Annotated in this window: 50 protein-coding genes and 1 pseudogene (1 of these 51 running past the window's edge); 29 read left to right on the top strand and 22 right to left on the bottom strand. The window is 59.4% G+C overall.

The genetic code is table 11. The annotated features are described in order from the left end of the window. Nucleotides 1–455: the 3' portion of a DUF1013 domain-containing protein gene (locus KP703_RS01615; RefSeq protein ID WP_043552418.1), read on the top strand. 139 nt of this gene lie to the left of the window's left edge; 455 of the gene's 594 nt are visible here — the last part of the coding sequence; its start codon lies off the left edge, out of view; the stop codon is at nt 453–455. A gap of 151 nt (nt 456–606) precedes the next feature. Here KP703_RS01615 and KP703_RS01610 read toward each other — a convergent pair whose 3' ends face one another. Continuing rightward, entirely contained in the window at nt 607–771 is a 165-nt protein-coding gene (locus KP703_RS01610) for a YdcH family protein (RefSeq protein ID WP_082779900.1), read from the bottom strand. Nucleotides 772–1006: 235 nt separating this feature from the next. Here KP703_RS01610 and KP703_RS01605 point away from each other — a divergent pair, with 235 nt between their 5' ends. From KP703_RS01605 to KP703_RS01595, 3 genes are read left to right on the top strand one after another with little or no spacing between them, the layout of a single operon-like run. Beyond that, nucleotides 1007–1213, top strand: a complete 207-nt coding sequence (locus KP703_RS01605) for a DUF465 domain-containing protein (protein WP_043552417.1) — start codon at nt 1007–1009, stop codon at nt 1211–1213. A gap of 32 nt (nt 1214–1245) precedes the next feature. Next, the gene (purE, locus tag KP703_RS01600) at nt 1246–1785 is read left to right on the top strand and encodes a 5-(carboxyamino)imidazole ribonucleotide mutase (RefSeq protein ID WP_215753606.1); all 540 of its coding nucleotides are present in this window, start codon (nt 1246–1248) and stop codon (nt 1783–1785) included. Then, on the top strand, nt 1785–2966 hold the full coding sequence (locus tag KP703_RS01595; RefSeq protein WP_062140011.1) for a 5-(carboxyamino)imidazole ribonucleotide synthase: 1182 nt from the start codon (nt 1785–1787) through the stop codon (nt 2964–2966). Before purE ends, KP703_RS01595 begins: the two co-directional genes overlap by 1 nt. Before the next feature lie 4 nt (nt 2967–2970). Here the strand turns inward: KP703_RS01595 and KP703_RS01590 are convergent, their stop codons facing one another. Together KP703_RS01590 and KP703_RS01585 are read right to left on the bottom strand one after the other, a co-directional pair. Next, nucleotides 2971–3741 carry a RadC family protein gene (locus tag KP703_RS01590; protein ID WP_215753605.1) on the bottom strand — a complete coding sequence of 257 codons (771 nt, stop codon included), beginning with the start codon at nt 3739–3741 and terminating at the stop codon, nt 2971–2973. Further along, nucleotides 3735–4412, bottom strand: a complete 678-nt coding sequence (locus KP703_RS01585) for a JAB domain-containing protein (RefSeq protein WP_215753604.1) — start codon at nt 4410–4412, stop codon at nt 3735–3737. Before KP703_RS01585 ends, KP703_RS01590 begins: the two co-directional genes overlap by 7 nt. 153 nt (nt 4413–4565) lie before the next feature. Here KP703_RS01585 and KP703_RS01580 point away from each other — a divergent pair, with 153 nt between their 5' ends. The 6 genes from KP703_RS01580 to KP703_RS01555 all read left to right on the top strand — a co-directional run bounded on the left by KP703_RS01580 (nt 4566) and on the right by KP703_RS01555 (nt 12718). After that, nucleotides 4566–6788 carry an ATP-dependent helicase gene (locus tag KP703_RS01580; RefSeq protein WP_215753603.1) on the top strand — a complete coding sequence of 741 codons (2223 nt, stop codon included), beginning with the start codon at nt 4566–4568 and terminating at the stop codon, nt 6786–6788. Beyond that, on the top strand, nt 6788–7699 hold the full coding sequence (locus KP703_RS01575) for a 50S ribosomal protein L11 methyltransferase (RefSeq protein WP_062140003.1): 912 nt from the start codon (nt 6788–6790) through the stop codon (nt 7697–7699). The genes KP703_RS01580 and KP703_RS01575 overlap by 1 nt, the downstream gene beginning before the upstream one ends. 80 nt (nt 7700–7779) lie before the next feature. Next, nucleotides 7780–9558, top strand: a complete 1779-nt coding sequence (locus tag KP703_RS01570) for an aminopeptidase P family protein (RefSeq protein WP_215753602.1) — start codon at nt 7780–7782, stop codon at nt 9556–9558. A gap of 94 nt (nt 9559–9652) precedes the next feature. Next, the gene (locus KP703_RS01565) at nt 9653–10684 is read left to right on the top strand and encodes an isocitrate/isopropylmalate dehydrogenase family protein (protein ID WP_061507048.1); all 1032 of its coding nucleotides are present in this window, start codon (nt 9653–9655) and stop codon (nt 10682–10684) included. A 115-nt stretch (nt 10685–10799) separates the two neighbouring features. Beyond that, nucleotides 10800–11516: an NUDIX hydrolase gene (locus KP703_RS01560; protein WP_215753601.1), complete on the top strand. Its 717-nt coding sequence runs from the start codon at nt 10800–10802 to the stop codon at nt 11514–11516. Beyond that, entirely contained in the window at nt 11513–12718 is a 1206-nt protein-coding gene (locus KP703_RS01555; protein WP_215753600.1) for an MFS transporter, read from the top strand. Before KP703_RS01560 ends, KP703_RS01555 begins: the two co-directional genes overlap by 4 nt. 6 nt (nt 12719–12724) lie before the next feature. Here the strand turns inward: KP703_RS01555 and KP703_RS01550 are convergent, their stop codons facing one another. Further along, complete coding sequence (locus KP703_RS01550; RefSeq protein WP_215753599.1) at nt 12725–14272, bottom strand: peptide chain release factor 3; 1548 nt, start codon at nt 14270–14272, stop codon at nt 12725–12727. Between the two features lie 102 nt (nt 14273–14374). Beyond that, nucleotides 14375–14992 (bottom strand): 30S ribosomal protein S4, encoded by a 618-nt coding sequence (gene rpsD, locus KP703_RS01545; RefSeq protein ID WP_043552390.1) that lies wholly within the window; start codon nt 14990–14992, stop codon nt 14375–14377. A gap of 358 nt (nt 14993–15350) precedes the next feature. On the opposite strand from rpsD, the gene KP703_RS01540 reads away from it, so the two are divergent. Next, nucleotides 15351–15899: an HdeD family acid-resistance protein gene (locus tag KP703_RS01540; protein ID WP_215753598.1), complete on the top strand. Its 549-nt coding sequence runs from the start codon at nt 15351–15353 to the stop codon at nt 15897–15899. A 198-nt stretch (nt 15900–16097) separates the two neighbouring features. Here KP703_RS01540 and KP703_RS01535 read toward each other — a convergent pair whose 3' ends face one another. Continuing rightward, entirely contained in the window at nt 16098–16709 is a 612-nt protein-coding gene (locus KP703_RS01535) for a TetR/AcrR family transcriptional regulator (RefSeq protein ID WP_215753597.1), read from the bottom strand. Nucleotides 16710–16808: 99 nt separating this feature from the next. On the opposite strand from KP703_RS01535, the gene KP703_RS01530 reads away from it, so the two are divergent. Further along, on the top strand, nt 16809–18230 hold the full coding sequence (locus tag KP703_RS01530; RefSeq protein WP_215753596.1) for a coniferyl aldehyde dehydrogenase: 1422 nt from the start codon (nt 16809–16811) through the stop codon (nt 18228–18230). A gap of 37 nt (nt 18231–18267) precedes the next feature. Here the strand turns inward: KP703_RS01530 and KP703_RS01525 are convergent, their stop codons facing one another. Next, nucleotides 18268–20934, bottom strand: a complete 2667-nt coding sequence (locus KP703_RS01525; RefSeq protein WP_215753595.1) for a cation:proton antiporter — start codon at nt 20932–20934, stop codon at nt 18268–18270. 300 nt (nt 20935–21234) lie between these two features. Here KP703_RS01525 and fumC point away from each other — a divergent pair, with 300 nt between their 5' ends. From fumC to KP703_RS01500, 5 genes are all read left to right on the top strand, one after another. After that, entirely contained in the window at nt 21235–22683 is a 1449-nt protein-coding gene (gene fumC / locus KP703_RS01520; RefSeq protein WP_215753594.1) for a class II fumarate hydratase, read from the top strand. Nucleotides 22684–22728: 45 nt separating this feature from the next. Continuing rightward, entirely contained in the window at nt 22729–22908 is a 180-nt protein-coding gene (locus tag KP703_RS01515) for a hypothetical protein (RefSeq protein WP_156470205.1), read from the top strand. A 14-nt stretch (nt 22909–22922) separates the two neighbouring features. Then, complete coding sequence (locus KP703_RS01510; protein ID WP_215753593.1) at nt 22923–23084, top strand: hypothetical protein; 162 nt, start codon at nt 22923–22925, stop codon at nt 23082–23084. A 100-nt stretch (nt 23085–23184) separates the two neighbouring features. Beyond that, a complete protein-coding gene (locus KP703_RS01505; protein WP_215753734.1) occupies nt 23185–24831 on the top strand; it encodes an ABC transporter substrate-binding protein in 1647 nt (548 codons plus the stop codon). Nucleotides 24832–25090: 259 nt separating this feature from the next. Then, nucleotides 25091–27724, top strand: a complete 2634-nt coding sequence (locus tag KP703_RS01500) for a Hint domain-containing protein (protein WP_373687410.1) — start codon at nt 25091–25093, stop codon at nt 27722–27724. 125 nt (nt 27725–27849) lie between these two features. On the opposite strand, the gene pstS is transcribed toward KP703_RS01500, so the two are convergent. The 5 genes from pstS to rpmI all read right to left on the bottom strand — a co-directional run bounded on the left by pstS (nt 27850) and on the right by rpmI (nt 33202). After that, complete coding sequence (pstS, locus tag KP703_RS01495; RefSeq protein WP_215753591.1) at nt 27850–28902, bottom strand: phosphate ABC transporter substrate-binding protein PstS; 1053 nt, start codon at nt 28900–28902, stop codon at nt 27850–27852. A 42-nt stretch (nt 28903–28944) separates the two neighbouring features. Then, nucleotides 28945–31404 carry a phenylalanine--tRNA ligase subunit beta gene (pheT, locus tag KP703_RS01490; protein ID WP_215753590.1) on the bottom strand — a complete coding sequence of 820 codons (2460 nt, stop codon included), beginning with the start codon at nt 31402–31404 and terminating at the stop codon, nt 28945–28947. A gap of 3 nt (nt 31405–31407) precedes the next feature. After that, nucleotides 31408–32478: a phenylalanine--tRNA ligase subunit alpha gene (gene pheS, locus KP703_RS01485; protein WP_215753589.1), complete on the bottom strand. Its 1071-nt coding sequence runs from the start codon at nt 32476–32478 to the stop codon at nt 31408–31410. Between the two features lie 146 nt (nt 32479–32624). Beyond that, nucleotides 32625–32984: a 50S ribosomal protein L20 gene (rplT, locus tag KP703_RS01480; protein ID WP_025825489.1), complete on the bottom strand. Its 360-nt coding sequence runs from the start codon at nt 32982–32984 to the stop codon at nt 32625–32627. Between the two features lie 14 nt (nt 32985–32998). Next, nucleotides 32999–33202 (bottom strand): 50S ribosomal protein L35, encoded by a 204-nt coding sequence (rpmI, locus tag KP703_RS01475; protein WP_006557067.1) that lies wholly within the window; start codon nt 33200–33202, stop codon nt 32999–33001. A gap of 308 nt (nt 33203–33510) precedes the next feature. On the opposite strand from rpmI, the gene KP703_RS01470 reads away from it, so the two are divergent. From KP703_RS01470 to KP703_RS01455, 4 genes are all read left to right on the top strand, one after another. Continuing rightward, on the top strand, nt 33511–34983 hold the full coding sequence (locus KP703_RS01470; protein WP_215753588.1) for a mannitol dehydrogenase family protein: 1473 nt from the start codon (nt 33511–33513) through the stop codon (nt 34981–34983). A 412-nt stretch (nt 34984–35395) separates the two neighbouring features. Then, nucleotides 35396–36727 (top strand): cytochrome c, encoded by a 1332-nt coding sequence (locus tag KP703_RS01465; protein WP_062142093.1) that lies wholly within the window; start codon nt 35396–35398, stop codon nt 36725–36727. 20 nt (nt 36728–36747) lie between these two features. After that, nucleotides 36748–37221, top strand: coding sequence for a (2Fe-2S)-binding protein (locus KP703_RS01460; RefSeq protein ID WP_062142092.1), 474 nt, complete (start codon nt 36748–36750; stop codon nt 37219–37221). Further along, a complete protein-coding gene (locus KP703_RS01455; protein WP_215753587.1) occupies nt 37214–39538 on the top strand; it encodes a molybdopterin cofactor-binding domain-containing protein in 2325 nt (774 codons plus the stop codon). Before KP703_RS01460 ends, KP703_RS01455 begins: the two co-directional genes overlap by 8 nt. A 214-nt stretch (nt 39539–39752) precedes the next feature. On the opposite strand, the gene KP703_RS01450 is transcribed toward KP703_RS01455, so the two are convergent. The 5 genes from KP703_RS01450 to KP703_RS01430 form a co-directional block, all read right to left on the bottom strand. Beyond that, on the bottom strand, nt 39753–40196 hold the full coding sequence (locus KP703_RS01450; RefSeq protein WP_061492144.1) for a SufE family protein: 444 nt from the start codon (nt 40194–40196) through the stop codon (nt 39753–39755). Continuing rightward, entirely contained in the window at nt 40196–41509 is a 1314-nt protein-coding gene (gene hslU / locus KP703_RS01445; protein WP_215753586.1) for an ATP-dependent protease ATPase subunit HslU, read from the bottom strand. Before hslU ends, KP703_RS01450 begins: the two co-directional genes overlap by 1 nt. After that, the gene (gene hslV / locus KP703_RS01440) at nt 41509–42114 is read right to left on the bottom strand and encodes an ATP-dependent protease subunit HslV (RefSeq protein ID WP_043552367.1); all 606 of its coding nucleotides are present in this window, start codon (nt 42112–42114) and stop codon (nt 41509–41511) included. Before hslV ends, hslU begins: the two co-directional genes overlap by 1 nt. Before the next feature lie 62 nt (nt 42115–42176). Then, the gene (locus KP703_RS01435; RefSeq protein ID WP_215753585.1) at nt 42177–44171 is read right to left on the bottom strand and encodes a response regulator; all 1995 of its coding nucleotides are present in this window, start codon (nt 44169–44171) and stop codon (nt 42177–42179) included. After that, nucleotides 44161–45945, bottom strand: coding sequence for an ATP-binding protein (locus KP703_RS01430; protein ID WP_062142087.1), 1785 nt, complete (start codon nt 45943–45945; stop codon nt 44161–44163). The genes KP703_RS01435 and KP703_RS01430 overlap by 11 nt, the downstream gene beginning before the upstream one ends. A gap of 379 nt (nt 45946–46324) precedes the next feature. Here KP703_RS01430 and KP703_RS01425 point away from each other — a divergent pair, with 379 nt between their 5' ends. Then, nucleotides 46325–46738, top strand: coding sequence for a hypothetical protein (locus tag KP703_RS01425; protein ID WP_062272626.1), 414 nt, complete (start codon nt 46325–46327; stop codon nt 46736–46738). Between the two features lie 8 nt (nt 46739–46746). Here KP703_RS01425 and KP703_RS01420 read toward each other — a convergent pair whose 3' ends face one another. Next, on the bottom strand, nt 46747–46908 hold the full coding sequence (locus tag KP703_RS01420; RefSeq protein WP_156102590.1) for a hypothetical protein: 162 nt from the start codon (nt 46906–46908) through the stop codon (nt 46747–46749). 266 nt (nt 46909–47174) lie between these two features. Here KP703_RS01420 and KP703_RS01415 point away from each other — a divergent pair, with 266 nt between their 5' ends. The 3 genes from KP703_RS01415 to KP703_RS01405 all read left to right on the top strand — a co-directional run bounded on the left by KP703_RS01415 (nt 47175) and on the right by KP703_RS01405 (nt 49420). Then, a complete protein-coding gene (locus KP703_RS01415; protein WP_062272624.1) occupies nt 47175–47846 on the top strand; it encodes a cell division ATP-binding protein FtsE in 672 nt (223 codons plus the stop codon). A 3-nt stretch (nt 47847–47849) separates the two neighbouring features. Next, nucleotides 47850–48800 carry a cell division protein FtsX gene (locus tag KP703_RS01410; RefSeq protein WP_215753584.1) on the top strand — a complete coding sequence of 317 codons (951 nt, stop codon included), beginning with the start codon at nt 47850–47852 and terminating at the stop codon, nt 48798–48800. 65 nt (nt 48801–48865) lie between these two features. Then, nucleotides 48866–49420 (top strand): YdcF family protein, encoded by a 555-nt coding sequence (locus KP703_RS01405; protein ID WP_252353762.1) that lies wholly within the window; start codon nt 48866–48868, stop codon nt 49418–49420. Between the two features lie 211 nt (nt 49421–49631). Here the strand turns inward: KP703_RS01405 and KP703_RS01400 are convergent, their stop codons facing one another. Together KP703_RS01400 and fghA are read right to left on the bottom strand one after the other, a co-directional pair. Further along, entirely contained in the window at nt 49632–50126 is a 495-nt protein-coding gene (locus KP703_RS01400; protein ID WP_215753582.1) for a hypothetical protein, read from the bottom strand. Nucleotides 50127–50308: 182 nt separating this feature from the next. Continuing rightward, the gene (fghA, locus tag KP703_RS01395) at nt 50309–51175 is read right to left on the bottom strand and encodes an S-formylglutathione hydrolase (protein WP_373687419.1); all 867 of its coding nucleotides are present in this window, start codon (nt 51173–51175) and stop codon (nt 50309–50311) included. Between the two features lie 314 nt (nt 51176–51489). Here fghA and KP703_RS01390 point away from each other — a divergent pair, with 314 nt between their 5' ends. The 3 genes from KP703_RS01390 (at nt 51490) to KP703_RS01380 (ending at nt 54763) form a co-directional block, all read left to right on the top strand. Then, nucleotides 51490–52365, top strand: coding sequence for a bestrophin family protein (locus KP703_RS01390; RefSeq protein ID WP_062251013.1), 876 nt, complete (start codon nt 51490–51492; stop codon nt 52363–52365). A gap of 79 nt (nt 52366–52444) precedes the next feature. After that, nucleotides 52445–53035 carry a CarD family transcriptional regulator gene (locus KP703_RS01385; protein WP_043552352.1) on the top strand — a complete coding sequence of 197 codons (591 nt, stop codon included), beginning with the start codon at nt 52445–52447 and terminating at the stop codon, nt 53033–53035. A gap of 117 nt (nt 53036–53152) precedes the next feature. Continuing rightward, nucleotides 53153–54763: a tetratricopeptide repeat protein gene (locus KP703_RS01380; protein ID WP_215753580.1), complete on the top strand. Its 1611-nt coding sequence runs from the start codon at nt 53153–53155 to the stop codon at nt 54761–54763. Between the two features lie 84 nt (nt 54764–54847). Here KP703_RS01380 and KP703_RS01375 read toward each other — a convergent pair whose 3' ends face one another. Beyond that, nucleotides 54848–56257, bottom strand: a complete 1410-nt coding sequence (locus tag KP703_RS01375; protein ID WP_215753733.1) for a penicillin-binding protein activator — start codon at nt 56255–56257, stop codon at nt 54848–54850. Here KP703_RS01375 and rsmI point away from each other — a divergent pair. Next, the gene (gene rsmI, locus KP703_RS01370; protein ID WP_215753579.1) at nt 56245–57219 is read left to right on the top strand and encodes a 16S rRNA (cytidine(1402)-2'-O)-methyltransferase; all 975 of its coding nucleotides are present in this window, start codon (nt 56245–56247) and stop codon (nt 57217–57219) included. The two genes, KP703_RS01375 and rsmI, sit on opposite strands and share 13 nt — an antisense overlap. Before the next feature lie 338 nt (nt 57220–57557). Here rsmI and KP703_RS01365 read toward each other — a convergent pair. Beyond that, nucleotides 57558–57671: pseudogene (locus KP703_RS01365) on the bottom strand (IS5/IS1182 family transposase); the annotation flags it as partial.

Genomic DNA, 57671 nt, shown 5'->3' with positions numbered 1-57671 from the left:
AGGGAATTGTCGGGTATGACCCCGTTGCCAACCACCAGCTCAAACTGGAAGAAATTCACCGTTGCGAAGCAAACCCTGACGCACGGCTGAAAATTCTGGCTACCAACAACCCGGTCAAACGCCGCTCCAAGGGCGCACGCTATACGCCTGTGGCCAAACGCCATGACCGTCCGGATGGCATTGCCTTCCTGCTGCGTAACTTCCCGCAGCTGAATGATCTGCAGATTGTCAAACTGCTGGGCACCACCAAGGACACCATTGCCAAAGTGCGTGACAAGCAGCATTGGAACACGCCCAACATCAAACCGCGTGACCCGGTGACCATTGGCCTGTGCAGCCAGATGGACCTGAATGCTGCTGTGAATGCCGCCACCACGCGCCTTGAGCGCGAAGGGCACGAAATTCCGCAGCCGCCGCCGATGGATATGGTGGATCACGAAGGGAGCGGAGAGTAATTTCTCCGCGGCACTGGCTGGGCTTTACGCCCGCCAGCGCCTTTTCCAGCCAGCTTCTGGCAGTTTTCAGATAATCTCTCTGCTTAAGAGAAACGCTTTAGTCCAATCTGCCCGCACAATCGCCGGGATACAGAGGGACCAGGGGCTGTCATCACGCAGACAGGCGCTCAATTTCTTCCTTGAGCCGCAGCTTCTGCAATTTGAGACACATCAAAACACGCTCATCCGGTCTGGGTCGGCCGCCTTCTGATGAGATCTGTTTATCGATCCGTGAGTGGCGGGATTTAAGACTCTCAATCCTGGACTGGTAGGACATTGACTGCCTCCATTCGGTTGATGACACCTCACGGTAACGCAGTCCTTGCGTGTTTTTTCATGTTTTTTTCACATTTCAGGCATTTTAGGTATGCGTAAAATGCATATCTACTTTTTCTTCTTTTGCTGCTGGTCTCCGTTGCAGGCTTGCGCAAAACTAGGCGCTGAAAACTCTGGCAGACTCTGAAAAATCCCGTTCACACAGAGTCCTCATGCCATGCAGGAGAGGGACTAAAATGCTGAAAGACCGCGATTCACTCCTCGGCCAGCTCCATGAACTCCGCAGTGAACATCGTGATCTTGATACCATCATCAGTCGCCTGACCGATGGGACGATCCTGACCGACCAGTTGCAGCTCCAAAGGCTGAAAAAACGCAAATTACTGCTCCGGGACCGGATAACACGGCTTGAAAGCGAACTGATCCCCGACGATATTGCGTGACCATTTCCCCACCAACCGGATCGTGCCTTATCGTGAGCGAAACTGCCCCCTTGCCCAACGCCCCATCTCAGAACGCCGACCTTGCCCCTAAGGTTGGCATTATCATGGGTAGCCAGTCGGACTGGGAGACCATGCGCCATGCAGATGCCATTCTGACAGACATGGGCATTGCCCATGAAACACTGATTGTCTCGGCCCACCGCACGCCGGACCGGCTTGCTGAGTATGCCAAAACTGCCGCAGACCGTGGCCTGTCGGTGATTATTGCCGGTGCTGGGGGGGCGGCCCATCTGCCCGGTATGTGCGCCGCATGGACCCGCCTGCCAGTTCTGGGTGTGCCGGTAGAATCCCGTGCCCTGAAAGGCATGGACAGCCTGCTCTCCATCGTTCAGATGCCCGGTGGCGTGCCCGTCGGCACACTCGCTATTGGAGCCTCCGGGGCCAAGAATGCCGCCCTTCTGGCAACCTCCATTCTGGCCCTGCAAGACCCGGAACTCGCCGCAAAGCTGGACGCATGGCGCGCTCTGCAAACAGCCTCCGTCGCTAACGCTCCGATTTCTGAAAACGAATAATGTCAGCTTCTTCTTCCCGGTCTTCTTCGCCCGCGCTCGCTCCCAATTCTGTCATCGGCATTGTGGGCGGCGGCCAGCTGGGCCGCATGTCCGCTGTCGCGGCCGCTAAGCTCGGCTTTCGCGCGCATATTCTCACGCAGGACGCCAATGGCCCGGCGGCACAGGTCGCGCATCAGGTCACGCTTGGCGCATATGATGACCATAAGGCGCTGGAAGCCTTTGCCCGCGCCGTGGATGTCGTCACCTTTGAGTTTGAAAATATCAGTGCCGACGCGCTGGATTGTCTGGCTCAGCACTGTCCTGTGCGCCCCTCCGGCGCGATCCTGCGCATCAGTCAGGACAGACTGGCAGAAAAGACTTTTCTCTCAGAGGCTGAGATTCCCCTCGCCCCCTGGATGGCCGTTACCGATCACCCCTCTCTGCACGCTGCGGCGGAAAAGCTCGGTTTCCCCTTCATCCTGAAAACCACGCGCAACGGGTATGACGGCAAGGGGCAGGCCCGCGTTTATGAGGCCTCCCAACTGAAAGAGGCTTTTGCCTCCCTCGCCCCGCATCCGCTGGTCGCGGAAGGGATGGTGGATTTTGCCTGTGAAATCAGTGTGATGGTCGTGCGTGGCACAGACGGCACAACACGCTGCTTTGCGCCCGGCCTCAATTACCATCGGGATGGTATTCTGGACCTCACACTGGCCCCCGCCCCCGTGCCGGAAGAAACCGCACAGCGCGCGCAGGCTCTGGCGGTCGCCATTGCAGAAAAGCTGGATCTTATCGGTATTCTGGGCGTGGAAATGTTTATCGACAGCACCGGCAATCTGCTGGTGAATGAAATTGCGCCACGCCCGCATAATTCCGGCCACTGGACCATGGATGCCTGCCCGGCGGACCAGTTCGATATGCATATTCGGGCCGTCGCGGGCCTGCCTTTACCTCCCACGCTGCGCCATTCTGATGCTGTGATGAAAAATCTCGTCGGGCCGGATGATATGGTGTTGTGGCCTGACATTCTCGCCACACCGGGACATATCCCGCATCTTTATGGCAAAGCCGAAGCACGCGTGGGCCGCAAGATGGGCCACGTAAACATCCTGTTCCCTTATGGCAGCCTACCCGGCGCACTGGGCATTCAGGACGCCCTTGGCCCGCTGGCAGAAAAGCCGGACGCTGGGAACGATGACGCCTAAAGGCCTAGAAAACCCCTTCTTCTTTCAGGCTTAACAGGCGGCCACTGCCCACAATCACATGGTCCCAGACCGTGATGCCCAGCAATGTGGCCGCCTGCGCAATCCGCTGGGTCATGAAGATATCATCCTGCGAAGGAGAAGGGTCTCCACTGGGATGGTTATGCACCACCACCAGAATACTGGCCTGAAGCTCCAGCGCCCGCCGCATTACTTCTCTGGGGTAAATGGGCGTATGATCCACAGTGCCGCGCCCCAGCATCTCATCGGCAAGCAGACGATGCCCCTTATCCAGAAAGAGCACCCGCACCTGTTCTACCCGCTCATGCGCCAGCATGGCGCTAAGATAGGCTTTGAGCTGCGCCCTGTCCGCCAGAACACCCACTCGTTTCAACCGCGCTTTATGCAACCGCACAGCCGCCTCCTGAACCAGCCGCAACGTTACCCGGAACGCCGGGGTCTGGCCGGAAATCCCCTGCATGACCTGATCGGGAGCGGACAGGAGAGCGGCCAGAGACCCGAACTGATTCAGCAGAGACGTCGCCCACATGTCCGGAGCAGGATGCCGGGGCGTAATAAGCATAATCAGCTGTGTCAGAACCTTATGGTCATCAGGAACCTTAACTAAAGTCCTTGCTTCGGCCAATTCCGACAAAAATGGCAAATCCGGCAGAGGCGGCCCGGTTTGCACCGCGTCGGTCTGAAGCTTGAATCCTGCAATATCCGCCAGTTCTGATTTAGAGCGCCTGCCTTTGCCTTTTGGCAGTCGCGTCACCATGCCTGCTGCTCCAGATGCCGAAAACTGCGCCAGCGTCGGCCTTTCAGCACCACATGGTCATGCATGGTCACCGCCAGCAAAGGGGCGGCCTGCAAAAGCGCCTGCACCAGTGGCCCATCATGCAAAAGCTGGCGGTCCGGCTGCACATCGTCTGCCGCCAGCCTGACCGTAATCAGAGAACAGGCGTGCAGCGCCAGTGCCCTCTGCATAACGGCGGAGACCACCTGCGGCACAGGAATGGGAACCCCTTCTTCTCCCGACGTCGTCCTTTCCTGCGTCTCCACAACTTCATCCGCCAGCAATTGATTGCGGCTATCCAGAAACAAAACATGGAGCGCCCCACCCCCAGCCGTCACCAGATGCGTTGCGCAATACGCCAGCAGCTTGTCCCAACTCCCAAGGTCAACGCGCACAGGCTCATCCGGTGCGCCCAGCCGGTCCGCCGCCAGCGGCACCAGTCCCAGCAACGCCACGTTCCCACGCGTTGCTCCCGCGTCTTTCAGGGCTTCTGGCGCAGCTTCCAGCACATCCGCCAAAGATCCGAACTGGTTAATCAACGCCTTGGCCAACGGCTTGGTGTCCCGCCGGGGCACACCCGGAAAAAGCAGCATTTCCAACAGCTCATAATCCGCCAGAGACGCAGCCCCCGCGCTTAAAACCCGCGCGCGCATGCGCTGCCGGTGCCCTGCCGGGCCTGTGGAAGAAAAAGGGGCACTCCCCTCCCTTCGTCCAAAACTGCTCTGTTTTTCTCCATTTTCGGAGGACACCATGCCACTGCTCCGATTGGCCTCAGGCTTTCAAGACGATATAAGGGTAAAGTGAATATGTCCGAAAACCCTTCCTCCGCGCTTTTTTCATCATCCTCGGACCAAGGCGAGTCCTATCTCGCGCGTCTGAACCCCGAACAACGCGCCGCGATTGAAACCACGGACGGCCCCCTGCTGGTGCTGGCAGGAGCCGGCACAGGCAAAACACGGGTGCTGACCACCCGCTTTGCCCATATTCTGCTGACAGACCGCGCCAAGCCCTGGCAGATTCTGGCTGTCACCTTCACCAACAAGGCCGCCAAGGAGATGCGGGAGCGTGTCTCTCTCCTGCTTGGCAGCCCGGCGGAAGGGTTATGGCTGGGCACCTTTCATGCCCTGTGTGCCCGCATGCTGCGTCGCCATGCCGACTATGTGGGGCTGACCAGCAGCTTCACCATTCTGGATACGGACGACCAGCTCCGCCTGCTCAAGCAAATTATTGTGCCCTGGCAGATTGATACCAAACGCTGGCCCGCCCCCGGTATTCTGGGCGTTATCCAGCGCTGGAAAGATCGTGGGCTGACACCTGCGCGTGTGACAGATTCGGAAGATTCCGATTTTGCTGACGGCCATTGCCGCGCCATCTACAAAGCCTATCAGGAACGGCTGATCCAGCTGAACGCCTGTGACTTTGGGGACCTGATGCTCCATGTCACGGAAATCCTGCGCACCCGGCCGGATGTGCTGGCGCAGTATCATCGCCTGTTCCGCTACATTCTGGTGGATGAGTATCAGGACACCAATACAGTCCAGTATCTCTGGCTGCGTCTGCTGGCGCTTCGTCCCGGTGAACCGTCCAATATCTGCTGCGTGGGGGATGATGATCAGTCGATCTATTCCTGGCGCGGTGCGCAGGTGGGCAACATTCTGCGGTTTGAAAAGGATTTCCCCGGTGCGCAGATTGTCCGGCTGGAACGCAACTACCGCTCCACCCGCCATATTCTGGGGGCTGCTGCCGGTCTGATTGCTCACAATGATGAACGACTGGGCAAAACACTGCGCTCTGGCCGCGAAGATTCTGACGGCGAGAAAGTGCTGGTGATCGGCGTGGGCGATTCCGACCATGAAGCCCGCGATGTCTGCGGCATGGTCGAAAAAATGCAGAGTGACGGACATTCTCTGGGAGAAATGGCCATCCTCGTCCGCGCCGGGTTCCAGACCCGCGCGTTTGAAGAAAAGCTGGTGCAAAACGGCGTGCCCTACCGCATTGTCGGCGGCGTGCGGTTCTATGAACGTGCCGAAATCCGCGATGCGCTGGCCTATATGCGCGTGCTCAACCAGCCCTCGGATGATCTGGCGTTTGAGCGCATTCTCAACACCCCCAAACGCGGCATGGGGCCTGCGGGGGTACAAAAGCTGCACGCCGCAGCCCGTAGCCATCAGGTCCCGCTGACCGCCGCCACCCAGATCCTGCTGGCCGAAAAAATCCTGAAAGGGAAAGTGGGCGATCAGGTCCGCGCCCTGATGACTGCGCTGGATACCACGCGCGACATTCTGGCGCGTGAAGGCCACGTGGTGGCCGTGGAGCATCTGCTGGAAGAAAGCGGCTATCTGGCCATGTGGCAGGCCGATAACTCGCCCGAAGCCCCCGGACGGCTGGAAAACCTGAAGGAACTGGTCCGCGCCCTGGCCGACTTCGGCACGCTGGGCGAGTTTCTGGAACATGTCGCACTCGTGATGGAGCATGACGAAAATGCCGGAGAAGCCCGCATCTCCCTCATGACCCTGCACGGGGCCAAAGGGCTGGAGTTTGATGTCGTCTTCCTGCCAGGCTGGGAAGAAGGCGTTTTCCCCTCCCAGCGCACGCTGGATGAAGGCGGGAATTCCGGGCTGGAGGAAGAACGCCGCCTTGCCTATGTCGGCATTACCCGTGCGCGCAAGCATGCCATGATCTTTCATGCCGCCCGGCGGCGGATTTACGCCAACTGGCAGGATTCCATGCCCAGCCGCTTTCTGGATGAGCTGCCGGATGAGCATGTTATCCGGCATGGCGAACGCGACGCCAACCTTCGCGGCCTGCGCGCAACGGATTCCGTCTTTGCAGGCGGCGCACCACTCATCGCCCGCAGGCGGCGCGACCCGCTGGCGGGGAATACGCCCACCTTCCAGCTGGGCGAGCATGTTCGCCACCCGCGCTTTGGGGAAGGCATTATTGTCTCAGCCGATCACCACCATGTTGATGTCGCGTTTGAAGGCGTCGGCATCAAACATCTCCTCTCCTCCTTTTTAGAGAAACTTTAATGGCCGTTGCTCCCCGTCGTCACGCCACCGCTCTGGAAACGGTTGCGGTCACCGTTCCGGAACCTGCTGTCGAAGCTTATGAAAACGCCATCGGCAGCGTCTGCACCACGGTTGGTATTTTTGAAGCCAACCCGGAAGGCACGCTCTGGCGCGTGGAAGGCGTGAAAGACGCCGGACATCGGGAAGATGAACTGACAGTCGCCCTCATGCTGGCCCAACTGACCAGCGGTGTGGACGCCCCGCTGGAACGCGACGCCACAGAGGCCGAAGGCTGGCTGGCCCGCACCTATGAATCCTTCCCTGAGCAGGATGTCGGGCAGCGTTTTGTCATCCGTGGCACCCATCTGCCGGACGTAAAGCACCCGACGCGTATTGCCCTGACGCTGGATGCCGGGGTGGCCTTTGGCTCTGGCGAGCATGGTTCCACCCGTGGCTGCCTGCGTGCGCTGGAGCGCATTGCCTACCGCAAGCCCCGCAAAATTCTGGATCTCGGCTGCGGCTCCGGCATTCTGGCCATGGCAGCGGCGGCCCTGCTGCACAAAAAGGTTCTGGCCGTTGATATCGAGCCCTGGTCCGTCCGTGTCGCGGCACAGAATGCGGAACGCAACGGGCTGGGCCGCGCGCTCACCTGCCGTCTGGGCAATGGCTGGAAAACCCCGGAAATCCGCCATAACGCGCCGTATGATCTGGTGTTTGCCAATATTCTGGCCCGCCCGCTGTGCCTGATGGCCAAGGATCTGGCCCATAATCTGGCCCCCGGTGGCACGGTCATTCTGGCAGGCCTGCTCCGCACCCAGATCCGCATGGTGCTGGCCGCGCATCGCAGGCTCGGGCTGGTGCTGGAACACACCTTTACAGAGGGTGACTGGGCCACGCTGGTCCTGCGTCGCCCTTACGGCCCCAAGGCCTGAAAAACGCGCCTGCATGGTCCTCCCATGCAGGCTTTTTTTATTTCGTCCGTTCCTTTTGAGACATCATTTTGAGGTCTGTCATGCCGTCCGCTTCCGCCTCCCGCCTCGCCGCTCTGCGCACCCTCCTGAAACAGCATGGGCTTGATGGGCTGATTATCCCTCACAGCGACGAATTTCTCGGGGAATACACGCCCGCCTGCGCGGAACGTCTGGAATGGCTGACAGGCTTTAGCGGCAGCGCTGGCATGGCTTTAGTGCTGGCAGACTCCGCCGCCGTGTTCTCGGATGGCCGCTACATCACCCAGATGGACCAGCAGGTGGATGGCTCCTGCTGGGAACGCCAGCATATCTACCAGACCCCGCCCCCCGCATGGCTGGCGCAGAAAGCCCCGAAGAATGCCCGCATCGGGTATGACGCCCGCATTATGAGCAGCGCGGAACTGCGGCCCTTCACAACACTTTCCGGCATCACACTGGTTCCCACCAACGGCAATCTGACAGATGTGCTGTGGACGGATCGTCCGGCCTTCCCGGCAGCCCCCGCTACCATCCATCCGCTGGTTTATGCAGGCGAGTCCTCTCAGGACAAACGCATCCGTCTTGGCAAGGCTCTGGCAGAAGCCGGACAGGCCGCCGCTGTGCTGAGCGATTCGGCCTCCATCGCGTGGCTGCTGAATATCCGCGGCACAGACATCCCCTGCACTCCGGTTGTTCTGGCCTTCGCCGTGCTGCACGCCGATGCCTCGGTGGATCTGTTCCTTCAGGCCAGCAAGCTCCCGGCAGATGTGCGCGAATGGCTGGGCGCAGATGTGCGCGTGCATGAACCGGAAGCTCTGGAAAGCGTTCTGGCCACCCTCAGCGGCAAGACCGTGGGCGTTGACCCCGCCAGCAATGCCGTCTGGTTTGCAGAAACACTGACACGCCACGGAGCTACCGTGCAGGAAAGCCCGGACCCGTGCGTGCTGCCCAAATCCCGAAAAAATGCGACGGAACAGGCAGGTACCCGCAAGGCGCATCTGAAAGACGGCGTCGCTCTGTGCCGCTTCCTGCACTGGCTGGATACGGAAGAGGCCCGCGGCACTACGGAACTTCAGGCCGCTAACAAGCTGGATGCCTTCCGGGCAGAAAGCGCGGATTACCGGGGCGAATCCTTTCCCGCCATTTCCGGCGCAGGGCCGAACGGGGCCGTCATCCATTACCGTGTGACGCCCGAGAGTGACCGCGCCCGGAACGCCAATGAAGTCTATCTGATTGATAGCGGCGGCCAGTATCCGGAAGGCACAACGGACGTCACCCGCACGGTCTGGACTGGCCCGGACGCCCCGCCTGCCCGCCTGATGGAAACCTTTACCCGTGTGCTGCGCGGCAATCTGCGCCTTGGCCGCGCCCGCTTCCCCGCAGGCACCACCGGCCACGCGCTGGATGCCTTGGCGCGGTATGACCTGTGGCAGGCCGGTCTGGATTATGACCACGGCACAGGCCACGGGGTCGGCAGCTTCCTCTCCGTGCATGAAGGCCCGGCGCGGATTTCCAAAAATCCCTCCCCCATCGCGCTGCAGGAGGGCATGATTCTCTCCAACGAACCCGGCTATTACGAGCCGGGCGCCTACGGCATCCGTCTGGAAACACTGGTGCTGGTGCGTGAAAAAGCTGGCGAAAACCGCCCCGGCTACGCGTTTGAGACGCTGACCCTCGCGCCGTTTGACCGCCGCCTGATCGACACAGCGCTTTTAGGGGAAGAAGACTGCCAGATTCTGGATGCCTACCATGCGCAAATCATGACCCAGATTGGCCCTCACCTGCCAGATGAGGCCAAAAACTGGCTGAAAACGGCTTGCGCCCCCCTCAAGAGGGCGTGAGAGAACGGGTTTTTCGCAACTGGTCACGCAATTGGGAATCGCCTGCCGGACCGAAGAAGAGCAGAAAAGCTGCGAAGTGAAGGGAGCTTCCAGAATGACGACAGACAGCAAAACCATCCCCGCTACTCTTATTGCCGGTGATGGGATCGGCCCTGAGATTGTTGAATCGGTTACCGAACTTCTTGACGCCGTCGGTGCCCCGTTTGTGTGGGACCGCCAGCTTGCCGGGATGGCCGGGGTGGATGCGGTCAATGACCCGCTGCCCAAACAGACCATCGAGAGCATCCGCCGCACCGGCCTTGCTCTGAAAGGCCCGCTGACCACGCCGGTTGGGGGCGGCTTCAAATCCATCAACGTCACACTGCGTCAGGAGTTCGGGCTGTTCGCCAACCTGCGCCCGACCAAGACGATTGTTCCCGGTGGCAAGTTCGACAAGATTGATCTGGTCCTGTTCCGTGAAAATCTTGAAGGCTACTACGCCGCCATGGAACATTACGTTCCGGTTGGTGACGACCCTAAGGGCATTGCCCTGAGCACCGGCTTCAACTCCCGTGTTGAGTGCCGCCGCATTGTGAAATTTGCTTTTGAGTATGCGCTCAAAAACAACCGCAAGACGGTGACCCTCGTCCACAAAGCCAACATCCTCAAACTGCTGACCGGCCTGTTCCTTGAAGAAGGCCGCAAGGTTGCTGAGGAATATAAAGGCCGCATCGCCTTTAACGAGCGGATTGTGGATGCCTGCGCCATGCAGCTGGTCCTCAACCCCTGGCAGTTTGACGTGATTGTCACCACCAACCTGTTTGGTGACATCCTGTCCGATCTGACGGCGGGTCTTGTTGGCGGTCTGGGCATGGCTCCGGGCGCAAACATTGGTGAAAAAGCTGCGGTGTTTGAAGCCGTGCACGGCTCTGCGCCGGACATTGCCGGACAGGGCATTGCTAACCCGCTGGCCCTGCTGCTGGCTGCCGTCATGATGCTCCAGCATGTGGGCCGTCAGGATCTGGCAGACCGTATTGACCACGCTATCAAGAAGGTCATTACGGAAGGCCCCGTCCGCACGAAGGATCTGGGCGGTAACGCGACGACGAAAGATCTCACAGCCGCTCTCAAACAGCAGCTCGTCTGATCACCCTGAAAAACGGGAGTGCGGCTTTGTCCGCCTCCTGTTTTTTCTGAACATTTCTCAGTGTTCATCGACAGTTTTTTGACACGTGTTTCGCTGTCATGCGTATCATCACCGCATGATACCCAGCTTTCCCGGTCAATGGCCCATCCTGCGGCTTTCCCCCTCCTGCACCATTACGGCCATCCCGCATGTGCCCCGGCATACGGCGGAAACAGAGGCCGAAATTACGCGCATCTGGGCAGACGCCTGCCAGAAAACTCCTGCTCTTTTTAACGGCTGCGTTTTCTCAGCAGACCGCGTGACCCGCACCGAAATTTCCGGCCACTGGACGGACTATCGTTCAGTTCTCGCGCAAATGAAAAACCCGGCTTTGTTCACTCACCTTCGGCTGCAACCGCTCGCCGTCATCGGCCTGCTGGAAACGCCGGAAGGTTATGTTCTGGGTCGGCGCAACCCATCTTCTCTGTATCAGGGCAATTTCTGGCAAAGTCCGCCAGCCGGCAGCATTGAACGACGCAGAGACAGTACAGCCGTCCATCTGGACGAACAGCTTCTGGCTGAAGCAGAGGAAGAGCTCGGGCTGACAGCCGAAAACCTGGCCATCGGCGCAACCCAGCTTATCGCCCGCCATCCGGGCACCCGCATTCTGGATATCGGCATTCCCATGCGCACTCCGTTGTCTTTCAGCGCCGTCGAAGCGCACTGGAAAAACGGTGCCAATCAGGAATATGACCAGCTCGCCCTTGTCCCGCATGCGGACATTGATACCTGGCTAAACCGCCCTGACCTGCTCCCGACCTCCCGCGCGCTGCTGGCAGCCGCCCGTTCATGACCACTCAGCCTCCGCCTGTAGCCCAAGACCCCACACAACAGGCTGGCCCCAGCCCGAACCTGATCCGAGTCATTGCGGCCGCGTGCGGTCTGATTGTCGCCAACCTTTATTATGCACAGCCTCTGGCTGGTCCTATCAGCGCAACACTTGCCATGCCGGAAAGCCAGTCCGGCTTAATTGTCACTATCACCCAGATTGGCTACTGCCTCGGCCTGCTGCTGATTGTCCCGCTGGCCGATTTGCTGGAAAACCGCAGCCTGATTGTGTGGATGACGCGGCTTGTCATGCTCGCACTGTTAGCGTTGCCCTTTTCACACCACCCGCTGCCCTTCCTGCTAGCCATTGGGCTGGTCGGCATTCTGTCTGTCGCGGTACAAATTCTGGTGCCGTTTGCCGCCAGTCTGGCGCCGGAAGCCATACGCGGGCGCGTGGTGGGCAATGTCATGAGCGGCCTGATGCTGGGCATTATGCTGGCGCGCCCCGTCTCCAGTTTTGTGACGGAATTTTCATCCTGGTACACCATTTTCCTGATCTCTGCCGGGATCATGCTGGCCCTGTCCATCCTCCTACAACGCGTCCTGCCAGAACGCAGGCCTACAACACGCAGTCCTTATGGGGCCCTGCTCCGCTCTATGGGCACCCTCCTGCTCACCACAAGAATTCTGCAACGGCGGGCGTTTTATCACGCCTGTCTGTTTGGCGCATTTAGCCTGTTCTGGACGGTAACGCCCTTGCTTCTGGCCGCTCCCCCGTTCCTGTTTTCTCAGGGGCAGATTGCTCTTTTTGCTTTCGTCGGTGTCGCCGGGGCTATTGCAGCCCCCATTGCCGGACGCATTGCCGATAGAGGCTGGACATGGCCCGCCACCCTTGCCGCCATGGCGCTGGTTTCCCTCGCCTTTCTGACAAGTGCTGTTATGCCGCAATCCATTTTTATCGGTGTGCTGGCACTGGCGGGAATTGTGATTGATTTCGGCGTTACCGCCAATCTGGTGCTCGGGCAGCGTGCCCTGTTTGTGCTGCCAGCAGAAAACCGCGCCCGCCTGAACGGGCTTTATATGGCAATTTTCTTCATGGGTGGTGCGGCTGGCTCAGCCCTTGGCAGCTGGGCGTACGCCTATGGCGGCTGGCAGCTGGCCTCTGCTCTGGGAGCCGCCTTGCCAGCGCTCGCTTTTGCTGTCTGCCTGACGGAAAAGCAGCGCTAGGCGGGATTATTTAATTTCAATCCCGATCTGCTTGATATCGTGGAAGGTGATATCCGGGTTCTGTTCCTGCGTGCGACGCATCATGAAGGCTGATGTGGCCAGGAACACCGGATCATCATCCAGATCATCCGCCATGGAAGACCGATTTGCCATGGCAAAGGCTTCAATCTTCTCGCGCGGGCCAGTCACCCAGCGGGCCAGAGAAAATGGGATGCTATCGAACCCGATCGCCACACCATATTCCGCCCTCAACCGCGCCTGAAGCACGTCGAGCTGAAGTGTGCCAACCACACCCACAATCGGCTGTGCGCCATCCTGCGGTTTGAAGAGCTGCACCACGCCTTCTTCCGCAAGCTGGGTGAGCGCCTGCTTCAGCTTCTTCGCCTTCATCGCGTCATCCAGCCGCACACGACGCAGAATTTCCGGGGCAAAGTGCGGCACACCGGTAAATTTCAGGTCTTCACTCTCCGTCAGCGTATCGCCAATGCGCAGCGTGCCGTGGTTGGGAATCCCCACTACATCGCCCGCAAAGGCTTCTTCCGCCAGCTGCCGGTCCCGCGCAAAAAAGAACTGCGGGGTATGAACGGCAAAGTTCTTGCCGGTACGGCTATGGCGCAGGCGCATGCCTCGCGTCAGCTTGCCGGAACAAATCCGGGCGAAGGCAATACGGTCCCGGTGGTTGGGGTCCATATTGGCCTGAATTTTAAAGACAAGCGCGGTCATGCCTTCTTCATCGGCCTTGACCGTCCGGCTTTCCGCAACCTGATCTCGCGGGGACGGCCCAAACGCGACCAGCGCATTCAAAAGGTCCGTCACGCCAATTTCCTTCATGGCGCTCCCGAAGAAAACCGGCGTCAGATGCCCGGCGTCAAAGGACTCCCGGTCAAACTCCGGCAGAGCCGCTTCCGCCAGCTCCAGCTCTTCTGAAAGCTGCACCATGCGCGGGTCGGACTGGGCCAGCGTTTCCTGCGTATGCACTTCTTTAGTGCGCAGGTCATAAGTCCCGACAAACCCGGCAGCGCGGCCAATCGGCCATGTGGCAGGCGCCGTATCCAGCGCAAGAGCAGACGCAATTTCATCCAGCAGCGCAAACGGATCCTGCGCCTCACGGTCCATCTTGTTGATGAAGGTGACAATCGGAATATCACGCAGGCGACAGATTTCGAACAGCTTGCGCGTCCGGTCCTCAATACCTTTGGCGGCGTCAATCACCATCACGGCAGAGTCCACAGCCGTCAGCGTGCGGTAGGTATCTTCCGAGAAGTCTTCATGGCCCGGCGTATCCAGCAGGTTGAAAATGCACCCGCCATATTCAAAGGTCATCACAGAGCTGACGACGGAAATCCCGCGGTCACGCTCAATGGACATCCAGTCAGACCGGGTGCGCCGCCGCTCACCCTTGGCCCGCACGTTCCCAGCCAGCTGAATAGCGCCACCTGCCCGCAGAATACGTTCCGTCAGCGTGGTTTTACCAGCATCCGGGTGCGAGATGATCGCAAACGTACGGCGGCGGGCAATTTCCGTGCTGAGGTCAGGTGCAAGCGTTTCAGACATGACAGACAATCCGGCTGGAAAAGATACGGGGTAAAACGGCAAACGCCGGATGGAGAGAAAAACCCTCCACCCGGCGCAGCACAAATCGGGCCGAAGCGCCGATTAACGAGAGTAGTATTCGACCACCAGGTTCGGTTCCATCTGCACCGGATACGGCACATCAGCGAACTTCGGACCACGGACGAACGTGCCCTTCATCTGACGGTGATCAACGTCCATGTATTCCGGAACGTCGCGTTCACCCGTCTGAGTAGCATCCAGCACGATAGCCAGCTGCTTGGACTTTTCACGGATTTCGATCACGTCCCCGTCCCGCACCAGATAGGAGGGGATGTTCACCTTGCGGCCGTTGACCGTGATGTGGCCATGGCTGATGAACTGACGCGCAGCGAACGGCGTGATGGCGAATTTCATGCGGTAGATAACCGCATCCAGACGACGCTCGAGCAGGTTGATCAGGTTTTCAGACGTATCGCCCTTACGACGCACGGCTTCCTGATAGTAGCGACGGAACTGCTTTTCGCTGATGTTACCGTAGTAACCCTTCAGCTTCTGCTTTGCCATCAGCTGGACAGAGTAGTCAGACGGCTTGCCTTTACGGCGCTGACCATGCTGACCCGGGCCGTATTCACGACGGTTAACCGGGGACTTCGCACGGCCCCACAGGTTAACGCCAAGACGGCGGTTAATCTTATATTTGCTCTCGAGGCGCTTGCTCATAGGGCGCTCTTCTCTTCTCTGTCTGCGTGAGTCACACTGTTATCTGTGTCTCATCATGGTGCCGGTAGTCTCCGTCCCCCGTGGATCAGAGCGGGCGCAGTCCGTATCACCGGCAGGTGGGAGCATCTGTCCACCTGCATCGGCCGTCCTGTCCACATTCCCGGCAATGGGAGCAGCCATTACGGAAAGCGGGGCTTTCTGTCAACTCATCGCCTTCTGCCTGCTCATACCAGATAACGGCATGCAACCCCGCTCAGAGCCGGAAAAGCGTGCCTTTACAGATAGTATTTCCGCCGTGCGTGCCTTAGATTGTTCCATGATTTTCAGAAACACCTCTAAAGAATAAGGAAAAACCACCATGCCGTTCGCTAAAAAATGGGCGATTTTTGTCGCTCTGGGCGCGGTGCTGATTGCGCTGGGCTTTATTGCCTGCGTCGATGCGATTTCCGTCACGCTGGCCAGTACAATTTTTATTGGCATTCTGCTGATTATTGCCGGCGCATTTCAGGTTGCCCATGCCTTTGCCGTGCGGGAATGGGGCGGCGTCCTGTTCTCCGCGCTGTTCGGCCTGCTTTATATCGTGGCTGGCGGCATGATTATTGAAGAACCCGCCACCGGCTCTGTGATGATCACCCTGTTTGCCGCCGCCTGCTTTATTGTGGTGGGTGTGATGCGCAGCCTTATGGCCATCCAGTATCGCAGCCTGCCCGGTTGGGGCATTGTGCTGGCTGGCGGGCTGATCAGCCTTTTGGTCGGCCTGTCCCTGTATTTCACCCTACCCTGGTCCGGCCTGTGGCTGATTGGCACTTTCGTTGGGGTTGAGCTGATTACCAGCGGCATCGGCTGGCTCCAGTTCGGTCTGGCCCTGCGCCAGAGCGACGTTCGCCCGCCCATCAGCCGACTGTAAAAGCAACCGGCCGTCCATGGCCAGAAAAGGCGCTTTGCTTTCATGCAGAGCGCCTTTTTTATGCGATACGTGCAGAGGTCGTTTAAATCTGCCCGACCATCCGCCCAATTCCGGCAAACGCCGCCCTAAACTGCTTTTCTGTCGGATGTCAGGCTCTAGCCGATCACCAGATTGGGGGCATAAAGGTTTCAGTGTCCCTTACGGGGGGCTCTGACACAGCCCATCCAGCAGCACATCCAGAGCGGCCCGGACCGGATCTGGCCCGACTTTTTCTTCAAGAAGCTGACCGTTCATCGCCAGCATAGCCAGACCATGCACCTGCACCCAGCTGGCTGCTGCCTGTGCCGTGATGGGAACAGCGCGGAAACTGCCATCCTGTTGCCCCTCTTGCAGAAGGCGCAACAGGACCCCGAACGTCGCCATAGCGGCCTCATGTAAGCGTGGGTCCGCCGCCTTATCCGCATCAGCACTAAACATCAGCCGATACAAGCCGGGGCTATGACATGCAAAGGCAATACAGGCCTGAGCACCAGCGACAAATTTCTCGCGAGAGGAAGGCAGACCTGAAGACAGTGCTGTCGCCATCGCCTGCCCAAGCCGGACAAAGCCAATACGAGCCAGCTCCCGCAAAAGTGCCTCTTTATCCCGAAAGTGCTTATAGGGCGCAGCGTGACTGACGCCGGTACGCCGTGCCACTTCCCGCAGCGTAAAAGCCCAGGTCTGATCGGCAGCCAACATGGCAAGAGCTGTGTCGATCAGGGCGCGCTGCAGATCCCCATGATGGTAGGGCCGCTGTTTGGTATCACTCATTCGTGAGGCCTATGTTTACAAGAGAAACTTTATTGACGCGGACTTGTTTTCCTCCATAGCCTGCCCAGAAAAGTTTTCCCTGTAAACATGGAGGACGCAATGTCCGACACTGTTCCCGCCCCCACACACTCTTCTGAATTGCACCATGTTCTCGACCAACAGCGCGCCGCCTTCCTGCGGGATGGCCCACCCGAACTGGCTCAGCGTCGAGCAGCCCTCCGCCGCCTGAAAGCGGAAATTCTGAGGCGACGCACAGAAATCACCCGCGCCCTGAACACAGATTTCGGCCAGCGCTCGGAGCGGGAAAGCGCCATTGTGGAACTGATCCCGCTGGTGCAGTCCATCACCTACCTCACCCGACATGTCGGCCACTGGATGCAGCCGGAACGTCGCCACGTTTCTGCATATTTCCAGTTTGGACGCGCATGGGTTATCCGCCAGCCGGTCGGCGTTGTGGGTATTATCGCTCCGTGGAATTACCCGGTCTCCCTTGCTCTTGTTCCGCTGGCCACGGCCATTGCGGCAGGCAACCGCGCCATGCTCAAACCCTCGGAACTCACGCCCGCGACCTCGGCCGTCATCGCAAAAATTGTTCAGGCTGTGTTTCCGCCGGAGCAGGTTTCCGTTGTTCTGGGAGATGCTGACGTCGGGGCGGCCTTCTCAGCCCTGCCGTTCGACCATCTGCTGTTTACAGGCAGCACAGCGGTCGGAAAGAAAGTAGCTGTCGCCGCTGCCCGCAACCTGACACCGGTCACACTCGAACTGGGCGGCAAGTCTCCCGTTGTGATTGAACCCGGTTTTTCCATGACGCAGGCGGCGGAGCGGGTAGCCTACGGCAAACTGACCAACGCCGGCCAAACCTGCATCGCCCCGGATTATGTCCTGCTGCACGAACAGGATCAGGAGCGTTTTGCACAAGCCTATCAGGAGGCCGCACACACACTCCACCCCAACGGATATGCCAGCTCACCCGATTACACAGCCATCCTCAATACGCATCATTACGAGCGCCTCACCGGTCTGGTCCATGATGCTGAGGCACAGGGGGCGCAGGCCATTCGGCTGGGGCAGGACGCACCTGCCGAGCATCTCCTTGCCCCCGTTCTACTGCTGAATGTCACGCCCGAAATGGCGGTCATGCAGGAAGAAATTTTCGGCCCCGTCCTGCCAATGCTGACCTATCGCCACCTTGATGAAGCGATTGCCTTCATCAACGCCCACCCCCGACCGCTGGCCCTGTATTACTTTGGAGACAACCGCGTTGAACGGAACAAACTGCTGAAGCGCACAGTGTCAGGCAACGTCACGCTCAACGGGACATTGCTGCACTACGCTCAGGATGATCTGCCCTTTGGCGGGGTGGGAGACAGTGGCATGGGAGCCTACCACGGTAAGGAAGGGTTCATTGCCCTCACCCACCCGCGCGGCATTTACAAGCAGGGGCGGTTCAACGCCGCAACATTCCTCAAGCCGCCCTTTGGAAAGCTCACGGACCTCATCACAAACTTTATTCTGCATTAAAAAAGGCCAGAGCACCTGAATGCTCTGGCCTTTTGCCTCAGTTGGAAGAGGAAGGCGGCGGCTCTGACTTCTCATCACCCGTCGCCGCATCATCCGCAGGCTTCGCAGAGACAGACGGCGGCATCTTGCCATCCAGCCTCAGCAACGCTTTGGCGGCCACACCGGGGCGTTCACTGCCCTGCTCGCCCGGAGCGGCCCCGGGCACCAGCTTGATGGCCCGTTCGCCCTCTTCACGCTTGCGCCGCAGCCGTTCAATATTTTCCAGCACAAGCGGATATTCTTCGACCAGCCGCCGGAAGCGAGAGGCACTGATAACCATGAAATGCCCAAACTGCACGGCACGGATATTGGCCGGGCACCGCTCGTTATTAATGGTGGAGAGCGCGCCAATCAGGTCCCCTGCACCGTAGAGAACATCCCGCTCCGCCACATGCGATTCCGCCAGCCCCGCGCTGATGAAGTAGATATTGCGGATCTTGCGCCCACGGCGGCAGATCAGCTCCTGCGGGGCCACAAAACGCAGAGACGTGGTGGTTGCCAGATCATGCAGTTCCGCATTGGGCAGCCCCCGGAACACGGCAGCATGTTTCAGGCGGCTTTCAATCCCGCTGCGCAGATCAAAACTCAGCGGCTTGTCCAGCCGGTGGCGGCGACGTTCCAGTTCTTTCAACAGCTCACGGTTCAGCTCATCACTAATCAGAGATTCCGCCAGCAGGGAGTCATATTCCTCCCCTTCCAGCCGCAGGACGATCTGGCGGAAAATCCGGTTTTCCAGCGCTTCTGAATAACCATGATAATGCAGACGCAGGGTTTCCAGCGCCTCGTCCAGCAGCTTCCGCTGCCGTTGCAGCACCTCCGCCACAACCTCACCAATACGGCTGCCCAGCGTCGGCTCCAGCCGCTCACTCATAAAGCGCGTGAGCGAGATAGAGACGAAATGCGCCACCATCAGCATTTCAAAACGCTCGGCCATGCACAGCATCAGAGGCCGGTCGATGCGCAGGTTTTTATGAATCCACTGCGCGGCCTTAAAGCGCAGAGACGGGCTCAGCCGCTTACGGAGCGCCCGCACATACCCCAGGCGCCCTTCCAGCCGTGCGCCGTCAATCGCGGCTTCGGACGACCGGAGCAAGGTTTCCATCACCCGGCGGGACAGGCCCTGAATACGGAACAGATCCAGCAGAACGGACCGCTCCTGACTGGCAATGGTGATCAGCGCAAGGTTCACGCGCTGCGTATCCCCCAGCGCGGTATCGAAGGAGTTGGCGGCCTGCTCTTCATGCGCGCGGCGGTCCACCTGCTCAATGACAGTGCCGGTCGCATCGGTGGAAAAGCCAAGGCCGTCCGCCAGCTTTTCGGCCCGGTCCTTCACATTTTCCAGACCAATGCTCAGCACCTGATGCCGCATGGCTTCATCAATGGGTGAGAGTTTGTCGAGCTTGAGGAACAGCACCAGAGACCGCAGCGTCGTGCCATTCAGCAGCAGCGTAATCAGCACGAATCCGGTTGCGAGAATACCGATAAAATGGGCCACGGGCGTGGAGACGCGCTCGTTCTCCGTCACAGCCAGCGCCAGCGCCAGCGTAATGGCCCCGCGCAGACCGCCCCAGACCATGGTGACCTTGAATGGTGTCGGCACAGGGGGCGCCAGCTTGGTCATGGCGAGGAAAGGCAGCAGACCAAACACCACCGCCCCACGCGCGGCCAGTCCGGCGACGCTGGCAATCAGGATCAGCACGCAGTCCCAGCGGGTCATGCCCACCAGCAGATGCGGCACCAGCATGGAGGCCAGTACGAACACCAGAGACCCGGCCCAGAACACAAGCTGTTGCCAGAGCTGGTTGAGGAAAAGCCATGTTTGCGGTCGGACCGTGGATGGCCCGTAGACCGACAGCGTCAGCCCGGCAGCCGCCGTGGCAACCACGCCGGATACGCCCAGAAATTCGTCAGAAACAATATAGGCCACATAAGGGAGTGCCACGGTCAGCGTAATTTCCGCCGCTGCCGAGCCACCAAGGGCCGTAATCATCATCAGGGTCAACTGCCCGAACACCACACCCACAATCAGTGCGCCAACAAAGGAGATCACGAACGAGATCACCGCCTCGCCGGGATGAATGGCATGGTGCAGCGTGACGGACGGCAGCAGAATGGAGAAGATGGAAATTGCCGCCGCGTCATTCAGCAGCGCCTCACCTTCCACCAGACGGGTCAGCCGCGTTGCGGCCCCGATATCGCGGAAAATCCCGGCCACAGCGGACGGGTCGGTCGTCGCCACAATGGAGCCCAGCAGCAGGCAGACCACCAGCGGCATTTCTGCAAACGGATACAGCGCCAGCCCGATCGCACCTGTAGAGACCACAACAGCCACCACAGCCAGCAGCAGCACCGTCGCGGCCTCATGCGCCAGACGCCGCACATCAATGGCCAGTGCGCCCTGAAAAACCAGCACAGGCAGGAAGATCAGCAGGAACGCTTCACTATTGATGGGAAAATCGAGCAGCGTTTCCGCAATGCCGTTCAGCGCCGACGTATGCGTGGTGCGCAGGGCGAGGTCCGCCAGACTCCCGATAATAATGCCGACAATAGCCAGCAGCACGGTTTCAGACAGCTCCAGTCTGCGGGCAATAGGCTGCACCGTGCTGACAATGACAAGAAGAAGCGCAATGGCAAGCAGTACCGCAGCCAAACCCGTTACCGCCATACCCTCTTTGCTCCTCCAGCCAGATTATTCTGCAATCAGATCTTCCTGTTACACGGTGATAAGGCACCAGAAAGGCAGACGTTCCAGAATGTGAGTGTCTTTTAACACACTCCTTTGACGAAAACCTACCGCCCCCGGCGCGTTTCCTGCCTTGCAGAATGGCTCTGGCGCGAAGGAAGCCTCGCTGCAATGTGACTTTATTCTGACATGCGGCAGCTATGCCACACCCCATATTGGAAAAAGGACGCCAGACCTCCGCACCACGGCATGAGGCCGGCATGAACAATCGGGATGCGTATCATGAACTCATCACCCAAAATCACAGACTGCCCGGTGGGCCTGACTGCAACGGGGTTCCGCATGGAGCGGGACTCTATGGGAGAAATCAAAGTGCCCGCAGACAAATACTGGGGGGCACAGACCCAGCGCAGCCTCGTGCATTTTTCCATTGGGGAAGACCACATGCCCCTGCCCCTCTGCCATGCCTATGCGGTGGTGAAAAAAGCCGCGGCGCTAGTCAACGCGGCAGACGGGCGGATGCCACAATGGAAGGCTGATCTGATTGCCCGCGTGGCGGATGAAATCTGTGCCGGCAAGCTGGACGCCCATTTCCCGCTCTATGTCTGGCAGACAGGCTCCGGCACCCAGACCAACATGAATCTGAATGAAGTCATCGCCAATCGCGCCATTCAGCTTGCGGGGGGTGAAGTCGGCTCCAAGACGCCGGTGCATCCGAATGATGACGTTAATATGGGTCAGTCGAGCAATGACTCCTTCCCCACCGCCATGCACGTTGTCACGCTGCTGGAAATAGAAGACCGGCTGATCCCCGCTGTGGAAGCCCTGAGCGACAGCATCCAGAGTAAAGCGGACCAGTGGATGAATGTTGTCAAAATTGGCCGCACCCATCTGCAGGACGCCGTGCCACTCACTGTTGGGCAGGAATGGTCGGGCTGGGCCTGCATGCTGGAAGATGCTCTGGCCAATCTCCGCAACGCGCGCGAGGGTCTGTTCCAACTTGCCGCTGGGGGCACAGCTGTCGGCACCGGGCTTAATGCGCCTGCCGGCTTCAGCAAGGCCATTGCCAGCAAAATTGCTGAACTGACAGGCCGCCCGTTTGTCACCGCACCCAACAAATTCGCTGCTCTGGGCGGGCTGGACGCAATGGTCCGGGCCTCTGCGGGCTTACGCGGGCTGGCGGTCCCTCTCCTGAAAATTGCCAATGATATGCGCCTGCTGGCCTCCGGCCCCCGCTGCGGGCTGGGAGAATTGCATCTGCCGGAAAACGAGCCCGGCTCCTCCATCATGCCCGGCAAGGTTAACCCGACCCAGTGTGAAGCCATGGTGATGATCGCCTCACAGGTTCTGGGCAATGATGCCACCGTGGGCTTTGCCGCCAGCCAGGGCCAGCTGGACCTGAATGTGATGCGCCCGGTCATTCTGGCCAACTGCCTGCACAGCATCCGTATTCTGGCGGATGGCTGCCGGAATTTCAGAGTTTTCTCGGTGGAAGGAACGGAACTGAATGAGCCGCGTCTTGCTCAGTATGTGAATGGCTCCGTCATGCTCGTCACCGCTCTCAGCCCCGCTATCGGGTATGATAAAGCGGCGGACATTGCGCATCGGGCCATGGAGCAGAACCTCAGCCTGCGGGAGGCTGCCGTGCAGTCAGGCTATCTGGACGGCGAGGCCTTTGACAGGCTGGTTAACCCGCTGGATATGGTGGGCAACGGCGTGGCCGGGGCCTGACACACATCCCTTTCGTCCCACTTCAAATCCCGGTATGGTTGCCTGATGAAACGTTTTCCTATTTCTGCACGGTTGATGATGCCCGGCCTGTTCCTGCTGGGCTTGCTGGGGCTCGGCGCTTGCGCGGATGATCATGACCATCACTACTACCACCCCAGAACGCATCATGGGGAACGCGGGCCGAGCTGGTACCGCCCTCCCACCAATCCCACGACACAGCGCTAAGGAACCGCAGGCTTATGCAAGGCAAACTCGTGCGGCTTGGCATTGTCATCGCCACGCTGATTCTGGGCATTTTTCTGGTCAGTTCCCTCTACAGGAACTTCTCTCACCTTATGGACCCGCCTCCGGGGCAGACTGATCAGCCTGCGGTTAGCGAAGCCCCGGCCGACAAGCCTTAAAAGAGGAACAGGAATGCGCGCCTTCCGCACCCTCATGTACCGGGGCGTGCACCGTTCCTGTTCCGCCGTCCTGCTGGCTGGCCTGACAACAGCCACCAGCATGGTAACGGCCATAGCCCAAACAGCCGTTGACCAAACGCCTGAAACGCTGGCGGCCCATCGGGGTGGCACGCTCAGGCTGGTCGCCGCCGCATCCGGTGGCACGCTGGACCCGCAGATCAATTACACCAGCAAATACATCAATCTCTATGCCGTCGTGTATGACGGTCTGACGACCTTCCGCAAAGTGACAGGCCCCCGAGGCAATGATGTTGTGCCCGATCTGGCCGAAACGCTCCCTGCCCCGCAGGATGGCGGCCTGACCTATGTCTTCACCCTCCGTCCGAACATCCGCTTTTCCAACGGTCAGCCCCTGACCACGGCAGATGTTGCAGCCTCCTTCCGGCGCATTTTCCGGGTTGGCTCTCCAACGGCAGGCTCCTTCTATTCCGCTATTGCCGGAGCCGATGCCTGCCTGCGCAGCCCCGCGACCTGCACACTCAAGGACGGCATTACGGAAGACCCGGCACAACGCACCGTCACCTTCCACCTTGCCCGGCCCGATACGGAATTTCTGCAAAAGCTGGCCTTCACGCATGCCGTCATTCTCCCAGCCGAAACCCCGGATCATGATCTTGGCAACGTGGCCGCCCCCAGCACAGGGCCATATCGGATCACCACCTATGACCCGAACAAATTCCTGCATCTGGACCGCAACCCGTATTTCCGGGTGTGGGATGCACAGGCCCAGCCCGAAGGATACCCGGACCGCATAGAATATAGCTTCGGCATTCCGGATGAGGCCGCCGTGACTGCTGTTGAAAATGGTCAGTATGACTGGCTGGCTGACACAGTCCCCATGGACAGGCTGGGCGAACTGGGCAGCCGCTTTACGGCGCAAACCCATGTCGCACCCCATCCGGCCATGTATTTCATCCCGATGAACGTCAATTTGCCGCCCTTCAACCAGCTTAAGGCACGGCAGGCCGTTAATTACGCGCTCAACCGCAAGGCGATGGTCATTCTGTATGGCGGCCCCGGCATTGCCCGGCCTCTGTGCGGCATGTTGCCCTCGTCCTTCCCCGTCGCGTCGGACCAGTGCTTCTACACCCGCGGCGCCTCACCCGCCGCGCCTGCCGCACAATGGTCTGCGCCGGATCTGGAAAAGGCTCGCGCTCTGGTGCGGGAAAGCGGGACCGCCGGGCAGCACGTCACGCTGGTAACAGCCAATACGAGCATCGATTACGCCATGGGCACATGGCTGCGCGACATGCTGCAAAACATTGGCTATCAGGCCACGCTCCGCCCGCTCAGCAGTTCCATGGCGTTCAATTACATGCAGAACTCCGGCAATCACGTGCAGATTGCCCTGAAGGACTGGTCAGCGGACTATCCGTCCCCCTCCAACTTTCTGGATGACCTGCTGGGCTGTGAGAACTTCCACCCCAATTCGGACAGCTCCATCAACATCCCCGGCTTTTGTGACAAACGCATTCAGGCGCTCATGGACCGTGCCAAAACGGATGTCTCCCTCACCCAGCACCAGACGGATGAACTCTGGCGGGAAGTAGACCATCTGGTCATGGAACAGGCTCCCATCGCCCCGGCGATTGAGAAAGATGATGTTATCATCACCTCGCCGCGCCTGAAGAATTTCTTTTACACTCAGGTCAATAAGCTCTTTTTCTCACAGGTCTGGCTCCAGTAGCCCTTCCCGGCCCGCTTTATCCACAGAATCTGTGGATGAAAGTCGGGACAACAATGGGATGAGTACTGGATGACTGCATATATCCCCCGCAAGACGCATCTTGCAGGAGGACAAAACCCCACCCCACACAGCACCAGTGAAGGTTTTGTTAAAGATTAAAGTTAGTTTTGTTAAATATTAACACATCGCCTTCCGAGCCCCTATTCGGGACAATCAGACTTGCTACAGGACGCTTCTCCAGCCAGTGAGGACGCCTGACGTGAGCAGCAACACGGTTACCCTGAATTCTGACCAGACCTATTCCAACACAAACACCCTCAGCACCAGCAAAACCACGGTGTCTGTTGATCTGGATTCCGTCGAAACCCTCGATATTGAAAACAGCGGCACCCTTCAGTCCACCGGCAAACGCGGGATTGACGCGACAACCAGTGGCGCGGCAGCAACCGTCTCCGGGGCCAACCTGACCATCAACAATACCGGCACCATCGAAGGCTCTGATGACGGCGTGCGGATTGATGCGGATATGCCCTCCGCCACCATTGCCCTGACCAATAGTGGCACGATTGATTCCACAACCGATGGGCAGGCGATCGACTTCGACTCACTGGCAACTGCTTCCAGCATCACCATCACCAACACCGCAACCGGCGTGATCAAATCGACGGATGCAGATGCCGTCCGCCCCGGTGAAAACGCCGTTATCAACAACGCCGGTGAGATTTACGCAGATGGCGCAAACGGCGCCACCAAGAACGACGGCATTGATTTTCAGGACCATTCCGGCACCGTTAACAATTCCGGCACCATTTCCGCTGCGCGGCACGGCATTACCAGCAGCACGGATGTTGTGGTGGTGAATGAATCTGGCGGCGAAATTACCGGACGAGATGGCTCCGGCGTTGGCTCGGACGGCACGGGCACAGTCACCAATTACGGCACCATCACTGGCGCTTACGATGGGTCCGGCACGGGTGACGGCGATGGCGTGGATATCGACGGCTACTCCGTTATCGACAATTACGGCACCATTCAGGGCACCGGCGCTGGCGGCAACGGGAGCGATGGCTACCCCAACACCAGCGAAGGTCTGGCGCTGGGCGGTGGTAGCATTACCAACCATGCGGGTGCAACCATCAGTGGTGCGCAAAACGGTATCCTGATTGACAACAGCAGTCAGGGCTATGCCCCTTACGCCACAACGCTGGTCAATGATGGCATCATTCAGGGGCTGGACGGCTACGGCATCCATATCAATGACGATAAGGATGACACCATTACCAACTCCGGCACCATTTCCGGCACCACAGACGCCATTCTGTTCGGGGATGGGAATGACACGCTGAACATCCAGACCAGCTCGGTCATCACGGGCACGGTGGATGGTGGCGGCGGCACGAATACGGTCAATCTCTCCGGTTCCGGCACGTTTGACGGCGCACAAAATTTCCAGACCATGACAGTCGCCGGCGCGTGGACGCTTTCCGGCAACCAGTCCTATCAGAACGTCACCATTACAAGCGGCGCCGCTCTGGTGCTGGACGGGGCCGCTCCCTCCACAGAGACCATCACCTTCAGTGACAACACCGGCAAGCTGACCCTTCAGTCCCCCTCCACGTTTGCCGCCACACTTGCCAACTTCACAATCGGTAACACGCTGGACCTGTCATCCCTCACCGGTGACGGGACTGCCACGCTCAGTGTTTTCGGCAACACCGCGACAGTGACCGATGGCCAGACCAGCTACACCCTGACCTTCAGTTCGTCCGACCTCTCCCACCTCACACTGGACAAGACGGATGATGGCACGGTCCAGCTCGAAGCCGTGATCTGCTTCCTGCCCGGCGCGCTGATAGAAGCCGAAGGCGCTCTGAAACGCGTGGAAGATCTCCGCATTGGGGATGAGGTCATGACCTATGACAAAGGCCATGCCGAACTGAGGGAGATCATTTGGGTCGGTAAGCGCCCTGTCACGGTGCAACCCGGCCTGCCCCCGGATCACGCAGGCTGCCCCGTCCGCATTCTGAAAAACGCCTTTGCAGATAATGTGCCATTTGAAGATCTGCTCGTAACCCCCGAACATTGCTTCTATTTTGATGGCCGGTTTGTGCCCGTGCGTATGCTGGTGAATGGTGCGTCCATTCTCTACGACACCACAATCAGCCAGTATGACTGCTTTCATATTGAAACAGCGCAGCATGCCGTCATCCGTGCAAACGGAACTCTGACGGAAAGCTATCTGGATACAGGCAACCGCCGCAGTTTCTCCCAGCCGGGTCCGCTGACGCGTTTCCCATCCGCTCCCAACACATGGGCGCAGGATAGCGCCGCTACCCTGACCGTGGCCCGGCAGGATGTCGAACCGCTGTTTAACACCTTCAGGGCCCGCGCTCAGACCCTTGGTTTGCTGGCCTCCACGCTCCCGCGCCAGACCACGCAGGATGCGAACCTGCATCTGCGCACCTCAACCGGCACACACCTCCGCCCCCTGCGCACCGAACAGGGCCGCTTAATTTTCCTTCTCCCACCAAACGTGACTGAGGTTTCTCTGATCTCACGCGCAAGCCGTCCCTCTGACAGCATCGGACCCTTTGCAGATGACCGCCGGACGCTCGGCGTGCTGGTCGGCAACGTGACGTGTGTGCAGGCAGGCACCCCACACACGCTGACCACGTACCTGACAGACAGCACTCTGTCCGGCTGGCATGCGCCAGAGAACGCAGCAGGCCGCTGGACCAATGGGTGCGCAACGCTTCCGCTGCTTCCGGCAGCACCTTCCACAAGCCGGTTGCTCGCTGTGGAAATTCTGGCCGCAGCCCCCTATCTGCTGGACACTAAGGCAGAGGACGCCAAAGAGGCAGCCTCTCTTTCGCCGGCAACAGACTGCGCCTGAATACACCGCACTGACGCCGGCCTGCCGGGCCGAGCCGATATACAACAAAAAGGGCGGGCACATGATGTGTCCGCCCTTTTCTATGCCAATCTCTCGACACTTAAGCCGTCAAAAGCCTCGGGATGTTATTCCGCAGGCGTTCCCGGATGCACAAGCTGATCCAGCCGCCCGAGCGCCATGGTTTTCACCCGCTCCGGGATAGGCACGTAATCCAGCTTGCGGCTGGCCTCCTCACCATGTGTCAGCCCCCAGCGGAAGAACGTCTGGACAGCCTGCCCATGCGCGGTGCCGGCCAGACGCTGCGGCACCAGAACATAGGTTGTGGTCACAATGGGCCACGCCCCCTCGCCCTGAGTGTCAGACAACGGTGCTGTCAGGGTCTTATCGTCCCACACAGCAGAGTCTGCGGCTTTGGCAAAACTCTCTGCCGAGGCCGTCACAAAGCCGCCTGCCTTGTTCTGCAACTGCACCATCGGCAGGTGATTGCGCTCGGCATACGCATATTCCACGTAGCCAATGCTGCCTTCCGTGTTGGCCACGTAGGACGCAATGCCGTCATTCCCACGTGTGCCAGACCCAACAGGCCAGTCAACTGATGTCCCACGCCCGACGGACGTGCTCCATTCGGGAGACACCCGGCCAAGGTAATCCGTAAACACAAAGGTCGTGCCAGACCCATCCGCCCGGTGCAGCGGGGCCACCGGCAGATCAGGAAGCTTGAGGTTCGGGTTCAGTGCCACAATGCGCGGATCATTCCACGTGCTGATACTGCCATCATACAGTCCAGCCAGCACCGGGCCTGTCAGCCGTAATGCCCCATCAGGCACTCCGGGCACATTCACAATCACCACAATGCCACCAATACCGGTGGGAAATTGCATCAGGTGACCGGTCTCCAGCTTTTCCGGTGCCATCGGCGCATCAGAAGCCCCGAAATCCACCGTACCGGCCAGCACCATGTTCTGCCCGGCCCCGGAGCCGATGGTCTGATAATTGACCCGCACCCCGGTGCTTGCTGACGAAGCCGCAGACCATGCCTGATAAAGCGGGGCCGCAAAGCTGGACCCTGCCCCGGTAATCTCTTCCGCCCGCAGGTTTTGAGCACCGCACAGAAGCACCGTGGCAGAAAGCAGCGCCAGCTTTGCCCCATCTCTCAGGAGTGTCGTCCGGTGTGTCATGCCTGCTGCTCTCCGCTTCCGGTTTCTGTCATGCTGCCCTGCTTAGCGCAGGGTTGCCCCTGTTGCTTTGGCGACGGCTGCCACAATACGCTCGGAAACAGCTTCCAGTTCCGCATCCGTCAGGCTTTTGTCCACGGGCTGCAAGGTGACTTCCACCCCCATGGAACGGTGGCCTTCCGGCACATGCTCACCTTCATAGAGGTCAAACAGGCTGACATCGGACACAAGGTTGCGGTCCGCACCCTTCACGGCTTTCAGCAGTTTTTCACCCGGCACGTCGCGCGCCACCACAAAGGCAAAGTCACGCCGCACTGGCTGGAAGGCTGAGAGTTTCGGCGCGGCCTTCCGGCGGCGCTTCGGCTCTGGCACGGCATCCAGCAGGATTTCAAAACCCACCACCGGCACATCAATGCCTTCCGCCTGCAACAGAGACGGATGCAGCTCACCAAAGTAGCCCAGCACCATTTTCGGACCCTGACGCAACACGCCAGACCGGCCCGGATGATACCAGGACGGCGCATCCGGCGTCGCACTCAAGCCTTCAACCGAGACACCCAGCTGCGTGAGCAGTTCCAGCGCATCCGCCTTGGCGGTCCACAGAGACACAGCCGTGCTGACCTGCCCCGGATAGCGCGGCGTGTGGCCAGCACGGAGACCCGCGGCAATCTGCTGCTGCCCGTCTTCCGAGAACCCGGCCCCGATTTCAAACAGGCCGATATCCGCCCAGCCCCGCGCGGCATTGCGCTGGCTGGCCGCAACCAGGTTGACCATGGGCGTGGGGCGCATCTGGTCCAGATCAGACGCAATGGGGTTCAGCAGACGCAGGGTGTCCGGCGCACCACCAAAGCGCAGCGCATCTTCATGCGAGACAAAGGAGAACCCAACCGTTTCCACCAGTCCACGCGCAGCCAGAACCCGACGAGCCCGCGCAGCCCGCACCTGACGCGGTGTGAGAGCAACAGCCGGCACTACGCTGACAGACGGCAGCGGCACCGGCGGCACAGCGTCCAGCCCCTTCAGGCGCAGCACTTCTTCCACCAGATCGCTCTCGGCTTCAATCAGCTCCACACCTTCGGCAGCGCGAGCGGCCTGATCAGCTGGCAGATCACGGCCCTGAGCCAGAACCGGCTTCTGGGCAATATCATTGCGCCAGGAGGGCACGCTGGCCCGAACGTGGGTGTCGGTCTTTTCCTGAACCTCAAAGCCCAGCTTTTCGAGCAGGGCGACACTTTCCTCGGCAGGCACATCCAGCCCACCCAGATCCCGCACACGATTAAACCGCAGCGTGGCGTCCCGCTGCCATTTGGGCTGCTCACCAGCAGAGACAACCTCACTGGCCTTACCGCCGCACAGCTCAATAATCATGCGGGTTGCGGCTTCCATAGCCGCCACAGGCAGAGCCGGATCTACACCGCGCTCAAAGCGATAGCTGGAATCAGAAGACAGTCCCAGACGGCGGCAGCTCAGAGCAATATGCACCGGGTCAAACAGCGCACATTCCACGAACACGTCTGTCGTGGCCTCATCCGCACCGGAGGCGTCCCCGCCCATAATGCCTGCAACGGACTGCACACCGTTGGCATCGGTAATCACGCAGTCATCCGGCGTGACCGTATAGTCCTGCCCGTCCAGCGCTTTGAAGGTCTCTCCGGCCCCATGACACAGTGTCAGACGGCTTCCTGAAAGTTTTTTAACATCAAAGACATGCAGCGGGCGGCCAAGATCAAAACAGAAGTAATTGGTAATATCCACCAGCGTGGAAATGGACCGCAGACCAATGGTTTCCAGCTTGCGGCGCAGCCATTCCGGGCTAGGACCATTTTTCACACCACGAATGGTGCGCCCCAGCACCCACGGGCAGGCTTCCGGATAGGAATTTTCCCACGTGATGGGGGACTCAAACGTTCCTTCAACAGCCTCGGCCATCCACGGACGCAGCGTGCCCAGACCAGCAGCAGCAAGATCACGCGCAATCCCACGCACGCTCAGCGCATCCCCCCGGTTGGGGGTAATGGCAATTTCAATCACCACATCGTCCAGACCGGCAAAATCGGCATAGGACTGACCGGGGAGCGTATCCTCCGGCAGTTCCGCAATGCCGCCAGTATCTTCACCCATGCCCAGCTCACGCAGAGAACACAGCATACCGCCGCTGGCTTCACCACGGATCTTGCCCGCCTTGATGGTAATATCCAGCCCCGGCACATATGTGCCCGGCTTTGCAAAAATGACCGCCAGACCGGCGCGCGCGTTCGGCGCACCGCACACAACCTGCACATCATTCATGCCCGGCCCGGCATCCACACGGCAGACCTGCAGACGGTCGGCATTCGGGTGCTGGGTGGCTTCCAGAATACGGGCGGTCAGGAACGGTTCCAGCGCCGCACCGGGGTTTTCCACCCCTTCAACCTCAAGGCCAATCTGGTTCAGCCTGGCGCAGATTTCCTCAACCGTGGCTGAGGTTTCAAGATGGTCATACAGCCATGAAAGCGTAAATTTCATGTCTTACACCCCTTCGTGCAGCAGTGCGGGCGCAAGCGGGTCAGACCCGTAATGACGCAGCCAGCGAATATCACTCTCATAGAACGAACGCAGATCCGGAATGCCGTTCTTCAGCATGGTCAGGCGTTCAACGCCCATCCCGAAGGCAAAGCCCTGCCATTCACGCGGGTCCAGACCACAGTTGGCCAGCACGCGGGCATGAATCATGCCGGAGCCCAGCACTTCCAGCCAGTCTTCCCCGTCACCAATCTCACCCGTGCGGCGAGACCAGCCGATATCGACCTCCATGGAGGGCTCGGTAAACGGGAAGTAGGAGGAGCGGAAACGCACTGGCAGATCCGGCTTGTCAAAAAACACCCGCAGAAACTCAATCAGGCAGCCCTTGAGGTGCCCCAGCGTAATGCCCTGCCCGACCACCAGACCTTCGCACTGATGGAACATGGGGGAATGGGTCGCGTCATGGTCCGCACGATAGGTCCGACCGGGGCAGATCACGCGGATCGGCGGCTTCTGGCTGAGCATGGTGCGTATCTGCACACCAGAGGTCTGGGTACGCAGCACGCGCGCAACATCCAGCCCAGGCACGGGCGGCAGATAGAACGTATCATGGTCAGTCCGGGCCGGGTGATGGTCCGGCGTGTTCAGGGCGGAGAAGTTATGCCAGTCCGTCTCGATATCCGGCCCTTCCGCCACACTGAAGCCCATGGCCCCGAAAATGGCGGTCATTTCTTCCACAGCGCGGCTGATGGGGTGAATAGACCCCTGTGCCGTTGCTGGCGGCGGCAGGCTGACATCTACACGCTCGGCAACCAGACGAGCTTCCAGCGCAGCGGCTTCCAGCTCACGCCCACGGTCCTCAATGGCCCGCGTCAGGTCATCGCGCAGGCGGTTCAGCGCCACGCCACGCGCCTTGCGCTCGTCCGGGGCCATTTTCCCCAGTGCCTTGAGCAACGCCGTCAGGCGGCCTGATTTACCCAGTGTACCAACACGCACGGCATCCCATGCCCGCATATCGGCCGCACCGGCCAGTTCCGACAGGACGTCCTGCCGGAGAATCTCAAGATCGTCGCTCATGAAACCTCACACGAGAGGGGAAAATGCTAGGAGGCGGATAGCCGCTCAGCCGCGCAGAGAAAACCCCTTAGCCAGAAAAACAGGCGCCGGAACAAAAAAGGCCGCCCTTGCGGACGGCCTTTTTCAGGACAAATCGGCCAGAAGCCTCAGGCAGCCAGAGCGGCCTGAGCTTTCTTCACGATTTCCGCAAACGTTGCGGCGTCATCAAAAGCGATGGCGGCCAGAACTTTACGGTCGATTTCAATGCCAGCCTTGTCCAGACCGTTGATGAAACGGCTGTAGGTCAGGCCGTGCTCACGCACAGCAGCATTGATACGCTGGATCCACAGAGCGCGGAATTCGCGCTTCTTGTTCCGGCGATCGCGGTATGCATACTGGAGAGACTTTTCAAGCCGTTCCAGAGCAATGCGATAGTTTGTAGAAGACCGGCCACGGAAGCCCTTGGACATGTCCAGGACTTTTTTGTGACGAGCGTGGGTTGTTACACCGCGTTTTACACGTGCCATATCTCAGATGCTCCTCAAACCAGCCCGTAGGGTGCCCACTGCTTGACGGTACGACCGTCCTGCGGTGTCATCACCTGTGCGCCACGGTTGGTGCGCTTCATTTTCTGCGGACGCTTGATCATGCCGTGACGTTTACCGCACGGACCTGAGAGCACCTTGCCGGTTGCGGTGATTTTGAACCGCTTTTTGACCGACGACTTGGTCTTCATCTTGGGCATTTCTTTACTCCTGAAAGCTCGAACCGCGCCCCTCTGTTGCCAGAGCGGCAAAACACGGCCGGGCATGCCCCACAAGCCCGGACGCGTGTAACGAAGGCGCTGACATAACGGAAAGTGCTGAGAGTTTCAAGCGGCATCTCACCGGGATTTTTCTGCGCAACCATGGTATAGTCTCCCATGGTCAGGCCTTTCCCGCCCGCAAACCGGGCACCGCATCCTGTGCAGCACAGCCATCCAGTGCGCTGTGATTGAAAGATTTTTAGCCTGCACCAGATCTGTCTGAAAACAGAACGAGGTACGCCGATTTCATGATTGCCCTTTCCAATGCCACCCTCAAACAGCTTCCGCCGCAGGTTCTCCCCCCCGCCTATGACCGCCAGAAGACCACACCGGGCATTGCCCATCTGGCCGTTGGCAACTTCCACCGGGCGCATCAGGCGATGTATGTTGATCGGGTATTGGCGCGCCCCGGCCAGCAAGACTGGGCCATTGTGGGCGTCGGGCTGCGTGACAATGCGCGGGAAACACGCCGCGCCGCAATCATGGCGGAACAGGACGGCCTGTATACGCTGACGGAATTTGCCCCCGACAACACGCACACCATCCGCGTTCTGGGCGCTATTACCGAATATGTGCAGGCAGCGAAGGACCGCGCCGCCGCCATCAAACGGCTGGCCGACCCTGCCATTAAAATTGTCAGCCTGACCATTACGGAAGGCGGCTATTATGTGGATGCCAGCGGCAAGTTCATGCTGGATGATCCCGCCATTGCCGAAGACCTCAAGCGCGACGTGCCGGAAACCGCTTTCGGGCTGGTGACGGAAGCCCTGCGCCTGCGGCGTGATAGTGGCGTCGGCCCCTTCACCGTCATGACGTGTGACAATCTGCGCGATAACGGCACCGTCGCCCGCACGGCCTTTTGCTCCTTTGCAGAAGCACGGGACCCGGCTCTGGGCGCGTGGATCAAAGAAAACGTGACCTTCCCCTCCACCATGGTAGACCGCATCACCCCGTCCGTTTCCGAAGCCGACATTACCCGACTGGACGACATGAGCGGCATCGCGGACCAGATGCCGCTGTTTGCGGAAGACTTCACCCAGTGGGTCATTGAGGACAAATTCTGCGCAGGTCGCCCGGAACTGGAAACCGTTGGCGTGGAATTTACGGATGACGTCGGCCCGTATGAGCAGGTCAAACTGCGCATGCTCAACGCATCCCACTCCATGCTCGCCCTACCCGGCGTGCTGATGGATTACGACACCGTGCCGCACGCCATGGCGGACGACGGGCTTGTCACCCTGCTTGAGCAGTTTCTGGCCAATGATGCCAGCCCGCTCATCACGCCGCCGAAAGGTGTGTCCCTGAGCGAGTATGCGCGTCAGGTTCTGCACCGCTTCCGCAATCCCGCGGTGGGTGACCAGCTTCTGCGCATCGCCTCAGACAGCGCCTCCAAGCTGCCGGTTTTCTGGACCGACACCGTCAAGGGCATTCTGAAAGATGGCAAGGACCATCGGCGCGTTGCCTTTGGTGTCGCCTGCTTCCTGGAATATCTACGCGGCGAGACGGAAAGCCACAAAACCTACAAAATTGCTGAGCCAGGCCTGCCTGATGCAGCGAGAGAACTGGCGCTGAAAGACGATCTGGCTGCTGGCCTGACCATGCCGGTCTTCTCCGGCTGGGATCTGGATCAGTATCCGGCGTTTGTTGAGGATATCACCAAACTGCGTAGCAGCCTCCGCACACAGGGTGCACGCCAGACGCTTAAACAACTCGGCCTGTAAATCTGTTATAACATCTGGGTTCTGCTCGCTTTTTTGGGAGCAGAACCCTTTTGGTAACTTAAGACACAGCGCAAACCTGCAAGAACACCCACGAAATCAGGCTTTTTATTACGCGACAGACGCATGCCTTGCATGCAAAAGAGCCTCTGTCCATATACATGAAAATATAGTCAAGAGAGAAACTGGCTGATTTCCATAACATTCTCGTGTTTCAAATAAATCTTATTCAGATTTCACCGCTTCACGCAGAAACCTATGCGTTTATTTGCAAGCCAAATCCAGATAAGTTTTGTCCACTATTAAATAACAGACCTTCAGACGGCAGGTTCCCGGACCTCCCGAAGAGGAGGGACTGGATGTTTTCAGTCTTTCAGCTTCGGCTGGCTGTCGTATGCACAGGATTGGGGGTAGAGTGATCAAACGTCTCTTAGCAGGAGCTGTCGGGGCTGGTGTCCTGGGTGGGCTCGGGTTTCTGTATTATGCATGGTATCCGCCAATTGCCCCGATAGAGCGGCCTGCGGCCAGCAGCTTCTCTGCCGAGCAGATTGAGCGCGGGCGCATTGTTGCGGCTGAAGGCTATTGCGCGGAGTGCCATACCCGCACAGATAACGGCGGCGGCCCTGAGCTTGCCGGTGACTACAAGATGGAAACCCCGTTCGGGGCCATCTATTCCTCCAACATTACCCCCGATGTGGAAATGGGCATTGGCGCATGGTCGGAAGAGGCCCTGCGCCGCTCCCTGCACTATGGCGTGTCCCGCAAGGGCGTGCATCTGATCCCGGCTTTCCCGTACGATCACTTCACCAAAATGACGGATCAGGACATTTCTGATCTTTATGCCTATCTGATGACACGGCCTGCCGTGCATATGACGCGCCGCCCGAATGAACTCCCCTTCCCGCTCAGCCTCCGCATTGGTCAGGCTGCATGGAAGCTGCTGTTCTTCACTCCCGGCGTCTACAAGCCCGATCCCAGCCATGATGCGCTGTGGAACCGTGGCGCGTATCTGGCCGAAGGCAACGCTCACTGTGGCGCATGCCATACGCCGCGTAACCTGATGGGCGCTGAAAAGAAGGGCTCCATGTATGACGGCGCTGTTGTGGATGCGTGGATTGCACCGCCGCTGAACGACAAGAACCCGACCCCGACCACATGGACGGAAGACGAGCTGTACCAGTATCTGCGCTTTGGCGTAGCCCCGCTGCACGGACCGGCTGGCGGCCCAATGTCTCCCGTTCCGCACCGCTTCCTCTCTCAGGTGCCGGAATATGATGTGCATGCCATTGCGCATTACTATGCGGACGTGGACCACGCTGCGGAACGTCAGGGTCATGACAAAGCCGCCCTTGCCCGCGCCATGGAGCAGTCCAAGAAGGACCTGATCGGCCCGAACACGCTGGACCCGGATGCACGCCTGTATCAGGGCGCCTGTGGAGCCTGCCATTACAATGCAGCCCCCATGCCTGTCCTCGGCCGCCCGGATCTGGCTCTGAACAACGCGCTGTGGCTGGATGAACCGACCAACCTCTATCAGGTCATGCTGCACGGCCTGACGGCTGAAGAAGGCCAGTCCGGTGTTGCCATGCCCAGCTTCTATAACGCTCTGTCCGATGCAGACATGGCCCGCATTGCTGCCTATCTGCGCCGCACACGCACCACGCTGCCGCCCTGGACAGACCTTGAGAAGAAAGCCGCGGAAATTCGCAAGACCGTTAAAACCCCTCCCGTTAACTCTTCTCACTAAGGCGGCACACGGAGCCACTCATGATTAAGTTCAAACTCAATGGCCGTGACGTTTCCGTCGATGTGCCAGAAGATACCCCCCTGCTCTGGGCCCTGCGTGACGAGCTGGACCAGACAGGCACAAAATTTGGCTGTGGTGTTGGCCAGTGCGGTGCCTGCACCGTGCATGTAGGTGGCCGCGCTACCCGCTCCTGCATCACGCCGATCAGCTCTGTAGAAGGCGCTGAGATCACCACGATTGAAGGGCTGCACCCTGAGGGTGAACACCCTGTGCAGCAGGCATGGCGGGACATTCAGGTTCCGCAGTGCGGTTACTGTCAGTCCGGCCAGATTATGCAGGCTGTCAGCCTGCTGAAGGACTACCCGGACCCGACGGATGAGGAAATTGACGGCGTGATGGGCGGCAGCCTGTGCCGCTGCATGACCTATGTCCGCATCCGCAAGGCTATCAAGAAAGCCGCTGCCGCCATGCGTGAGGAGAAATCTAATGGGTAAACTGGAACGCATTGCAGCCCGGCAGGACCGTGCGGCCGGGCGTGGCCCGACCCGCCGTGGTGTGCTGCTGACAGGCCTTGGCTCGGCGTTCATGTTCGGGTTCGCGCGGGAGGCTTCTGCCGCGCAGACCTACCCGCAGAATGCCAGCCTGCCCGGCAACGGCGCGTTTGAACCGACTGTCTGGTGTTCTGTCGGCCCGGACGGCGTGGTGAACGTCAACATCATCCGTGCAGAAATGGGCCAGCATATCGGCACCGCCCTCGCCCGTATTATCGCGGATGAAATGGAAGCCGACTGGGATAAGGTCCGCATCACCTATGTGGATACAGACCCCAAATGGGGCCTGATGGTCACCGGTGGGTCATGGTCTGTGTGGATGACATGGGATGTCTTCCGTCAGGCTGGCGCCGCAGCCCGCACCGTGCTGGTGGAAGAAGGCGCCAAACTGCTCGGCACCTCCCCCGCTAACTGCGTTGCGCGCAATGGCCGCGTGATTGCCGGCAACCGCTCTGTCTCCTTTGGGGACATTGTCAGCCATGCCCGCCCCACGCGCTCCTTCAGCCCGGATGAGATGGCCAAGCTGCCGCTCAAGCCCGCAGCTGAACGCCGCCTGATTGGTAAAGAGGTCAAGGCGCTGGACATTCCGTCCAAAACCGACGGCACTGCCATTTACGGGATCGACGCCAAGCTGGAAGGCATGGTGTATGCGCGCCCCAAACTGCCGCCCACGCGCTATGGCTCGAAGGTTGTCTCGGTTGATGATAGCGAAGCCAAAAAGATCAAAGGCTATATCCGCTACATCGTTCTGAACGACCCGTCCGACACGGTGCCCGGCTGGGTTGCCGTTCTGGCCTCCAGCTATCCGGCAGCCATCCGCGCAACCGATGCGCTGAAGGTCACCTGGACGCCGGGCAAGACGGCCAATGTCTCGGAAAAAGACATTATCGAACACGGTCGCAAGCAGATTGCCGAGAAAACCGGCGGCTCCTGCGTGTTCAATGATGACGGCGTGGATGAAGCCTTCGCGTCCGCCAAGCATGTGTTTGAACGCACCTACACCTGTGCATCCGTACTGCATTATCAGCTTGAGCCCATGAACGCTCTGGCGCGCCTGCAGGACGGCAAGTGGGAAATCCATTGTGGTAACCAGTGGCAGTCTCTGTTCCTGCCGGTTATCGCCAAGGCGCTGCAGGTTAAAGAGACCGACGTTGTTATGCGCAGCTACCTGCTGGGCGGTGGCTTTGGCCGACGCCTGAACGGGGATTACGCTGTTCCTGCCGCGCTGATTTCCAAGGAACTCGGCGGCAAGCCGGTCAAGCTGATCCTGACCCGCTCTGACGATATGCAGTTTGACTCCTTCCGCTCCCCGTCCATCCAGACGGTGCGCGTGGCTATGGATGACCAGAAAGCCCTCAAAGGCTGGCAGCACCATGCTTCCGCAGGCTGGCCGACTGGCGTGATGGCTGCGGCCTTCATGGAAAAGGGTGCCGACGGCAAACCGTACGATCAGTTCGCCATTGCTGGTGCTGACCACTGGTATGACGTTGGGCCGATGCGCGTGCGTGCGCTGGATAATGATCTGGCTGACGCCACCTTCCGTCCGGGCTGGCTGCGTTCCGTGAGTTCCGGCTGGACGCCATGGGCGCATGAAGCGTTTCTGGATGAACTGGCCCACGAACTCGGGCATGACCCGGTTGAGTTCCGCCTCTCCCTGCTGACGGCCAAAGGCCGCAATGCAGGTAAGGCACCGGACTCTGTCGGTGGTGCCACCCGTCAGGCCAACGTGCTCAAGCGTCTGGTTGAAAAATGCGGTTATGGCAAAGTTCAGCTGCCGAAAGACACGGCCATTGGCATTGCCACCACCTTCGGTCAGGAACGCGCCATGCCGACCTGGACCGCAGGCGCTGTGCAGGTGCATGTGGACCGCAAAACCGGCGCTGTAACCTGCCAGAAAATCTGGCTGGTTCTGGATGCCGGCACGATTGTTGATCCCGATGGCGCTATGGCCCAGACGGAAGGTGGTGCTCTGTGGGGCCTGAGCATGGCGCTGTTTGAGAACACCGAAATCGAAAACGGCAACGTGCGGGACCGCAACCTGAACACCTACACCCCGCTCCGCATTACCGACATCCCGGAAATGGATATCGAATTTGTGGACAGCACCGAAAAGCCCATGGGCCTTGGTGAACCGGGTGTGACCACTATTGGCGCGGCTATTGCCAATGGCGTGTTCAATGCCGTAGGCGTCCGCCTGCGCCACCAGCCCATCCGCCCGGCAGATGTTCTGAAAGGCCTTTCTGAGAAAAAGTCAGCCTAACGCAGGCTTTTTCCTGAACGGATAAAACGGTTACAAAAAACCGGCGCGCTGTTTTCAGCCGCCGGTTTTTTTATGCGCAACGCTTTAAAAGACGCCTGTGAAAGACAACGATGCGCCCATAAAAAAAGCCTTCCAGACCGTTCAGGGCCTGAAGGGCTTTCTATTTATCTGGCACAATCAGCCAGAAAAAAATCCGAAAACCAGAAATCCCGTCTTAGACTTTCAAAGACGCTGCCGCAGACCGGATCGCCCGCGCCATGGCTTCCACCCCGTTACCACGGTTGGTGGAAAGCGCCTGCACCAGCCCAAGATCGCGCAGAAAGTGCGGATCTGTCGCCATGATTTCCTCACAGGTGCGGCCGGAATAAACCCGCAAGAGCAACGCGACCAGACCGCAGACAATGGCGGCGTCGGACAACCCGGCGAAGTAGAGCTTGCCGCCCTCTTCCCGTGCTTCCAGCCACACCTGGCTCTGGCAACCCGGAACCCGGTGCTCGTCATTGCACCATTCCGGCGGGAATGGCGGCAGCTTGCGGCCCATTTCAATGATGTACTGGTAGCGTTCCATCCAGTCATCAAAAACTTCGAGTTCGTCGCGGATCGCCTCAATCGCCTCAGCGGCAGTCTCTTCTTCGGGCAGTAAAAAGGGTGCGTTCATTACAGAATAAACCGGCTGAGATCGCCCTTGCGGGCCAGAGGAGCAACTTTGTCCTGAACCAGAGAGGCTTCGACGTGAATGACCTCGCCTTTCCGGTCAGACGCTGTGAAGGAGATTTCCTCCAGCAGCTTTTCCAGCACCGTGGCAAGACGCCGGGCACCAATATTTTCCACGCGCTCGTTGATATCGGCGGCCAGTTCGGCCAGCGCTTCTACTGCACCATCCGAGAAGGTCAGCGTCACATCTTCCGTGCTGAGCAGCGCGATATACTGCTTGAGCAAAGAATGCTCAGGGTCCGTCAGAATACGACGCAGATCCTCACGGGAGAGCGGCTGAAGCTCAACACGGATCGGCAGACGCCCCTGCAATTCCGGCAGCAGATCAGATGGTTTGGCCAGATGAAAGGCACCAGACGCAATAAACAGAATATGGTCCGTTTTCACCGCACCATATTTGGTGGAAACCGTCGTGCCTTCAATCAGCGGCAGCAGGTCACGCTGCACACCTTCACGCGAGACATCGCCACTGCGCCCGCCGCCATCAGCCGCACGCCCGCAGACCTTGTCGATCTCATCCAGAAAGACAATGCCATTTTCCTGCGCATGCGCCACGGCTTCCCGCGTCAGGGCTTCATTATCCAGCATCTTGTCGGCTTCTTCACGCTCCAGATACTCCCGCGCGGCTGCCACTTTCAGGCGGCGCTGCTGAGGGGCCTTGTTCACGAAATTCTTCATCATCTCGCTGAAGTTGATGACCTGACCGGGCATCATCCCCGGCATTTCACCGCCACCAGCGGGGGCTGCTTCCACAACAGCCACCTCAACCTCTTTATCTTCCAGCTGACCATCCCGCAGCATGCTGCGGAACTTGTTCTTGGTCTCAGCCGACGCACTCGCACCGACCAGCGCATCCACCAGCCGGTCTTCCGCAACCTGCGCGGCGCGGGCAGCAACGTCTTTGCGTTTGACCTCCCGCAGCATGGTGATGGACGCTTCAACCAGATCCCGCACAATGCTTTCCACATCGCGCCCCACATAGCCCACTTCCGTAAACTTGGTGGCTTCCACTTTCAGGAACGGGGCCTGCGCCAGTTTGGCCAGCCTGCGGGCAATCTCAGTTTTACCGCACCCGGTCGGGCCGATCATCAGGATATTCTTGGGCACCACTTCTTCACGCAGCGCTTCTGGCAACTGCGCGCGCCGCCAGCGGTTGCGCAACGCGATGGCAACGGCACGCTTGGCGTCAGCCTGCCCGATAATAAAGCGATCAAGCTCCGAGACAATTTCCCTCGGAGAAAATGTCGGTGCATCCATCAGGAAGAAGCCTTATCGGTTGAAGGAGAAGCTGTCAGCGTTTCAACCCGCACAGAGTGGTTGGTATAAACGCAGATGTCCCCGGCAATTTTCATGGAACGACGTACAATTTCCTCAGCGTCCAGATCCTCGACCGTCAGCAGCGCACGGGCTGCCGAGAGGGCAAAATTCCCGCCGGAGCCAATGGCGATAATGCCATCTTCCGGTTCCAGCACGTCGCCATTCCCCGTCAGCGTAAAGGAATGCTCCGCATCCGCCACAGCCATCATGGCTTCCAGCCGCCGCAGGTAGCGGTCTGTCCGCCAGTCCTTGGCCAGTTCCACACAGGCACGTTCAAGCTGATTAGGGTAGCGTTCCAGCTTGCCTTCCAGCCGCTCCAGCAGGGTGAAGGCATCCGCCGTTGCCCCGGCAAACCCGGCCAGAATGGAGCCAGAAGGCCCGATACGCCGCACCTTGCGGGCGTTGCCCTTGATGACGGTCTGACCGAGCGTCACCTGCCCGTCCCCGGCCATGGCCACAGTCGGGCCGCGCCGAACACAGAGAATGGTTGTCCCGTGCCATCCGACGGGATCATGCGAGGAGGAGGCTGTCTGAAAGCTTTGCATGGTAGAAAGAGATAAGCTTTCCTGCCGCCAGCACAAGAGGCCAGCGGGCAGGAAACCGCTCGTTATGCGGCCAGCATGGCCCTGACATCCCCCAGCAAGGCATCCCGCGTGTAGGGTTTGTGCAAAACCGTCACGCCTTCCGGCAGCAAGGCGAGGTCGGCATAGCCGGTTACAAACAGGACGGGTAGCTCTGGCCGCACCTCATGCAGGCGGCGAGCCACTTCATCCCCGTTCATGCCCGGCATCATGACGTCCATCACCACCAGTGCAATCCCCGGCTTATCGCCAATTACACTCAGCGCCTCGGCACCACTGGCGGATTCCAGCACATCATACCCGGCCCGGCGCAGGAAGCCTGCCGTAACAGCCCGAACACCCGGCTCATCATCCACCACCAGAATGGTTTCCCCGTGCTGAACCGGCGGCAAGGCCTGTGGTGTGACCTGCCCACTGCGAACAGACCGAACCGGCGTGACCGGTGCACGCTCTTCCACCATGGCAGGCAGCCAGAGCTCAATGGACGTGCCGCCACCGGGCACGCTTTCCACCCGCACTTCCCCACCGCAATGGCTGATAAAGCCGTAGATCATAGACAGGCCCAGCCCTGTGCCCTGCCCGATCCCCTTGGTGGTAAAGAACGGATCAAAAATGCGGGCCTGCATTTCTTCCGTCATGCCCACACCGCGATCCATCACCTGCACAACCACCCAGGCTTCCCCGTGGGTGGCGCTACCCGTCAGACCCAGAGGCCGGTTTGCCTGCCGGACAGAAACCGTGGTCGCCCCGCCTTCGGGCTGTGCATCCAGTGCGTTGACGCACAGATTGAACACCGCCAGTTCCAGCTGCGTGGCATCCGTCCACACCACCGGCAGCGGCGTGGCTGGGATATCAAACTGCACGGTGCTGATCCGGCTACTGGAGGAGAGTGCCGCAGCCCCCAGCACGGCCTGAATTTCATCCGGCACTTTGCCCTGCGTCATGAAACTTTGCAGGGATGCCATCAAGTTCCGCAAATCAACCTGCTGGCACACCAGATGGCGTGGCCGGCTGAAGTCCAGAAGTTTCTGCGTCAGCGCACCGCCACGACGCGCCGCTTCCAGCGCGTTATGGAACAGGCGGGAGACACCCGGCTCTTTGGGCGGCTCCAGATCCATCACCAGTTCAAGGGAGCCGAGAATAGCCGTCAGCAGGTTATTAAAATCGTGCGCAATACCGCCTGCCAGTGTGCCAATGGCCTGCATTTTTTCGGCCTGACGCAGGCGCTGCTCCATCGCCAGCAAATCGGTCACATCCCGGTCAATCAGGATGGAATAGTTTTCCAGAGCAGAGGCCCCGGCAGGCGGTGTACCGTCCGGCGCACCATCCAGCCGTACGCGCGTCAGATCATGCCAGCGCGCCTGACCATCCGGCCCGGCTAGTTGCAAAATCTGCTGGTCCCGCCCTGAAGAGTTCAGAACTCTCTCCGCCCCCCTCAGGCTATCCAGACGCGTGGCGTCCACCAGTTCTTCTTCCGTATGGCCCACGCATGCGTCCACACTGCGCCCGAACTGCTGCGCCATCTGGCTATTCAGGCGGATAAAGCGCCCGGACTGCTCTTTGAACGCCAGACCAAACGGCAGATTATCCAGCAGGCCACGCAGCAAAAGCTGTTCACATTGCAGCTCTTTTTCCAAACGATAGCGAGACGCCGCCTGCCCAACCATGGAGAGCAGCGTTTCATCATCCCACGGCTTGTACGCAAAAAAGGAAATCTGCCCCTGGTTCAGAGCGGCTTCTACTGCCGTGATATCGGCATATCCCGTTAGCAAAATGGCCCCGGCAGAGGAGAGCAGTCTGGCGCGCGCCAGAAACACGTCCCCCGTCATACCCGGCATCCGCTGGTCGGACACAATGACGGCAACATCAGGGCGTTCCTTCAGCAACGCAAGCCCGCGCTCACCCGAAGATGCCGGGAGAACCTCATACGTGTCTTCCAGCAGATCCGTCAGGGCGACCAGAATCTCCGGCTCGTCATCCACGATCAGGACAACAGACCGCTTGTCAGGTTCAAGCAGCATGAGTGCGCCTCTCCTCTTCGGCCCGATAGGGCACACGCAATGTAAAGCAGGCTCCGCCATTTTCGCGCGCATCGGTCACAACAATACTCCCGTCATGCGCCTGTACAACGCCATACGCGGTCGCCAGTCCCAGCCCAGTCCCTGAGCCTACAGGTTTTGTTGTAAAAAACGGTTCAAAAACGCGTTCCTGAAGATCCTGAGGCACACCCGGTCCTGTATCGCTAATCCTGATCACGTAATCCTGTCCGGCATGCGTGGTGGCCGGTTCCAGAGTAGAGGTGATTTCAATCCGGTCTTCCTCACCCGCAGGCAGGCCAGCTTCCTCTTGCTCACGCTGCTTTTCCATAATGGCGTCGGCGGCATTGCTGACAATATTCATGACAACCTGATTGACCAAAGCCGCCTGACAGAACAGATCCGGCGGCGCATCCAGAGCGCATATCACCCGAATATTCTGCCCAAGTTTGGGGGCCAGCAAGGTCAGCACCATGCTGATGGCATCCGGCACATCCAGACGGCTGAATTCCCCTTCTTCCAACCGGGAGAACCGCCGCAGGCTGACAACCAGATCCCGCATACGGGACAGCCCGACGAGAGACGCCGCCAGACGTTCACTGCTTTTGGCCAGCGCCTGCTCGGCCGTCAGACTATCGCCTTCGCGCACGGCGTTCAGCGCGCGGGCAATGCTGCGATTGACAGTATTTTCATGCGCCAGAACAAACGCAAGCGGGTTGTTGAACTCATGCGCAATCCCGGCCGCCAGTTCCCCCAGCGAGGCCATTTTGGCGGACTGAACCAGCTTGGCCTGCGCCTCAATCAACTTGCGGTTAGCGGCTGCCAGATCCGCATTCACCCGCCGCAGGGCATCTGCCAGCGCCATACGGGCACGCGCACTTTCAATATGCGCCTCTTCCCGCCGGGTTTCATCCTGCACCATCTTGCGGCGCACAAGGCTGCCAATCCGGGCTACCAGAAGATCGGGCGCGATATCCGCATCTACCAGATCATCCACCCCGGCGGTAAAGGCCATGCTGGCCATCTGCCCAGACAACTGGCCGCCATCCACCATCCCCAGCACACGCATGCACTGCCGGGTTCTGCGGCGCATGGCGACAACGGTGTGGGCAAAAGCCAGCCCATCAAATAACGGGCACCCCAGATCCACCACCAGACAATCCGGCTGGTCTTTCCCAACTGGCCAGTTTGTCAGGTTGAAATCGTCCGGGTCATCAATCAGCACGACGCTGGCGCCATTACGCCGCAGCAGGTCGGACAGAACAGGTGGCGTATCCCGTCCCTCACTCCGCCATGACCACAACAAACCGCCCGGCGCCGTGACAATCGCCACACAGGGCTGACGGAATGTTCCCCCGGGGCGAGAGAGCGGATCTTCCTCTTGCTCCCGCAGCAGGGTGCATATCCGAAACATCAGAAAAGCCGGTTCGGTCTGGCTGCTCAGGCAGGCATCCGCCCCCTGCTCCAGAATCAGGCGTTCCTGCTCCGGGTTCTGTGTCTCCACCAGCACCAGAACAGGAATGCCTCGCGTCACCGCGTTCAGCCGCAGGCGCTGGCACAGTTGTGCAGCGGACATATCCGGCAGCGCGGCAGGCACCACCAGCAAATCCGGCAAATGGTCCTCAAACCCTTCAAACGCCTGACGACCATTGAGCGCAGACCGCACCTGAAAGCCGCGCTGGTTCAAAAGCGCAGAAAACGCCTCACGCCGCTCAGGCTCCAGTCCCACCAGCAAAATATTATCCGAGCGGATCGTCATCTCAATTCCGCATCCCACACCTGTTGCCCCGGAGCGTCCATCACGTTTTCAGGTGTCCTGCTTTCTTCTGCTGCCGTCTTCTACATCATGCCCCTGCCTCACGACCACAGGTGCTACGCGTTCATGAGCGTGAATTCATCTAACCCGATCCCGGCACCCCCGTCTGTTCGCGAATGCGTTACCTGAGCAAGAAAAGCTAACACCCACATGATTGTTATAACAAAGTCCTATAGCAGCAAAGCCACAGCATCCGCCTTTTGCGGCAAGCGTGTGTGTGCTTGGGCGGCACTTGTGTATAATCCCGCCCAATCTGTGCGTGCCTGATGGTTTCTGACCGCCGCCGCACCCTGTTTTTACTGGCTGAGGACACACCAGACCTATGGACCACACCCCCAACCGCGCTGATGCTCAGCGGCCCCTTTCCTTTTTATCCAACGCGCAGACTTCTACGCCGCTGGGGCTCAAGCTGGCCCGTGCCGGCCTGTGGTCCATCTGCTATTTTGTTTTCTATTTTATCCAGCAACTCGCAGAGCTGTTTGCCCCGCTACTGCTGATTGCCGGCGTGGCGTGGAAAGCTCTGCCTGTGCTGATTGGCGCCGTCTCCCACGTCAGCGCCTCAGCTGACCCGCAGGCGCGGGACGCCATTGCCAACGTGGCCTCTGCCATTCCGGAACAGCTCACCCTGGCCGGCCATACGCTGACAGCCAGCGGCATGATCTGGGACGGCATTCTGCTGATGGGTCTGGCCGCTGCCGGAGCTACACTGGCCACGCTGGCCGGGCGCAATATGTAAAAGGTAACTCAGCCCGGTTGATGCAGCCGGGCTGCCGCGGGCCAGACCTGCACAATATCCTGCCACCAGAAACTGACTGACAGGACCACAAGCACAGCCACCACACCGCTGGCCATCCACGCCCACCGCCAGAACCTGTCCGTCAGCATCAGTTCTCGTAAAGCGGGCATTCTTACCTCTTCCTGATTGATCTGCCGGCAGGCTTCAAAGCTCGAATCGAAGGGCTACTCTGGTAGCGTGTTTGCGAGCCAGCCGCGGGAGCCGTCTTTATACACAACAGACGGAACGCCACGCCAGACCGGAGGCCCCGGCCTGCTATTTTAGCTTCCCCTACGGCTTCTGATCGACAGCACCACCTTCCCTCCGTTACACTTATTTCTATGCGTAACCCCCGTCCTTTTTGCCTGCTGCCGAGTGGCAGAAGCGTGCTTTCACCATGATTCGTCTCACCAATGTCTCATGGCGCAGGGAGCGCAAGGCCAGCACACCCGTGCTCTCCAACCTGTCTTTTGAAGTGCCTCAGGGTGGCTTCCGCTGGCTGCTTGGTCCCTCTGGCGCGGGCAAGACCAGCCTGCTCAGCCTGCTGCATGTAGAAAGCCTGCCCTCCGATGGTACGCTGTGCCTGCTGGACAAGGACGTGACAGCCCACACGCACCGCTCCGTTCTGGTCCGCCTGCGGCAGAGAATCGGTATGGTGCATCAGGATTTCCGTCTGATGCCAGACCTCTCCGTGGCCGATAACGTGGCGCTGCCCATGCGCCTGCAACACAGGCCGGAAGATGAAATTACGGATGAAGTTCAGTCTATCCTGAAATGGGTGGGCTTAGGCGACCGGCTCGGCGTCCGCGCCTCCCGCCTGTCTGGCGGTGAGCAGCAGAGAACAGCCATTGCCCGCGCCATTGTGCATCGCCCCGGCCTGATTTTGGCGGATGAACCCACCAACGCGCTGGAAGAACCGCAGGCCCACAAACTGCTGGATATGTTCAGTGAGCTAAGCAGCATGGGCACCACCGTAATTGTCGCCACCCATAATGAGGCACTGGTCCGCCGCCTGCCCCGACCGGCCTTAGTGCTGGAACGCGGTCGCCTTGTGCAGGACGGAGCCTGAGCCGTGGCCCTTCCCTTTTCTGGCCGTAAAGACGGCCTCTCCCTCTCCGAAGCGCTGCCGGACAGAAGCCTGTTTATTCTGGTCGCCATGATGAGCTTTCTGGCCGCCCTGACGCTGACGGGTGCCACCGGTGCCCGCACCCTCTCCACCCGCTGGGCAGGTGGTGCCGCGCAACTGCTGACCATTCAGGTTTCCGAACCCGACCAGCCCCTTGCCGCAACCAGCAAAGCCGACAAGACGGCCCAGCCAACCCGCGCCGATGCCGTGCTGGCGGACCTCGCGACCCTGCCCACAGGCACGCAGGTCCATCGGCTGACGCAGGACGAACTGGCCAGACTACTCACCCCCTGGCTGGGAGACGCTGGCAAAACGGCCCTTCCCCTGCCTGCCGTTATTGAAGTGCGTCTGGCCGAGGGGCAGGAAGCCCCCGCCAATTTGGAGCAGACGCTGGACGCGCACGTGCCCGGCACGGTGGTGGAACATAATGCGGAATGGAGCACGCGCCTGCGGGCTCTGGCCCAAAGCCTGCTGGCCTGCGCCGCTCTGGCGCTTGCGACTGTTGGCGGCATTGCCACCATGATCACCGCTTTGGCTACAAAAGCGGGCCTGTCCACGCGCCGCGATATTATTGAAATCCTGCACGGTCTGGGCGCGACAGACAGCTACATTGCTGGCCGCTTTGCGTGGCGCACAGGCGGGCTGGCGCTTGGCGGTGGCCTGCTCGGCACTCTGCTGGCCATGGCCCCGCTGCTCCTGCTGTTCAGAATGGCCGCGCCGTTTGCGGCCTCCACGCTGCAAGCCGCCAGCACCACCATGCCGGACTGGCGCACTCTGCCGGACCTGCTGCCCGGTGATATGCTGGTCGGGCTCGCCGCCCTGCCGTTTGTTGCGGCCTTTATTGGCTGGGTGACGACACAGTTTATGGTCCGCGTCTGGCTCCGACGGCTCCCATGAGACACGAGGCCGATCGTCCTCATCGCCCCTCACGCCTGTCTCGCTTCATCTTCTGGTGGGTTAAAATGGGGTTGCTGGCCAGTCTGGCGCTCTGCGGAGCGTTTGGCTGGTTTGTGTATGATGCGCTGAAGCCTGCACCGGATAACATGCCGCACACCGATGGCATTGTGGCCCTAACAGGCGGGCAAGGCCGCGTGGATACCTCCCTGCGCCTGCTTATGCAAAACCGAGGCGACAAACTACTGATTTCCGGAGTGGACCCGCAAGCCACCCAGCAGGATCTGCTTCCGCCCCACCTGCCCGAAAGCCTCAAGGACCGCGTAACCCTCGGCTATCTGGCCCGCTCCACTATTGAAAATGCGAGTGAGACAGCCGCATGGGTGGTGGACAACCATGTCCACACCCTCACCGTCGTCACCGCAGGCTACCACATGCGCCGCGCTCTGGTGGAACTCCGCCGTACCCTGCCGGGCGTCACCCTCTACCCCTACCCGGTTATCCCACCAGCACTCGAACACCCCTTTGAACGCTCAACCCTGCAACTCCTCCTACGAGAATTCTCAAAATGGCTCGGCGCACTAGCCGGTTTTGCGCATAATCCGTCGCGTGTTGCGGGGTGACTGTGGAGAATTAAGGGAATGTCTGATTAGGCGGGGTATGCGGAATGTCAGCTTTTCGCTCACCTTATTTACAAAGTAGACAATTTCTTATTAATCGAAACATTTTCTATCTTTTGGGATTATTATTATCATGAGAAGCATAGAAAAACAGCATTATTAGTGAAATTATGAGTATGGGATCAATTGAATAAGTCCAGTTCACCGGATAAATTTAGTGACCATTTGTAGATATCTTTATCTCGCCGTGAGGAAAAATTAATAACTGATTTTTCCACGCCCAAATCATAGATGGAATGTCTTTGAAATCCATCCCATGGCACCAATATTTTCCAGATGAAAACCATACAAAATAGGAAATCTGAGATAATAATTTTGTCACTGACGTAATCAGAATTGTAATAATAATTCCGATGGATATCGTAGCCTTTTTTCCAAAATCGTCAGAAATATATTTTTCGGCAAGCTTATTCCACGTGGCATAAACTAGAGTTGTCGATAAAAAAGCGAAGATAGAAAAATTTATAAGAAACTTCCAAGCTACCATGTTGTGCAGCATGTGTATGGTTTGTCCTAATCCAAACTCCCAACACATGTGAAGAAATGGAAATAAAAAGGATAATAAAAAAACCATAGAAAGGTTTTTTAATTTCCTAAAGCCAATAAGGCTTTCGTGGAAAAAAGAAAATATTTTCGGAATAATTTTCATGATACCTCACCATCGCAAGTGTTTTTATAAAAAACTAATACCGTTTAGAGATCCTTCAAGATAGAGCTATATTGATCATGCTTCCAGGAATGTCCGCTTTTCGGTTCACCTCGCGACGCGCTGTATGTCCGGCATGAGGGCGAAAGCAGACCAATCATTTTCGCCCAATTTTGAAAATTCCCTCACACCCCCCTCAACACCCCCGCATGATGCCGAACATGATCCGCGGCAAAACTCTGCACAAACCAGTAGGAATGGTCATAACCGGCATGTTGGCGAAGACGAAGAGACTGGCCGGCCTTGCGGGCGGCCTCTTCCAGTAGCTCCGGTTTCAGTTCGCGTTCCAGAAACTGATCGGCCTCGCCCTGGTCAATCAGAATATCCGCCGGGTGGCGGTAGCCATCTTCCAGCAGGCAGACAGTATCTTCCCGCCGCCATGTCTGCCGGTCTGGCCCCAGGTAGCCGGTAAAGGCTTTCTCGCCCCACGGTACGGCTGCCGGATGCACAATAGGGGCAAAGGCGGAAATGGATTTCCAGAACTCCGGCGCCCGCAGGCCATGCACCAGCGCCCCGTGCCCACCCATGGAATGCCCCATAATGCCGCGGCGTGTGCCGTCCAGCGGGAAGAGCTGTTCTGTTAAGGCAGGCAGTTCCTGCGCAATGTAGCTGCCCATGCGGTAATGGCGGCTCCACGGTTCCTGTGTCGCGTCCAGATAGAACCCGGCTCCGGTGCCAAAATCCCAGCCTTCCTCCTCACCCGGCACTTGTGCCCCGCGCGGCGAGGTATCCGTCGCCACCAGCGCAATCCCCAGTCGGGCGGCTTCGGCCAGCGCATGGGCCTTGATAAAGAAGGTTTCCTCCGTGCAGGTCAGCCCCGCCAGCACATGCACCACCGGCACAGGCCGCGCCGCCGTGGCACCGGGCGGCACAAACACGGCAAAGCGGGCTTCCAGCCCCAGCACGTCGGACTGATGGCTATAAAAGCCAACACGCCCCCCGTGGCACAGGTGCTCCGATCTGGTTTTCAGCATGCTGGTGGTCGTCATCAGCCCGACACTCCTTACTTTCCCCAAGCCACAGCGCAAATGCTCTGCCGCCCTGACGCAATACGGCCACGATAATCCGCTTTTTAACGGACGGGCCAGAGCTGTTCTCTCCTCCGGGGTCACAAGAAAATCATGACGATTTTTTTAAAAAGCCCTCCCCMCCCCCGCCACACACGCGCCAGACCATGCTATTGTCCCGCTCTGTGCGATACAGCATTGCATCCAGGGAAACCCTTTGGGGGCTAAGCTGTTAAGCAACATTGCTTTTTATGGTCCGGCCCCGGTGCCTGACATCAGAGAAAATGGAGATTTAATGGATGATCGTTGACCAGCGGATCGGCCTGCGCATCATCACGAAAGAAATTTTTGGTGTTATCCTGCTTATGGCGGCGTGGGATTTCATCGTGGTTATCCTGTTCCAGGTATTCCATCAGGAATGGATGGAGCAGCCAAGTCTGCCCACTTCGCTCATTGGCTCAGCGCTGGCCCTGTTCATGGGCTTTCGCAGTAACAGTGCCTATGCCCGCTGGTGGGAGGCCCGCACCCTGTGGGGGGCCATTACCAATAACAGCCGCTCCTTCGGCCGACAGGTCGGCACGCTGCTTAAAGACCGGCCAGACCTGATGATGGGTATGGCCGCCTACCCGCACGCCCTGCGTGGCGCGCTGGGCAATGTGGACGTCTCTGCCGACGTCAACCGCCTGCTCCCGCCGGAAATGGCGCGGGCCATTGCAGGCTGGCGCAACCAGCCTAACGCCATTCTCTATCAGCTCGGGCTGGGCGTGAGTGATGAAGTCGCCAAAAAAGGCATTGATGGCGCAGTGCATGGCCAGATTGACCGCATCCTCTCAGACCTCGCCAATGCACAGGGCGGGCTTGAGCGTATTCGCAACACGCCATTGCCCATGCAGTTTTCCGCCCTGCCCCGTGCGCTGGTGAACGTCTTCTGCATCCTTCTGCCCCTGTCCATGGTGCAGACGCTGGAATGGATTACGCCGCTTGGCTCATCTCTGGTGGGTATTCTGTTTCTGGTGCTCGATAAAAGTGCGAATGACCTGCAGGAGCCGTTTGCCAGCACGCCGCACGCCCTCCCCATGGCCGCCATGGCCCGCACGATTGAAATTGATGTGGTCCAGCCCACAGGCCTGCCCCTGCCGCCCCCCATTACCGCAGTAAACGGCATTCAGCCCTGATCTGCGGCTCCATCTGCCATACGGGCCTGTCTGCCGTTTTGGAAGACAGGCCACCGAAATTGTGGTATAAGGTTTGGTTATGAGCACATTCAGAACAACTCCGAAAGGCGGCGTGACAGACGCAATGGCACGCACTGCCGCCGCAACAACCGCAGCGCAGGCCAAAACCAAAATTAAAGATGACGACCCCTTCCAGGAAGGTGACGCCATTGTCTATGCCGCCCATGGCGTGGGCCGTGTAGACCGCATCGGTGTTGACGAGATTGCCGGGACCAAGCTGGAAGTGATTCAGATCTCCTTCCCCGGCAACCAGATGACCCTGCGCATCCCGCTGACAAAAGCCCGTAAGGCTGGCCTTCGCAAAATCGTCTCGCGCGAGATTGTGGACAAAGCCATGGCGATCATCAAGGGCAAACCGCATGTCAGCAAAGGCATGTGGGCCCGCCGCGCTGTTGCGTATCAGGAAAAGATCAACTCTGGTGATCTGGTTCAGATTGCCGAAGTCCTGCGTGACCTGCGCCGCAATGTGGACAGTCTGGACGGCAGCTTTAGTGAACGGAAGCTGTTTGAAGCCGCTCAGGAACGCTTTGTGGCGGAAGTCGCCGTTCTTGAGAAAAAAGACCCCACGGAAGTTCTGGACTCCCTCACGGCTGTGATGAAAGCAGCCTGAGCTTCTCGCTCCAGATCTGACGCAAAAACCCGGTCCGGCCCAGTGCCTGACCGGGTTTTTTGATGGCGGGTGCGCTTCCTCTTTTCAGCACTGCATGAGCGCAGTAGGCTGGCGACCATGACGCGCAAAGCCTCCTCCCCCGCACATTCTGCGGTTCCTGATCCTGCCATTCTGCGCCGGGCGCTGAGTGAGATCAAAGCCGGGCACTTTGAAAGCACTCTGAAGGCCCTCAGTCCCTACGCCAGCAGTGGGGAGAATTCCGTTGATATATTACGCGCCTTCTGTCTGGCAGGAACCCATAAGCCGGAACAGGCTGCGGAACTTCTGTGTCGCGTTGCGCAGAAAAGCCCCACCACCGTTCACCCCGTGCAGGACCTGAGCGACATCATGGCCGAGCTGGACCGCAGGCCGGATGCCGTTGCGACCTGCCGCGCCGCGCTGAAGGTCACCCCGCAGGATGCCCGTATTTATGACGTGCTGGGCGGCGTGCTGACCCAGATGGGCCTGTTTGACGAGGCCGTTGAAACCCTGCGCCACTCCATCGCCCTCCGCCCCAATGCCACCTATTCCTACAACATGCTGGCCATGGCGCTGACGGAGCGCGGAGATATGGCCGAGGCGCTGAGCGTGCTGGAAGGTGTGCTGGCTGAAAACCCGGACCATGCCGGCACTCTCTCCAACATCGGCTGCATTCTGGCCGGTGAAGGCCGGTTTGAGGAGGCCCTGAACGCCTACCGTCGCGCCATTACCCTCCGCCCCACCGATGCCCAGATCCGCCTGAACCACTCCATCACTCTGCTCAAGGCCGGACGCTATGCGCAGGGCTGGGCAGAGCATGAATGGCGGCTGAAGCTGCCGGGCCACAGCAGCCTGCCGCAGGACCGCCTGCTCCCCTCCCTCGGCCCGGACACAGATCTGACCGGCCAGCGCGTTCTGGTTACGCAGGAAGAAGGGCTGGGCGATACACTGATGTATCTGCGCTATGTGGAACCGCTGGCGCGCCGGGGGGCGCATGTTCACCTCTGGGTGCCTGATACGCTGGAAGCTCTCTGCCGCCGTCTTGAAGGCGTTGGCACCGTGCAGGTTGGGGGCGAGGTGCCGCCGTATGACTGGCATTGCCCCTTTATCAGCCTGCCCCGCGTTTTTTCGGCCACGCCGGATGCTATGGGCGCGCCCGTCCCGTATCTGAAAGCTGACCCGGACAAGGTGAAAGAATTTGCTGAACTCCTGCCAGACAATCACAAGCTGAATGTCGGCGTCATCTGGGGCGGTGCGCCACGGCCTAATCTGATTGGCCCGCACATGGTGGACCGCAGACGTTCGATGAGCCTGAAAACACTGGAACCGCTCAGCGCTATTCCGGGCATCAATCTCATCAGCCTGCAAAAAGGCCCGTATGCGGACCAGATGCTGGACCCGCCACGCAACATGACGCTGTATGACCCCACGGATGACCTGCATACCATGGACGATACAGCCTCGCTCATGATGTCACTGGATGTGATTGTGTCCGTCGATACCTCGTCCGTCCATCTGGCCGGGGGGCTGGGCAAGCCGGTCATCATGATGGATCGGTATGACAATTGCTGGCGCTGGCTGCATGGGCAGGACACCAGCCCGTGGTACCCAACCATGCACATCATCCGCCAGACTACGCCCCGCAGGTGGGATGATGTGGTGAAAAAAGTCGCTGCACGCCTGCGCGTGATGGCCGCCTATCGCGCCTGAAACAGCAGACTACGCCTGAAACAAAAATGGGGCACCGGGAAATTCTCCCCGGTGCCCCGTTTGCTTTTTCAAGCCGCGTTCAGATCAGCCTGAAACAGCGCTTTTGGTGGTGGCCGGAACCAGCAGTTTTGCACCGCCACCATTATCCAGCACTTCAAACACACCCAGCGCACGGCGCGTGCGGCCATCCGGCAGCAGTGTGAACGGACCATCCACCCCGGCAAACCCTTCCGAACGGGTCAGCACATCAGCCGGGTAACCATTGGGGGCCACGCGCGCCACGGTGGTGGCAACTTTCGCGGCATCATAGGACAGATCCGCCAGCGGACGCGGCATGTGGTGGTTGCGCGCCATAAAGCGGCTGGCAAAGCTCTGGCGGGATGACGGATCCGGCGCCGCATACCATGCGCCTTTCAGAGCACCCAGCTTGGTTGCAAACGCAGCCCACAGACCCGGCCCCATAATCCGCACATTCGCGGAGGACACCTGACTATCTGCCAGCGCACCAATCACGTTTTTCAGGCCGAGGCCCGTATCACCCAGCAGCAGCGCATCAAACGGCGGCGGCGCAAGTTTGGGCACTGCCGGGGTTTGCGCTGCGCCATCAGCCGAAGCGGTGGCGGATGTATCAGACCCACCTTTGAGCGCGGCAGCCAGATCAGACGGCAGCGCCTTGTCTGCCGTGTCCGTGCTGCCCGTAGCCGGTGCCGCAGGCGTGCTTGCAGGAGCCGCAGCATTGCCATCCGGCTGCGCTTCTGCGCGGCGCGTATCGTAGGAGGACAGCTCCCGCATCATCTGCGTAATGCTGGCCTGAGAGCCGGTATGATAAACAATGGTGGGGGACATCAGGCCCTGATCCCGGCAGGACGCCAGAAGACCATTCCCCAGCGCATGGCCCAGCGGGTTATCCGGCAGGAAGGCTGCAAAACGATGCCGCCCTTCCTGACGCGCCGTGGCGACCAGACGTTCCACCTGATCCTCCGGCGTAATGCCCATTACCCACACACCATTCCGGGCCTGACCAACATCGCTGGTAAAGGCCAGAACCGGCATGCTAGCAGACTGCGCGGCAGCGGTGTCCACTGCCGTCAACGGGCCGAGGATAATACCATCGCCAGCCTCCGCTGCCGCCGTGGCCGCAGCGGAGGCGCCCCCGACAGCTGCTGTGTCATGCACATCCATTTGCAGGGCAGAGGCCTGCCCCTGTGTTGTGGACGTTCCGTTTTCTGCAAGAGCAAGCTGCGCACCCGCCAGAAGCTCATGCCCGAGGGCGGCATTCGGCCCGGTCAACGGCAGCAGAACGCCAATCTTGTGGCTGGTCGCGGCCTTTGGGGCCTGCGGGCCAGTGGCTGCACCGGGGCCGGACTGGTCCGCACATCCCGCCATTGCAAGCCCAACTGTACCCAAAACAACCATTCCGGCCTTGCGTCCTGCGCCATTTCCAGCCAGACCTCGCGTGGATGCCTTTGACAGGAAAGAATATGTGCGCGTCATCATCCAGATCGTCCTCCGCAAACAACCGGCCTGATGAAGCTTATGACCGGACTTCCACACTCCATAGCGAAGGAAAGGCCTCTCGTCATGCCTTCTCTTCCTCCGGTAGTGCGGCAGGCCTCACGCTGGTTGCGACTCCCATAGGAAATCTGGGAGATTTCAGCCTGCGTGGCGCGGAAGCTCTGGCCGAAGCCGACCTGATTTTGTGTGAAGATACCCGCATGACAGCCCGCCTGCTGTCTGACCGGAATATTACGACCCGCACGGAAGCCCTGCACGAGCATAATGAACGCCAGCGTGTTCCGGCGCTAATCGAGCGGATGCAGAACGGCACCCGCATGGCGCTGGTGTCCGACGCCGGCATGCCGCTGATGTCCGACCCCGGCTTCCGGCTGGTGCGGGCGGTGATTGAGGCCGATCTCCCGCTAACCGTCATCCCCGGCCCTAATGCGGCCCTGACGGCGCTGGTATTATCCGGCCTGCCGCCGCACCCCTTCATGTTCATCGGCTTCCCGCCTCCGCGCTCTGCCGCCCGTAAGGAAGCCTTCGCCAAACTGCGCGCAGCTGAACGGGCGGGCCTGAGCGCCACCCTGATCTGGCATGAAGCCCCGCACCGTCTGGCGGATACGCTGGCTGACATGACCGAAGTTTTTGGGGAAGACCGCCCGTGCGCCGTGGGACGGGAACTCACCAAACGCTTTGAGGAAGTCAAACGCGGCCCCGTGGGCACCCTCGCCGCATTCTATGCGGAAACCGCACCGCGCGGGGAAATCACCCTGCTTCTCGGCCCGACAGAAGCGGAAGAAAGCAGCGCGGATGATCTGGATACGACCCTGCGCACCCTGCTGAGCACGCATTCCGTCAAAGACGCCGCTGCTCTAGCCGCCACCGCCATCGGCCTGCCCCGCCGCACGGTTTACGCCCGTGCGCTGGAACTGGCTGCGGAAAAAAGAGAAAAATAGAATTTCAAACGCCTTACGGAAAAATACTCGTAAGGCGTTTGATATAAATTACCGATTTTATTTTATATTTTCCATTTTTTTACGAATTTCATTTTGCATTTTATCGATTGATGCTTTGGATGGCTTAAGCAAATTCTCAACATGTATTTTTTGCCCTAAAAATTCGCCATTCATATTATTTTTTACCTCAGATGTTTTAGCAAATGGAGGGATCGAAGAACCGTTGGTTGATGCGCCTGGCTCGTGATTTCAGGGTTTTGGCGATTTGATTGACGGTTTTTGGGGTAGCTTTTGATCTGCGTTTTGAGCAGATCGGGGACTGCCCTCCCGCTGGATGACTACGCGCTCGCGTTCAACCTTTCGAGGAAGAGGAAGCGGCGCATGTTGTAGACGATATTGGCCAGCCCGATCCTCATGGTGGCCCGGGTGATACCGACAGTTCGGATGAACAA

It is taken from the genome of Acetobacter sp. P5B1 (assembly GCF_018811985.1).
Classification (GTDB): domain Bacteria; phylum Pseudomonadota; class Alphaproteobacteria; order Acetobacterales; family Acetobacteraceae; genus Acetobacter; species Acetobacter cerevisiae.
This window is presented reverse-complemented; position numbering and strand designations above follow the sequence as displayed.

Excerpts from the sequence above, each read along its gene's own strand:
- KP703_RS01460 (WP_062142092.1), top strand. The coding sequence starts at position 36,748 with ATGATTAAGTTCAAACTCAATGGCCGTGACGTTTCCGTCGATGTGCCA.
- KP703_RS01450 (WP_061492144.1), bottom strand. The coding sequence starts at position 40,196 with ATGAACGCACCCTTTTTACTGCCCGAAGAAGAGACTGCCGCTGAGGCG.
- KP703_RS01380 (WP_215753580.1), top strand. The coding sequence starts at position 53,153 with ATGACGCGCAAAGCCTCCTCCCCCGCACATTCTGCGGTTCCTGATCCT.
- KP703_RS01405 (WP_252353762.1), top strand. The coding sequence starts at position 48,866 with ATGGGGTTGCTGGCCAGTCTGGCGCTCTGCGGAGCGTTTGGCTGGTTT.
- KP703_RS01595 (WP_062140011.1), top strand. The coding sequence starts at position 1,785 with ATGTCAGCTTCTTCTTCCCGGTCTTCTTCGCCCGCGCTCGCTCCCAAT.
- KP703_RS01510 (WP_215753593.1), top strand. The coding sequence starts at position 22,923 with ATGCAAGGCAAACTCGTGCGGCTTGGCATTGTCATCGCCACGCTGATT.
- rpmI (WP_006557067.1), bottom strand. The coding sequence starts at position 33,202 with ATGCCCAAGATGAAGACCAAGTCGTCGGTCAAAAAGCGGTTCAAAATC.
- KP703_RS01505 (WP_215753734.1), top strand. The coding sequence starts at position 23,185 with ATGGTAACGGCCATAGCCCAAACAGCCGTTGACCAAACGCCTGAAACG.
- KP703_RS01420 (WP_156102590.1), bottom strand. The coding sequence starts at position 46,908 with ATGCCCGCTTTACGAGAACTGATGCTGACGGACAGGTTCTGGCGGTGG.
- KP703_RS01565 (WP_061507048.1), top strand. The coding sequence starts at position 9,653 with ATGACGACAGACAGCAAAACCATCCCCGCTACTCTTATTGCCGGTGAT.
- pstS (WP_215753591.1), bottom strand. The coding sequence starts at position 28,902 with ATGACACACCGGACGACACTCCTGAGAGATGGGGCAAAGCTGGCGCTG.
- KP703_RS01435 (WP_215753585.1), bottom strand. The coding sequence starts at position 44,171 with ATGCTGCTTGAACCTGACAAGCGGTCTGTTGTCCTGATCGTGGATGAC.
- KP703_RS01580 (WP_215753603.1), top strand. The coding sequence starts at position 4,566 with ATGTCCGAAAACCCTTCCTCCGCGCTTTTTTCATCATCCTCGGACCAA.
- KP703_RS01610 (WP_082779900.1), bottom strand. The coding sequence starts at position 771 with ATGTCCTACCAGTCCAGGATTGAGAGTCTTAAATCCCGCCACTCACGG.
- KP703_RS01385 (WP_043552352.1), top strand. The coding sequence starts at position 52,445 with ATGAGCACATTCAGAACAACTCCGAAAGGCGGCGTGACAGACGCAATG.
- KP703_RS01390 (WP_062251013.1), top strand. The coding sequence starts at position 51,490 with ATGATCGTTGACCAGCGGATCGGCCTGCGCATCATCACGAAAGAAATT.
- KP703_RS01555 (WP_215753600.1), top strand. The coding sequence starts at position 11,513 with ATGACCACTCAGCCTCCGCCTGTAGCCCAAGACCCCACACAACAGGCT.
- KP703_RS01400 (WP_215753582.1), bottom strand. The coding sequence starts at position 50,126 with ATGAAAATTATTCCGAAAATATTTTCTTTTTTCCACGAAAGCCTTATT.
- KP703_RS01550 (WP_215753599.1), bottom strand. The coding sequence starts at position 14,272 with ATGTCTGAAACGCTTGCACCTGACCTCAGCACGGAAATTGCCCGCCGC.
- rpsD (WP_043552390.1), bottom strand. The coding sequence starts at position 14,992 with ATGAGCAAGCGCCTCGAGAGCAAATATAAGATTAACCGCCGTCTTGGC.
- KP703_RS01455 (WP_215753587.1), top strand. The coding sequence starts at position 37,214 with ATGGGTAAACTGGAACGCATTGCAGCCCGGCAGGACCGTGCGGCCGGG.
- KP703_RS01415 (WP_062272624.1), top strand. The coding sequence starts at position 47,175 with ATGATTCGTCTCACCAATGTCTCATGGCGCAGGGAGCGCAAGGCCAGC.
- KP703_RS01375 (WP_215753733.1), bottom strand. The coding sequence starts at position 56,257 with ATGACGCGCACATATTCTTTCCTGTCAAAGGCATCCACGCGAGGTCTG.
- KP703_RS01530 (WP_215753596.1), top strand. The coding sequence starts at position 16,809 with ATGTCCGACACTGTTCCCGCCCCCACACACTCTTCTGAATTGCACCAT.
- hslV (WP_043552367.1), bottom strand. The coding sequence starts at position 42,114 with ATGCAAAGCTTTCAGACAGCCTCCTCCTCGCATGATCCCGTCGGATGG.
- KP703_RS01585 (WP_215753604.1), bottom strand. The coding sequence starts at position 4,412 with ATGCGCGCGCGGGTTTTAAGCGCGGGGGCTGCGTCTCTGGCGGATTAT.
- KP703_RS01425 (WP_062272626.1), top strand. The coding sequence starts at position 46,325 with ATGGACCACACCCCCAACCGCGCTGATGCTCAGCGGCCCCTTTCCTTT.
- KP703_RS01525 (WP_215753595.1), bottom strand. The coding sequence starts at position 20,934 with ATGGCGGTAACGGGTTTGGCTGCGGTACTGCTTGCCATTGCGCTTCTT.
- KP703_RS01590 (WP_215753605.1), bottom strand. The coding sequence starts at position 3,741 with ATGGTGACGCGACTGCCAAAAGGCAAAGGCAGGCGCTCTAAATCAGAA.
- KP703_RS01540 (WP_215753598.1), top strand. The coding sequence starts at position 15,351 with ATGCCGTTCGCTAAAAAATGGGCGATTTTTGTCGCTCTGGGCGCGGTG.
- KP703_RS01535 (WP_215753597.1), bottom strand. The coding sequence starts at position 16,709 with ATGAGTGATACCAAACAGCGGCCCTACCATCATGGGGATCTGCAGCGC.
- KP703_RS01605 (WP_043552417.1), top strand. The coding sequence starts at position 1,007 with ATGCTGAAAGACCGCGATTCACTCCTCGGCCAGCTCCATGAACTCCGC.
- KP703_RS01575 (WP_062140003.1), top strand. The coding sequence starts at position 6,788 with ATGGCCGTTGCTCCCCGTCGTCACGCCACCGCTCTGGAAACGGTTGCG.
- hslU (WP_215753586.1), bottom strand. The coding sequence starts at position 41,509 with ATGGATGCACCGACATTTTCTCCGAGGGAAATTGTCTCGGAGCTTGAT.
- KP703_RS01430 (WP_062142087.1), bottom strand. The coding sequence starts at position 45,945 with ATGACGATCCGCTCGGATAATATTTTGCTGGTGGGACTGGAGCCTGAG.
- KP703_RS01560 (WP_215753601.1), top strand. The coding sequence starts at position 10,800 with ATGATACCCAGCTTTCCCGGTCAATGGCCCATCCTGCGGCTTTCCCCC.
- pheS (WP_215753589.1), bottom strand. The coding sequence starts at position 32,478 with ATGAGCGACGATCTTGAGATTCTCCGGCAGGACGTCCTGTCGGAACTG.
- KP703_RS01570 (WP_215753602.1), top strand. The coding sequence starts at position 7,780 with ATGCCGTCCGCTTCCGCCTCCCGCCTCGCCGCTCTGCGCACCCTCCTG.
- fumC (WP_215753594.1), top strand. The coding sequence starts at position 21,235 with ATGAACTCATCACCCAAAATCACAGACTGCCCGGTGGGCCTGACTGCA.
- KP703_RS01470 (WP_215753588.1), top strand. The coding sequence starts at position 33,511 with ATGATTGCCCTTTCCAATGCCACCCTCAAACAGCTTCCGCCGCAGGTT.
- rsmI (WP_215753579.1), top strand. The coding sequence starts at position 56,245 with ATGTGCGCGTCATCATCCAGATCGTCCTCCGCAAACAACCGGCCTGAT.
- pheT (WP_215753590.1), bottom strand. The coding sequence starts at position 31,404 with ATGAAATTTACGCTTTCATGGCTGTATGACCATCTTGAAACCTCAGCC.
- rplT (WP_025825489.1), bottom strand. The coding sequence starts at position 32,984 with ATGGCACGTGTAAAACGCGGTGTAACAACCCACGCTCGTCACAAAAAA.
- KP703_RS01515 (WP_156470205.1), top strand. The coding sequence starts at position 22,729 with ATGAAACGTTTTCCTATTTCTGCACGGTTGATGATGCCCGGCCTGTTC.